At 60.0% G+C, this 56,616-nt stretch carries 51 protein-coding genes and 1 riboswitch (1 of these 52 only partly in view); of the genes, 12 read left to right on the forward strand and 39 right to left on the reverse strand.

Annotation, left to right across the window (positions count from 1 at the left end; genetic code table 11):
• Positions 1-346 precede the first annotated feature (346 nt).
• The 11 genes from purF to ACFFSY_RS34525 all read right to left on the reverse strand — a co-directional run bounded on the left by purF (position 347) and on the right by ACFFSY_RS34525 (position 14,205).
• Positions 347-1,831, reverse strand: coding sequence for an amidophosphoribosyltransferase (purF, locus tag ACFFSY_RS34475; protein ID WP_377503053.1), 1,485 nt, complete (start codon positions 1,829-1,831; stop codon positions 347-349).
• Positions 1,816-4,056, reverse strand: a complete 2,241-nt coding sequence (gene purL / locus ACFFSY_RS34480; RefSeq protein ID WP_377503055.1) for a phosphoribosylformylglycinamidine synthase subunit PurL — start codon at positions 4,054-4,056, stop codon at positions 1,816-1,818. The genes purF and purL overlap by 16 nt, the downstream gene beginning before the upstream one ends.
• A complete protein-coding gene (gene purQ / locus ACFFSY_RS34485; RefSeq protein ID WP_377503057.1) occupies positions 4,034-4,729 on the reverse strand; it encodes a phosphoribosylformylglycinamidine synthase subunit PurQ in 696 nt (231 codons plus the stop codon). The genes purL and purQ overlap by 23 nt, the downstream gene beginning before the upstream one ends.
• 4 nt (positions 4,730-4,733) lie before the next feature.
• Positions 4,734-4,976: a phosphoribosylformylglycinamidine synthase subunit PurS gene (purS, locus tag ACFFSY_RS34490; protein WP_377503059.1), complete on the reverse strand. Its 243-nt coding sequence runs from the start codon at positions 4,974-4,976 to the stop codon at positions 4,734-4,736.
• A 398-nt stretch (positions 4,977-5,374) separates the two neighbouring features.
• A complete protein-coding gene (locus tag ACFFSY_RS34495; protein ID WP_377503061.1) occupies positions 5,375-6,265 on the reverse strand; it encodes a phosphoribosylaminoimidazolesuccinocarboxamide synthase in 891 nt (296 codons plus the stop codon).
• A gap of 128 nt (positions 6,266-6,393) precedes the next feature.
• On the reverse strand, positions 6,394-7,689 hold the full coding sequence (purB, locus tag ACFFSY_RS34500) for an adenylosuccinate lyase (protein WP_377503063.1): 1,296 nt from the start codon (positions 7,687-7,689) through the stop codon (positions 6,394-6,396).
• A 3-nt stretch (positions 7,690-7,692) separates the two neighbouring features.
• On the reverse strand, positions 7,693-8,970 hold the full coding sequence (purK, locus tag ACFFSY_RS34505) for a 5-(carboxyamino)imidazole ribonucleotide synthase (RefSeq protein ID WP_377503065.1): 1,278 nt from the start codon (positions 8,968-8,970) through the stop codon (positions 7,693-7,695).
• Positions 8,967-9,452, reverse strand: a complete 486-nt coding sequence (gene purE, locus ACFFSY_RS34510; RefSeq protein ID WP_377503067.1) for a 5-(carboxyamino)imidazole ribonucleotide mutase — start codon at positions 9,450-9,452, stop codon at positions 8,967-8,969. Before purE ends, purK begins: the two co-directional genes overlap by 4 nt.
• A gap of 220 nt (positions 9,453-9,672) precedes the next feature.
• Positions 9,673-9,774, reverse strand: a riboswitch (purine riboswitch).
• Positions 9,775-10,543: 769 nt separating this feature from the next.
• Complete coding sequence (locus tag ACFFSY_RS34515) at positions 10,544-11,137, reverse strand: GNAT family N-acetyltransferase (RefSeq protein ID WP_377503069.1); 594 nt, start codon at positions 11,135-11,137, stop codon at positions 10,544-10,546.
• Between the two features lie 260 nt (positions 11,138-11,397).
• A complete protein-coding gene (gene uxaC, locus ACFFSY_RS34520) occupies positions 11,398-12,807 on the reverse strand; it encodes a glucuronate isomerase (RefSeq protein WP_377503071.1) in 1,410 nt (469 codons plus the stop codon).
• A gap of 102 nt (positions 12,808-12,909) precedes the next feature.
• Positions 12,910-14,205, reverse strand: coding sequence for a Gfo/Idh/MocA family protein (locus tag ACFFSY_RS34525; protein ID WP_377503073.1), 1,296 nt, complete (start codon positions 14,203-14,205; stop codon positions 12,910-12,912).
• A 323-nt stretch (positions 14,206-14,528) separates the two neighbouring features.
• Here ACFFSY_RS34525 and ACFFSY_RS34530 point away from each other — a divergent pair, with 323 nt between their 5' ends.
• Positions 14,529-15,413, forward strand: a complete 885-nt coding sequence (locus ACFFSY_RS34530) for a helix-turn-helix transcriptional regulator (protein ID WP_377503075.1) — start codon at positions 14,529-14,531, stop codon at positions 15,411-15,413.
• 347 nt (positions 15,414-15,760) lie between these two features.
• On the opposite strand, the gene ACFFSY_RS34535 is transcribed toward ACFFSY_RS34530, so the two are convergent.
• Positions 15,761-16,993, reverse strand: a complete 1,233-nt coding sequence (locus ACFFSY_RS34535) for a multidrug effflux MFS transporter (RefSeq protein WP_377503077.1) — start codon at positions 16,991-16,993, stop codon at positions 15,761-15,763.
• 22 nt (positions 16,994-17,015) lie between these two features.
• Complete coding sequence (locus ACFFSY_RS34540; RefSeq protein WP_377503079.1) at positions 17,016-17,459, reverse strand: MarR family winged helix-turn-helix transcriptional regulator; 444 nt, start codon at positions 17,457-17,459, stop codon at positions 17,016-17,018.
• A 193-nt stretch (positions 17,460-17,652) separates the two neighbouring features.
• Between ACFFSY_RS34540 and ACFFSY_RS34545 the strand changes: the two genes are divergently transcribed.
• Both ACFFSY_RS34545 and ACFFSY_RS34550 read left to right on the forward strand, forming a co-directional pair.
• Positions 17,653-18,300, forward strand: coding sequence for a fumarylacetoacetate hydrolase family protein (locus ACFFSY_RS34545; protein WP_377503081.1), 648 nt, complete (start codon positions 17,653-17,655; stop codon positions 18,298-18,300).
• A 73-nt stretch (positions 18,301-18,373) separates the two neighbouring features.
• Positions 18,374-18,544 (forward strand): hypothetical protein, encoded by a 171-nt coding sequence (locus tag ACFFSY_RS34550; RefSeq protein ID WP_377503083.1) that lies wholly within the window; start codon positions 18,374-18,376, stop codon positions 18,542-18,544.
• Positions 18,545-18,881: 337 nt separating this feature from the next.
• On the opposite strand, the gene ACFFSY_RS34555 is transcribed toward ACFFSY_RS34550, so the two are convergent.
• The 4 genes from ACFFSY_RS34555 to ACFFSY_RS34570 form a co-directional block, all read right to left on the reverse strand.
• Positions 18,882-20,813: a YhgE/Pip family protein gene (locus ACFFSY_RS34555; protein WP_377503085.1), complete on the reverse strand. Its 1,932-nt coding sequence runs from the start codon at positions 20,811-20,813 to the stop codon at positions 18,882-18,884.
• Positions 20,814-21,134: 321 nt separating this feature from the next.
• Complete coding sequence (locus ACFFSY_RS34560; protein WP_377503087.1) at positions 21,135-23,309, reverse strand: YhgE/Pip family protein; 2,175 nt, start codon at positions 23,307-23,309, stop codon at positions 21,135-21,137.
• Between the two features lie 196 nt (positions 23,310-23,505).
• Positions 23,506-24,084, reverse strand: a complete 579-nt coding sequence (locus ACFFSY_RS34565; protein ID WP_377503089.1) for a TetR/AcrR family transcriptional regulator — start codon at positions 24,082-24,084, stop codon at positions 23,506-23,508.
• Between the two features lie 275 nt (positions 24,085-24,359).
• A complete protein-coding gene (locus ACFFSY_RS34570) occupies positions 24,360-25,841 on the reverse strand; it encodes an MDR family MFS transporter (protein WP_377503090.1) in 1,482 nt (493 codons plus the stop codon).
• A gap of 209 nt (positions 25,842-26,050) precedes the next feature.
• On the opposite strand from ACFFSY_RS34570, the gene ACFFSY_RS34575 reads away from it, so the two are divergent.
• Positions 26,051-26,689, forward strand: a complete 639-nt coding sequence (locus tag ACFFSY_RS34575) for a GGDEF domain-containing protein (protein ID WP_377503092.1) — start codon at positions 26,051-26,053, stop codon at positions 26,687-26,689.
• Positions 26,690-26,764: 75 nt separating this feature from the next.
• Here the strand turns inward: ACFFSY_RS34575 and ACFFSY_RS34580 are convergent, their stop codons facing one another.
• From ACFFSY_RS34580 to ACFFSY_RS34590, 3 genes are all read right to left on the reverse strand, one after another.
• Positions 26,765-28,867 (reverse strand): ABC transporter ATP-binding protein, encoded by a 2,103-nt coding sequence (locus ACFFSY_RS34580; RefSeq protein ID WP_377503228.1) that lies wholly within the window; start codon positions 28,865-28,867, stop codon positions 26,765-26,767.
• 62 nt (positions 28,868-28,929) lie between these two features.
• A complete protein-coding gene (locus tag ACFFSY_RS34585; RefSeq protein ID WP_377503094.1) occupies positions 28,930-30,672 on the reverse strand; it encodes an ABC transporter ATP-binding protein in 1,743 nt (580 codons plus the stop codon).
• 153 nt (positions 30,673-30,825) lie between these two features.
• Positions 30,826-30,954: a hypothetical protein gene (locus ACFFSY_RS34590; protein WP_377503096.1), complete on the reverse strand. Its 129-nt coding sequence runs from the start codon at positions 30,952-30,954 to the stop codon at positions 30,826-30,828.
• Between the two features lie 477 nt (positions 30,955-31,431).
• Here ACFFSY_RS34590 and ACFFSY_RS34595 point away from each other — a divergent pair, with 477 nt between their 5' ends.
• Complete coding sequence (locus tag ACFFSY_RS34595; RefSeq protein ID WP_377503097.1) at positions 31,432-33,312, forward strand: M48 family metalloprotease; 1,881 nt, start codon at positions 31,432-31,434, stop codon at positions 33,310-33,312.
• Positions 33,313-33,428: 116 nt separating this feature from the next.
• On the opposite strand, the gene ACFFSY_RS34600 is transcribed toward ACFFSY_RS34595, so the two are convergent.
• From ACFFSY_RS34600 to ACFFSY_RS34630, 7 genes are all read right to left on the reverse strand, one after another.
• Positions 33,429-33,923 (reverse strand): CYTH domain-containing protein, encoded by a 495-nt coding sequence (locus ACFFSY_RS34600; RefSeq protein WP_377503099.1) that lies wholly within the window; start codon positions 33,921-33,923, stop codon positions 33,429-33,431.
• Between the two features lie 56 nt (positions 33,924-33,979).
• The gene (locus ACFFSY_RS34605) at positions 33,980-35,947 is read right to left on the reverse strand and encodes a Na+/H+ antiporter (protein WP_377503101.1); all 1,968 of its coding nucleotides are present in this window, start codon (positions 35,945-35,947) and stop codon (positions 33,980-33,982) included.
• Positions 35,948-36,154: 207 nt separating this feature from the next.
• Complete coding sequence (locus tag ACFFSY_RS34610; RefSeq protein WP_377503103.1) at positions 36,155-37,036, reverse strand: ABC transporter permease; 882 nt, start codon at positions 37,034-37,036, stop codon at positions 36,155-36,157.
• Entirely contained in the window at positions 37,033-38,010 is a 978-nt protein-coding gene (locus ACFFSY_RS34615) for an ABC transporter ATP-binding protein (protein ID WP_377503105.1), read from the reverse strand. Before ACFFSY_RS34615 ends, ACFFSY_RS34610 begins: the two co-directional genes overlap by 4 nt.
• Positions 38,007-39,146, reverse strand: coding sequence for a hypothetical protein (locus ACFFSY_RS34620; protein ID WP_377503107.1), 1,140 nt, complete (start codon positions 39,144-39,146; stop codon positions 38,007-38,009). The genes ACFFSY_RS34615 and ACFFSY_RS34620 overlap by 4 nt, the downstream gene beginning before the upstream one ends.
• Positions 39,147-39,223: 77 nt before the next feature.
• Complete coding sequence (locus tag ACFFSY_RS34625) at positions 39,224-39,754, reverse strand: sigma-70 family RNA polymerase sigma factor (protein ID WP_377503109.1); 531 nt, start codon at positions 39,752-39,754, stop codon at positions 39,224-39,226.
• Positions 39,755-39,997: 243 nt separating this feature from the next.
• Positions 39,998-40,339 carry a hypothetical protein gene (locus ACFFSY_RS34630; protein WP_377503111.1) on the reverse strand — a complete coding sequence of 114 codons (342 nt, stop codon included), beginning with the start codon at positions 40,337-40,339 and terminating at the stop codon, positions 39,998-40,000.
• Positions 40,340-40,542: 203 nt separating this feature from the next.
• Here ACFFSY_RS34630 and ACFFSY_RS34635 point away from each other — a divergent pair, with 203 nt between their 5' ends.
• Entirely contained in the window at positions 40,543-42,240 is a 1,698-nt protein-coding gene (locus ACFFSY_RS34635) for an alpha-glucosidase (protein ID WP_377503112.1), read from the forward strand.
• Positions 42,241-42,337: 97 nt separating this feature from the next.
• On the opposite strand, the gene ACFFSY_RS34640 is transcribed toward ACFFSY_RS34635, so the two are convergent.
• From ACFFSY_RS34640 to ACFFSY_RS34680, 9 genes are all read right to left on the reverse strand, one after another.
• Positions 42,338-43,300: an NAD-dependent epimerase/dehydratase family protein gene (locus ACFFSY_RS34640; RefSeq protein WP_377503230.1), complete on the reverse strand. Its 963-nt coding sequence runs from the start codon at positions 43,298-43,300 to the stop codon at positions 42,338-42,340.
• 144 nt (positions 43,301-43,444) lie between these two features.
• A complete protein-coding gene (locus ACFFSY_RS34645) occupies positions 43,445-43,975 on the reverse strand; it encodes a TetR/AcrR family transcriptional regulator (protein WP_377503114.1) in 531 nt (176 codons plus the stop codon).
• Positions 43,976-44,185: 210 nt separating this feature from the next.
• Positions 44,186-44,644 carry a hypothetical protein gene (locus ACFFSY_RS34650; protein WP_377503116.1) on the reverse strand — a complete coding sequence of 153 codons (459 nt, stop codon included), beginning with the start codon at positions 44,642-44,644 and terminating at the stop codon, positions 44,186-44,188.
• A gap of 234 nt (positions 44,645-44,878) precedes the next feature.
• On the reverse strand, positions 44,879-45,418 hold the full coding sequence (locus ACFFSY_RS34655; protein ID WP_377503117.1) for a hypothetical protein: 540 nt from the start codon (positions 45,416-45,418) through the stop codon (positions 44,879-44,881).
• A gap of 72 nt (positions 45,419-45,490) precedes the next feature.
• On the reverse strand, positions 45,491-45,937 hold the full coding sequence (locus ACFFSY_RS34660; RefSeq protein WP_377503119.1) for a helix-turn-helix domain-containing protein: 447 nt from the start codon (positions 45,935-45,937) through the stop codon (positions 45,491-45,493).
• A 56-nt stretch (positions 45,938-45,993) separates the two neighbouring features.
• Positions 45,994-46,350 (reverse strand): hypothetical protein, encoded by a 357-nt coding sequence (locus ACFFSY_RS34665; protein ID WP_377503121.1) that lies wholly within the window; start codon positions 46,348-46,350, stop codon positions 45,994-45,996.
• A 165-nt stretch (positions 46,351-46,515) separates the two neighbouring features.
• Complete coding sequence (locus ACFFSY_RS34670) at positions 46,516-47,136, reverse strand: TVP38/TMEM64 family protein (protein ID WP_377503123.1); 621 nt, start codon at positions 47,134-47,136, stop codon at positions 46,516-46,518.
• Between the two features lie 112 nt (positions 47,137-47,248).
• Positions 47,249-48,031: an HAD family hydrolase gene (locus ACFFSY_RS34675; protein ID WP_377503125.1), complete on the reverse strand. Its 783-nt coding sequence runs from the start codon at positions 48,029-48,031 to the stop codon at positions 47,249-47,251.
• 37 nt (positions 48,032-48,068) lie between these two features.
• Positions 48,069-48,500 carry a hypothetical protein gene (locus ACFFSY_RS34680; RefSeq protein ID WP_377503127.1) on the reverse strand — a complete coding sequence of 144 codons (432 nt, stop codon included), beginning with the start codon at positions 48,498-48,500 and terminating at the stop codon, positions 48,069-48,071.
• 408 nt (positions 48,501-48,908) lie between these two features.
• On the opposite strand from ACFFSY_RS34680, the gene ACFFSY_RS34685 reads away from it, so the two are divergent.
• Positions 48,909-49,433 carry a GNAT family N-acetyltransferase gene (locus ACFFSY_RS34685; protein WP_377503129.1) on the forward strand — a complete coding sequence of 175 codons (525 nt, stop codon included), beginning with the start codon at positions 48,909-48,911 and terminating at the stop codon, positions 49,431-49,433.
• 159 nt (positions 49,434-49,592) lie between these two features.
• Here the strand turns inward: ACFFSY_RS34685 and ACFFSY_RS34690 are convergent, their stop codons facing one another.
• The gene (locus ACFFSY_RS34690) at positions 49,593-49,835 is read right to left on the reverse strand and encodes a YrzR-like zinc ribbon domain (RefSeq protein WP_377503131.1); all 243 of its coding nucleotides are present in this window, start codon (positions 49,833-49,835) and stop codon (positions 49,593-49,595) included.
• Positions 49,836-49,996: 161 nt separating this feature from the next.
• On the reverse strand, positions 49,997-52,654 hold the full coding sequence (locus tag ACFFSY_RS34695; protein ID WP_377503133.1) for an endo-beta-N-acetylglucosaminidase: 2,658 nt from the start codon (positions 52,652-52,654) through the stop codon (positions 49,997-49,999).
• A 242-nt stretch (positions 52,655-52,896) separates the two neighbouring features.
• Here ACFFSY_RS34695 and ACFFSY_RS34700 point away from each other — a divergent pair, with 242 nt between their 5' ends.
• The 4 genes from ACFFSY_RS34700 to ACFFSY_RS34715 all read left to right on the forward strand — a co-directional run bounded on the left by ACFFSY_RS34700 (position 52,897) and on the right by ACFFSY_RS34715 (position 56,043).
• On the forward strand, positions 52,897-54,159 hold the full coding sequence (locus ACFFSY_RS34700; protein ID WP_377503135.1) for a hypothetical protein: 1,263 nt from the start codon (positions 52,897-52,899) through the stop codon (positions 54,157-54,159).
• 239 nt (positions 54,160-54,398) lie between these two features.
• Positions 54,399-54,731, forward strand: coding sequence for a DUF1904 family protein (locus ACFFSY_RS34705; protein WP_377503137.1), 333 nt, complete (start codon positions 54,399-54,401; stop codon positions 54,729-54,731).
• Between the two features lie 97 nt (positions 54,732-54,828).
• The gene (locus tag ACFFSY_RS34710) at positions 54,829-55,176 is read left to right on the forward strand and encodes a metalloregulator ArsR/SmtB family transcription factor (RefSeq protein WP_377503139.1); all 348 of its coding nucleotides are present in this window, start codon (positions 54,829-54,831) and stop codon (positions 55,174-55,176) included.
• A gap of 87 nt (positions 55,177-55,263) precedes the next feature.
• A complete protein-coding gene (locus tag ACFFSY_RS34715; RefSeq protein WP_377503141.1) occupies positions 55,264-56,043 on the forward strand; it encodes an SDR family NAD(P)-dependent oxidoreductase in 780 nt (259 codons plus the stop codon).
• Between the two features lie 76 nt (positions 56,044-56,119).
• Here the strand turns inward: ACFFSY_RS34715 and ACFFSY_RS34720 are convergent, their stop codons facing one another.
• Positions 56,120-56,455 carry a winged helix-turn-helix transcriptional regulator gene (locus ACFFSY_RS34720; RefSeq protein WP_377503143.1) on the reverse strand — a complete coding sequence of 112 codons (336 nt, stop codon included), beginning with the start codon at positions 56,453-56,455 and terminating at the stop codon, positions 56,120-56,122.
• Between the two features lie 143 nt (positions 56,456-56,598).
• Between ACFFSY_RS34720 and ACFFSY_RS34725 the strand changes: the two genes are divergently transcribed.
• A protein-coding gene (locus ACFFSY_RS34725; protein ID WP_377503145.1) for a DoxX family protein crosses the window boundary here: on the forward strand, positions 56,599-56,616 show its start. Its footprint extends 336 nt past the window's final position; 18 of the gene's 354 nt are visible here — the first part of the coding sequence; the start codon lies at positions 56,599-56,601; its stop codon lies beyond the right edge, outside the window.

Here is a 56,616-nt window from a genome sequence, read left to right on the forward strand (position 1 = left end):
GGTACTCCTCCATCAAACGGCGCAGCCTGTAAAGCTTAACCTAACAGCATTGCCCTCCGCCGAGGGGAACCAGAGGACTAAGCATATGCTTCCGGAGTCGTTTTTCTCCGAAAAACGTTCACCTCTGGACTCCCTTCTTCGTGCTGGCACGTTTGTTCGCGGGTGGCGAAGGCGTTCGTGTTGGCACGCTTTTGTCCTGATGGACAAAGCTTCATGCGTATGGGTACGGCGGTATGGGTTACGTTCCGGTGAAATAGCTCCCCCATTCCCCCTCCCCATTCCTGTCGGTTTTCGGGACGACAGAGCGCTCGGAGCGGTTGGGGTGGCACTAGAACATGCCCACGTTCTAGCAGCTGCAGCTCTTGTCCGAGCTAAAATCTACCGGCGTCGGGTAGTCGTTGTCGAAGCAGGCGAGGCACATGCCCCGGTTCTTCGCCCCGTCGTTGCCGCCGACCGCGTCGATCAACCCTTCGTGGCTGAGGAAATAGAGCGAGTCCGCGTTGATCGCCTGGCGGATCTCCTCGACCGTCTTGGACGAGGCAATCAGCTCCTTGCGGTCCGGCGTGTCGATGCCGTAATAGCACGGATTGGCGAAAGGCGGCGACGTAATCCGCACGTGCACTTCCGTCGCCCCCGCTTCGCGCAGCATGTTGACGATGCGAAGGCTTGTCGTGCCGCGCACGATCGAGTCGTCGATCATGACGACGCGTTTGCCTTCGACGACCTTGCGGACGGCGGACAGCTTCATCTTGACGCCCTTCTCCCGCAGCTCCTGCGAAGGCTGGATGAACGTACGGCCCGTATATTTGTTCTTGATGAGGCCCAGCTCGTACGGAATACCCGTCTGCTCGGCATAGCCGATCGCGGCCGAGATGCTCGAGTCCGGCACGCCCGTCACGATATCCGCGTCGACGAATGCTTCGACGGCCAGCTTCTGTCCCATCCGTTTGCGGGAGGAGTGCAGGTTAATGCCGTTAATATCGCTGTCCGGACGCGCGAAATAGATATATTCCATCGCGCACGTCGCCCGGCGCTCCAGAGGAGCGAAACGGTCGACCGTCATGCCGTTCTCGTCCAGCACGAGCAGCTCGCCCGGCTGCACGTCGCGTTCATACTCGGCGCCAACCGTCTCCAGCGCGCACGATTCGGAAGCGAACACGTAACCGTTACCCAGACGTCCCATCACAAGCGGACGAAGCCCGTGCGGATCGGAAGCCACGATGAGCTTATCGTTCGTCATGATGAGGAACGCGAAGCCGCCGACGATACGCTGCAGAGCGTCTTTGGCCGCGCCGACGAAATCCTTGCTCGAACGCGCGATCAGATGCGCGATAACTTCCGTATCGCTGCTCGTCTGGAAGATCGAACCGAGGTTCTCGAGCTCTTCGCGAATGGACGGCGCGTTGACGATGTTGCCGTTCGTCGCCACCGCCAGATCGCCCTTGCGGTATTTGAAGATAAGCGGCTGCGCATTCGCCAGCTTGCTCTCGCCTGCCGTCGAATAGCGTACGTGCCCGATCGCGGCGTTGCCCTCGAGCGTCTCCAGCACGTCCTGCGTGAACACTTCCTTCACGAGGCCCATGCCGCGGTGATAGTTGAATTTCCCGTCCTGCGTCGAATCGGCCGTGCATATACCCGCGCTCTCCTCGCCACGGTGCTGCAGCGCGTGCAGCCCGTAGTAGGAAAGGGAGGCGGCGTTAGGTACATTCCATACCCCGTATACGCCGCATTCCTCGCGCAATTTGTCAAAAATATCGTCCCGGCCTATTCCTTCGTTATAGTGAGCGCCCGTCCATAATTGGTGCGGCTGCTTCACTACTTCATCAGACATGGAATCGCATCCTTCCAGACCTGCTCCAGTTGCTCAACCGGCGCTGCAATGCCCGGTTTGCCGTTGATGTTGATGGTGAGATCGGAACCGCGGACGACGCCGACTTGCGCGTTCGGTACGCCTTGCTCCGTTAGGTACGCTCTGAGCTGCTCCGCTTGGTCCGGCTTCGCCGACAGCAGAATGCGCGATTGCGATTCGCTGAACAGCGCCGCGTCCGCGCGCAAGTTCGTCACAATGTTCACATCCGCGCCCAGACGACCGCCGATGCAGGATTCCGCCAGCGCAGCCGCGAGGCCGCCTTCGGACAAGTCGTGCGCCGAAGCGACGAGGCCTTGCTGGATCGCGCCAAGCACGCCGTCAAGAAGCTGCTTCTCTGCAGCCAAATCCAACTGCGGCGGACGGCCTTCGTTCTTGCCGTGCAGGACATGCTGGTATTCGCTGCCGCCGAACTCATGCTTCGTCTCGCCGAGCAGGATGATGATATCGCCCTCGGATTTGAAGCGCTGCGTCGTAATATGGTTCACGTCGTGCACGAGACCGACCATGCCGATAACCGGCGTCGGGTAGATCGCGCCTTTCGCATTCTCGTTGTACAGGGATACGTTGCCGCCGATAACCGGCGTCGCAAGCGCGCGGCACGCGTCGGACATGCCGTCCGCCGCTTTCTCCAGCTGCCAGAACACTTCCGGTTTCTCCGGGTTCCCGAAGTTCAGGTTGTCCGTAATCGCAAGCGGTTCGGCGCCGGAGCACACGATGTTGCGCGCCGCTTCCGCGACGGCGATCGCCCCGCCCACTTCCGGATCAAGGTACACGTAACGGCCGTTGCAGTCCGTCGTCATCGCGAGCGCCTTGCGCGTGCCCGGAATCGTGACGACCGCCGCGTCGGAACCCGGCTGTACCGCCGTGCTCGTGCGCACCATGTAATCGTATTGATTATAGACCCACTCTTTGCTCGCCACGGTCGGCGAAGCGAGGATTTGCTTCAGCGTGCCCGTCAGGTCGTTTACTTCTTCGTACGACGTGTCGATCGCGCCGTTCTCGGCATAGTAAGCCGGTTCCGCCGACGGTTTGTTGTACACCGGGCACTCGTCGACGAGCGCTTTGACCGGCATGTTGGCGACTTCTTCGCCTTGGTGGAACAGACGCAGCCGGCCGTCGTCGGTAACTTTGCCGACTTTCGCGCAGATGACGCCCCAGCGCTCGAAAATCTCTCTCGCCTGCGCTTCATGCTCTGGCGCCACGACGAACAGCATACGCTCCTGGGATTCGGAGAGCATCATTTCGTACGGCGTCATGCCTGCTTCGCGCTGCGGTACCTCGTCGAGGTACAGCTCCAGGCCGTTGCCGGCTTTGGACGCCATCTCCGCGCTGGAGCATGTCAGACCTGCCGCGCCCATGTCTTGGATGCCGAGGACGATGCCGGAGTTGATCAGCTCGAGCGTCGATTCCATGACGAGCTTCTCCATGAACGGATCGCCGACTTGCACCGCGGTACGCTTCTCTTCGGATTCTTCGGACAATTCGACCGACGCGAACGTCGCGCCGTGGATGCCGTCGCGGCCGGTTGCCGGGCCCACGTAGAAGACCGGGTTGCCGACGCCTTTGGCGACGCCGCGCTGGATCTTGTCGTGATCGATCAGACCGACGCACATGGCGTTGACGAGCGGGTTGCCTTCGTAGCTCTCGTCGAACATGACTTCGCCCGCGACCGTCGGGATGCCGATACAGTTGCCGTAGCCCGCGATGCCGCTGACGACGTTCTCGAACAAATATTTGACGCGCGCGTTCTCGAGATTGCCGAACCGGAGGCTGTTGAGCAGCGCTACCGGACGAGCGCCCATGGAGAAAATGTCGCGGATAATGCCGCCTACGCCGGTTGCCGCGCCTTGGTAAGGCTCGACCGCCGATGGGTGGTTATGCGATTCGATTTTGAACACGACCGCCTGGTTGTCGCCGATGTCCACGATGCCGGCGCCTTCGCCCGGTCCCATGAGGACCTTCGGACCCGTGATCGGGAACTTCTTCAGAATCGGCTTGGAGTTCTTGTACGAGCAGTGCTCCGACCACATGACGCTGAATACGCCGATCTCCGTGTAGTTGGGCAAGCGGCCGAGAAAACCGCAAATGAGTTCATATTCATGATCGGTTACGCCGAATTGCGTGTAGATCTTCTGGTCCGCAATTTGCTCCGCCGTCGGTTCTTTAGCCGTTAACTGCTGCGCCATGTTGTTCCCTCCATGCGTTCAAAATCGATGTAAACATCCGTAAGCCGTCTTCCGATCCGAGCAGCTGGTCGATCGCGCGCTCCGGATGCGGCATCATGCCTACCACGTTGCCGCGCTCGTTGCTGATGCCCGCGATATCGTCGACCGAACCGTTCGGGTTCGCGCCGGCTTTGTAGCGGAATACGATCTGGTTGTTCGCTTGCAGCTTCGCCAGCGTCTCGTCGTCGCAGTAGTAGTTGCCTTCGCCGTGCGCGATCGGAATGTCGATGATCTCGCCTTGGCTGTATTGGTTCGTGAATGCCGTGTTGTTGTTCACGACTTCCAGCAGCGTGCTGTGGCAGCGGAACTTCAGGTCCTTGTTGCGCAGCAGCGCGCCTGGCAGCAGACCCGCTTCCGTCAGGATTTGGAATCCGTTGCAAATGCCGAGGATGAATTTGCCTTGCTCGGCCGCTTTGACCACTTCGTTCATGACCGGGGCGAATTGGGCGATCGCGCCGCAGCGCAGATAGTCGCCATACGAGAAGCCGCCCGGGACGAGGATCGCGTCATAGCCGCTCAGGTCCGTCGCCGTATGCCAGACGTAGTCGACCTCTTGGCCGATCGCGTTCTCCACCGCCTTATAGCAGTCGATGTCGCAGTTGGAGCCGGGGAAAACGAGTACCGCGAATTTCATCGGATTAACCCTCCAGTTCGAAACGGTAGTCTTCGACAACGGTGTTCGCCAGCAGCTTCTCGCACATCGCCTTCAGCCGGGATTCGGCTTCCGCGCGGTCGTTCGTGTCCAGCTCGAGCTCGAGGTATTTGCCGATACGCACTTTGCCGACTTCCTCGAAACCCATCGTGTGCAGCGCGCCTTGCACGGCGCTTCCTTGCGGGTCAAGCACGTTCTCTTTGATTGTCACGTAAACCGTTGCTTTCATGGGGGGTCGCCTCCTGAAAATGTTGAGTTAGAGTGGAAAATGGTTAAGATCCGCAAACGTGGGATGTTCGCTTCCGTCGCTGTTGAACTCGGATAACTGGATGAGATTAGGTTAAGGTTGTTATCCGAGTTCAAAGGCGATCGCTTGCGCTCTCCAGCTGAACACCCACTTTTTGCTCCACCCATTTTCCGAATTGAACAAATTTTCATGCTGCTCGGGGTGCAGATCGTCGCGCTCGCCGGGGAGTTCCCGGCTTGCGGACGACTTTATGAGATGCGGGGCATCTTTGCTTGCCCCGCGGGTATGGTTTGGTTAGTTGGCATCGGGCCGGGCACTACTGTTGCGGCTCGATCCGCTGCGTTAGTCGCGTCAGGACGAAAGCCGAAGGTCTTGCGCGCCTAGAGCGTCTGACCCGTCAACAGCTCGTAGATGTTGAGGTAGCGGCGAGTCGTCTCATCGACGACCGCATCCGGGAGCGGCGCTGGCTTGCTGTTCTGGTCCCAATCGGAGCCGAGCAGGTACGTGCGCACCGGTTCTTTGTCCATGCTGTCGATCTCGACGTCGTACGCGTAGTTCTCCTTCGCCCAGAAACGCGACGCGTCCGGGGTGAAGATCTCGTCGATCAGGATGACCTTACCGTCGATGAGGCCGAACTCGAATTTGCAGTCCGCCAAGATGATGCCCCGCTCCTCGCAGTAGCCGCGCGCGAATTCGTATAGCTTAATGCTGCGATCGCGCAGCTCTTCGGCCAACTCGGCGCCGACTAGCTCCTGCATCCGTTCGAACGGGATATCTTCGTCATGGCCGACGTCGTTCTTCGCCGCCGGCGTGAAGAGCGGCTGCGGGAAACGCTCGTTCTTGCGCAGCCCCGCCGGAAGCTCGATGCCGTTGATCGCCTGCGTCTTGACGTATTGCCGCCAGCCGTTGCCGGTGATGTAGCCGCGCACGACGCACTCGATGTCGATCCGCTCCGCCTTCTTCGTCACCATGATCCGGTTGCGAAGCAGCTCCGGCTCCGTCACCAGATCGCCGAGCCGATCGACGTCCGTATGGACGACATGATTCGGCTGGATGTCCGCCGTCTGTTCGAACCAGAACGCGGACAGTCGGTTGAGCACGTTCCCCTTCTGCGGCACCGCCGGGTCCAGCACGTAGTCGAACGCGCTGATCCGGTCCGTGACCACGATCAAGTAATGCTCGCCAAGATCATACAACTCGCGTACTTTGCCTTTATAAAGAAGCGGCGCCTTGATATACGCCTCTGCCGTAGACAACGCTTGTTCAGCCATGAACCTCTCCCTCTTCCTCTTCGCGTAAGCTTACTCGCCTCTCAACACGAGTCCCGATCCGCGGCGCTGAGCTGCCGGTAAACGACGGTCCGCCGCCCGAACGGCCGACCGTCTTCTTGAATCCGGTCTTAGATCAGTTCCAGACGCTTGAAAATCGTATCGACATGCTTCAGATGCCACGACGGGTTGAAGCAATCGTCAATATCCTCGGCCGACAGCACCGACGTGATCTCCGGCGTCGACTCGATAATGTCGCGGAATTGGCGCTGCTCTTCCCACGCCTGCATCGCGCGCGGCTGCACCGTGTCGTACGCTTGCTCGCGGCTGAAACCTTTGTCGATCAGCTTCGTCATGACGCGGCCGGAGAACGGCACGCCGAACGTACGCTGCATATTGCGTTTCATGTTCTCCGGGAACACCTGCAGGTTCTTCAGGATGTTGCCCAGACGGTTCAGCATGTAGTTCAGCAGCATCGTCGCGTCCGGCAGGATGACGCGCTCGACCGACGAGTGGCTGATGTCGCGCTCATGCCAGAGCGGCACGTTCTCGTACGCGGAAATCATGTGGCCGCGGATAACGCGCGCCAGGCCGGAGATATTCTCGCAGCCGATCGGGTTGCGCTTGTGCGGCATCGCCGACGAGCCCTTCTGTCCCTTCGCGAACGGCTCTTCCACCTCGCGGAATTCGCTCTTCTGCAGGGCGCGAACTTCGGTCGCGAACTTGTCGAGCGACGTCGCGATCAGCGCCAGCGTCGCCATGTATTCGGCATGGCGGTCGCGCTGCAGCGTCTGGGTCGAGATCGGCGCCGGCTTAATGCCGAGCTTCTTACAAGTAAACTCTTCGACGAACGGATCGATGTTCGCGTACGTGCCGACCGCGCCGGAGATTTTGCCGAACTGGACGCCATCGGCCGCATGGCGGAAGCGCTCCAGGTTGCGTTTCATTTCTTCGAACCACAGCGCCAGCTTGAGGCCGAACGTCGTCGGCTCCGCATGCACGCCGTGCGTGCGGCCCATCATGACCGTATCTTTGTAGACAACCGCTTGACTGCGGAGGATCTCGATGAAGTTCACGATGTCTTTCTCGAGAATCTCGTTCGCTTGGCGAAGCAGGTAGCCCATCGCCGTGTCGACGACGTCGGTCGACGTTAAGCCGTAGTGCACCCATTTGCGCTCCGGACCGACGGTCTCGGATACCGCGCGCGTGAACGCGATCACGTCGTGGCGCGTCTCTTGCTCAATCTCGTAAATGCGGTCGATGTTGAACGTCGCGCCCTGACGCAGCGCCTCCACGTCCTCGCGCGGGATAACCCCGAGCTCTACCCAAGCTTCACAGGCGCAAAGCTCGACTTCGAGCCATGCCTTGAATTTATTCTCCTCGGTCCAAATGGCCCGCATCTCTGGTCTGCTGTAACGCTCCAACATTGGTTAAACCCTCCAAATATTCGTTTCGGATATCCATGCCAGCGCCGCGTCCACGTTCTCCGCGAGCACGTTGATGTGGCCCATCTTCCGCTTATGTTTCGCTTCGTGCTTGCCGTACAAATGCACCTTCGGGGCAACGCCGAGCCGCGCCGCGGCCGAATCCGCGATCGCCACGTGTTTGAGCAGCGGCTCGATATGCTCGCCGAGCACATTCACCATGACGACCGGCGTCAGCAGCGTCGTATCGCCGAGCGGCAGCCCGCAGATCGCGCGCACATGCTGCTCGAACTGCGACGTACGGCATGCTTCCATCGTGTAATGGCCGCTGTTGTGCGGACGCGGGGCTAGCTCGTTCACGAACAGCTCGCCATCCGACGTCAAGAACAGCTCGACGGCGATGAGGCCGACCACGCCGAGGCCATCCGCGATCGCCCCAGCCAGCCGTTCCGCTTCACGCTGCACCGCTTCGCTTGCCCTTGCCGGTACGATAGAGAGGTGGAGAATATTGTCCACATGGACGTTCTCCGCCGCCGGGAACGTCTTCACTTCCCCTTGCGGGCTGCGCGCCGCGATGACGGACAGCTCCTTCTCGAAGCGGATGAACTGCTCCAGCACAAGCTCCGTCTTGGCGCGGCTAAGCGTCTCGTAAGCTTCCGGAATCTCGTCCTCGCTGCGAATGACCCATTGTCCTTTGCCGTCGTATCCGCCTGTCGCAGTCTTCAGCACGCACGGCAGACCGAATCGTCCTACCGCCTCGCGCAGCTCGCGCTCGCTGCGAATCTCGCTGTATGGCGCGACCTTCGCGCCTGCCGCTTCGATCGCCCGCTTCTCGCGCAATCGATGCTGCGTCGTATAAAGCAGCTCGCTGCCCTGCGGCACGTACGACTCTTCCATCAGCATGGCGGCGACGCCCGCGTCGACGTTCTCGAACTCGTAGGTGATGACGTCAGAACGCTTCGCCAGCTCGCGGGCGGCTTCACGGTCATCGTAAGCGGCCACGATCTGTTCGGCGACTTGCCCGCACGGCGCATCCGGCGTCGGGTCGAGCGCGACGAACCGGTAACCCATCGCGCTGCCGGCGTTCGCCATCATCCGGCCCAGCTGACCGCCGCCGAGAATGCCGATGGTCGAGCCGGGCAAAATCACTTTCGCTTGCGGAGCTGTCCCGCCCGCTGCCTTCGGCGCGCAGCCATCGATGCCGCAAGTCGCGCCCGCATCGGCGCCAAGCGCGTCATTGAGCGAAATCAGTCCGCCGCCGAGTTGCTTGTCCGTACCGCTCATAGCGCGTCACTGCTTTCCAGCACTTCGCGCTGAATACGGTCGCGGCGCGCCTGGGCGCGCTCTTGCAGCTGCGAGTCGAACGCGCCGAGCATCTGCGCGGCCAGCAGCCCCGCGTTGGTCGCGCCTGCATTGCCGATCGCGACGGTCGCGACGGGAATGCCGCCGGGCATCTGTACGATCGAGAGCAGAGAATCCAGTCCGTTCAGCGCCCGCGATTGCACCGGAACGCCAATAACCGGCAGAATCGTCTTGGCAGCGACCATGCCGGGCAAATGAGCGGCGCCGCCCGCGCCCGCGATTATAACCTTCAGTCCGCGTGCAGCGGCCGTTTCGGCGTATTCGAACATCAAATCAGGCGTGCGGTGCGCGGAGACAACTTTCTTCTCGTACGGAATTTCAAGCTCGTCCAAGACATCGCAGGCCAATTTCATTGTTTCCCAGTCCGACTTGCTGCCCATGATGACGCCCACTTTCGCTGACATGCATCGATACCCACTTTCTCTATTATAAATGTAGTCCCTGAAAACAGAAAAATCCCGGCAAACAGCGATCCGACCGGATGACTGCCACGGGACACGAACGTAAGCGAAGAACCTCTGCGCCCTGCGCGGGCCGCCCGTCCGAATCGGACCTCTAGCGGGTGAATCATCGTGTCTGCGCAGGTTGCCGGTGCCCGCCTCCACGATTCCGGAAGCGTTAGGCTGTTCTTCAAATTAGGCTCGTAGTCCGAAAATTTAAGGTTCTCGGGTAGAAACTTTCGGGCCATATTCCCGAACTTATACGAGGGTTGCTATATTAAGAAAAGCAGTCTAGCACGCTGCTTTCTTCGACTCCCCTAGTGTACCGAATGTGCCTTGGCGCTGTCAACCGAAATACGAACATTAATTCAGATGCCATTTACTAAAGTTCGTTTTTGCGTCACATCGAATGGATAGAACGATTGTAATTGTCAGAAAACACGAACATTTCACTTCAAGTCGCTCGGCAACGTGTGTTTTTCCTCACATAAGCTTGCCCCGCCCCCGCCCGATACGATGATATGGCATAAAACCTCCAACCAAACGAGCCTAGGCCGTCAACAAACCTCACCTTACCCGTCAAGGCGAGACGGCTAGTGACTTCTTTGGCGGCGATAAGCGTCTCATGCCGGATAAGCCGATTGGTTTGCGTTCGCAATCCGAGGATCGGGCTTACAGCATGCAGCGAGAATGAAATACAAGATGATTTATATGCGAAACTAAATTCCATTTCTTCCACTAGCTTGCGTTCGGTCGTGCCAAACCATGCAGCATTCGCCGCGGGGAATCGGTTGTACGGCGGTATATCCATAGCCCCCCTGCCTCGATCCGAGGAACGGCAAAGAAGCCACCCTGATGAGGGTGGCTTCTGATGTCTCGTTCGCGTTATGCCCGACTACGACCATGCTCACTTCGCCGGTATCGCCCCGGCTACCGCCGTCTTGCGCCGTATCTTGAGTCGCACGAGGTTTGCCCGTCGAGGCGCGATTCAAGATGCGCGCCGGTGCTGCCGCCCAGTGCGGACCACCGCTGCAAGCGCCATCCGGTCAGCGACGTCAACCATGCTCCGCCGCTCCCAGCCTTTTTCGCATTTCGTACCAGCTGTCCGTCCGCTCCGGGTAGAATAAATGCGCATACGCCTCATAGCCCAACCGCTCGTAAAATCGAACGTTGCCCGGCAGCGAGAGGCGCACCGACACGCGCACCTCGTCAACGTTCGCTTCGCGCGCAATCCGCTCCATCGCGAGCATCATCGCCTTGCCGACGCCGAGGCCCCGCCCCGCGGGAATGACGGATACGCGGCCGACGTACAGGTGATCGTCCACGACGTAATGGAGCGCCGTCCCGAGCGCGACCGCTCCGTCCCTCGTCTCCGCGATGAGGGCGCCGCCGCGGCCGGCCACCGTCTCCCGGATGCTCGCCACCGTCTCGCGAAGCGCGCCGGACTGGGGAATCAGGACGCCCTCGTATTCGCGAAACGCTTCAATAATAAGCCGATGGACGAGCGGCCAGTCCGCCTCGGCGGCCGGCCGCAATCTAACGTTCGTCTCCATGCGCAAGCTCCTTCCCCTTCGCGCTGCCATCATGGAGCGTAATCCGGTACCGACGAGCGGCCACACGAGGTCGTTGCCGGTGGCCGCGAATGACATCCGTGCGGGCTCCGCTCCGCCAATCACGGCCGACGTTGAACCTCCCGCCCGCGAGGGATGCCACCGCTGCAAGGTTAACTGCCGACGCGTCATCCTCGCGTGCCGGGATGCCGACGACTGGCGAAGGGCCTGAATATATGAGGGTCGATCGTCGACATGCTATCCGGCAATATGCGCAGACACCGGCAGGGCCATTGTCTTCTGCCAGCGGCGACCCGCCCAATGCTTGCACGGAGGCTCTCCCTTCCCGTCACTTAGACCTACCCGAATGCAAAATACCGCTTCGCGTTCCCGTAGCAAATATCTTCGACCATGCCGCCCAGCAGCTCCATATCGTGCGGTGCTTCGCCGCGCACGACCCATTCGCCGAGCATGTTGCACAGGATGCGGCGGAAGTACTCGTGGCGCGTGTAGGACAAGAAGCTGCGGGAATCCGTCAGCATGCCGACGAAACGGCTTAACAGCCCGTAGTTCGCCAGCGCGTTCATTTGGGCCAGCATGCCATCCTTCGTATCGTTGAACCACCAGGCCGCGCCGAGCTGGATTTTCCCCGGGATGCCGTCGCCCTGGAAGCTGCCCATCAGCGTGCCGAGCACGTCGTAATCGTTCGGATTGAGCGAATACAGAATCGTGCGCGGCAATCCGCCCTCCGCATCCAAGCGGTCCAAGAGCCGGGACAACGGGTAGGCGACCTCGCCCTCGTTCACGGAGTCGAAGCCGGTATCCGGCCCCAACTTGCCGAACATGCGGCTGTTGCCGTTGCGCGCCGCGTGAATGTGCAGCTGCATCGCCCAGCCGAGCTCCCGGTAGAGATTGCCCAGGAACAGCAGCGTGAAGGTTTTGTACTTCTTCTCTTCTTCAAGCGTCACTGTCTCTCCTGCTAAGGCCCGCTCGAAAATGAAAGCAGCTTCCTCCTTGGTCGTCTCCGCGTACGGCACGTAGTCGAGCGCGTGATCGGAGACGCGGCAGCCTTCGCGGTCGAAGAAACGCGCGCGCGCTTCGAGCGCCTCAAGCAAGCCGTCGTAGTCCGTGATCGCCGACCCATGCACCGCCGCCAGTTTGTCGAGCCACGGCAGGAACGTCGCGCGGCGAAGCTCGAGCGCCTTGTCCGGCCGGAACGACGGCAGCACGCGGCAGGCGAAGCCTTCGATATCGCGAATGCCGGCATGATACTCAAGCGTATCCGCCGGATCGTCCGTCGTACAGATGACCTCGACCTTATTGGCGGTGATCAGCTCCCGCACGCGGAACGCATCGGTCTGCAGCTTCGCGTTCGCCTGCTCCCAGATCGCAGGGGCGTTCTTCTCGTTGATCAGCTCCGTAATGCCGAAGTAGCGCGCCAGCTCCAAATGGGACCAATGATAGAGCGGATTGCCCAGCGTCGCCGGCACCGTCTTCGCCCATGCGAGGAAGCGGTCGTAATCGGAGACGCCTTCTCCTCCCGTCACAAGCTGCTCCGGCACGCCGTTCGCGCGCAGCGCCCGCCACTTGTAGTGGTCGCCGTACAGCCAAATGCCCGTCAAATTGCCGAACTGCTTATTCTCGTAAATTTCCTTCGGATCGAGGTGGCAGTGGTAATCGATGATCGGCAAGCTTGCCGCATGTTCATGGTACAGCTGCTCGGCTACAGAATTCGTCAACAGAAATTGATCGTTCAGGAAAGGTTTCAATGAATACGCCTCCTTCAGGATTTGGGGAAATGGGGAAAACGCGCGCGGGGGACAAGGGGATGCCCTACCCTACCCGCTTGCTGACCTCGGTTAGCCAGCCGGTTACCCGCGGAACTTCACGAGCGACTCGACCTTCACCGGCAGTCCGGTGCGGATCGACTGGTTGGCGGCAATCCCGGTCAGAATCGACTTGGCCCCGTCGATATGATTGGCCGCACGCCGGAAGCGGTCCTTCGCCGGCACGCCGAAAATATCGTTCAGCAGCACCGGATCGCCCCCGCCATGACCGCCCTCGCTCTCCTCGACCTGCACGTCATACGGGGCGTCGAACATCGGGAAGACGGTGATCGTCTGCGCCTTGATTGCGCCTTCCTGCGCCTTGTCGCCGCCGGAGTTGACGTAGGACTGCTCGACGATATTCATCTCGATCCTCCCCTTCGTGCCGTTGAAGGCGATCCGGTATCCCTCCCAAGGCAGATAGGCGTTCAGCGAGTAAGTCAAGATCGCCTTGTTTTTGTAGCGCACCATGACGCCCATCGTGTCCTCGATGCTGATCCCGTCGCCGAATACGCTTTGATCGCGGCGATAGCCGTCCTCCGGCTCCGCGTCCAGGTACATTTGCTTCAGGTGCGGGTTCGTGTCGAGCCGCAGCGCGAACGGGTCGCCCTCGGCGTTCGGGTTGCCCGTCGCCCGGTCGTAGAACGTCGTCACGCCGCGCGCCTCGGCATTCTCCTTGCCGTAGAAGAGCAAGTCGCCGAACGCGAACACCGTGTCAGGCTCCGAGCCGATCCAGAAGTTGACGAGGTCGAAGTGATGCGTCGACTTGTGGACGAGCAGCCCGCCGCTGTTGCGTTTATCCCGATGCCATCTGCGGAAGTAGTCCGCGCCGTGCTGGGTGTTCAGCAGCCATTCGAAGTGGACGCTCGTCACCTGCCCGATCGCGCCGTCTTCGATGAGCTCCCGCGCCTTCGTATGATGCGGCGCATACCGGTAGTTGAAGGTGACGCGCACGTTCCGGCCGGTCCGCTCCACCGCGTCCAGAATCGCCTGGCATTTGTCCGCGTCGACGGTCATCGGCTTCTCCGTGATGACGTCGCAGCCAAGCTCCATCGCGCGGATAATGTATGTATGGTGCGTGCGGTCCACGCTCGTCACGATGACCGAATCCGGTCGCTCCGCGGCGATCATCTCGTCGAATTGCTCCGGCTTGTACGTGCGCACCGGCTCGTATTCATAACGCTCGGCCAGCAGCTTGTTCGCGTAATCCATCCGCGTCTGGTTCGAATCGCAGAACGCGAGCAGCTCGCTCGTCTCCCGGAAGCTCTTCGCGATCGCCCCGTAGAAAAATTCCGCCCGACCGCCGCTGCCAACGAGCACGTATTTCTTTTTGACCGTCATGTCCTTCATCCTTTGCGTTAAGATTGTGAGTTCAATAAGTCGATAATTTAGCACCGAAAAGGAGGCGTGAAGGCGAAGAAGTGGAGCAGTGTTTAGGCAAACCTACGCACCGGACTTCAAGCCTGAACGCCAGATTGGACGCCGAATTACTTCATAATGTGCTTCGCGATCAATTGGCGACCGCTACAAACGTGGAATCGCTTTCGCTATCCTTAAGAATAGGGCAAAATACAATCTTTTTCTCTTCATTTCCTGCTCAGTTACACTTAAATCCCGCTAATCTTGCTATAATGAGGGCAATATATCGGCAGGAGGCGGACATTATGGCATATGCCAAACCGGTACAGTTGGAGTACGGCGCGCCGGCGGGCAAGTCCATCTACATGGAGTATATTCGGCGGACGGAGCCGTTTAGCATGGACAGCCAACATTGGCATCCGTATTACGAGATCTATCTGCTGCTCGAAGGCAAGCGAACGTATTTCATCAAGGATGCTGCCCACGCCGTGGAGGACGGGGACCTGATTCTGATCGGCAAGCACGAGCTGCACAAATCGATTCAATCCGGCGCGGGGCCGCACGCCCGCCTCGTGATGCACTTCGACGAGCCGATGCTGCAGGCGCTGCCCGAATCGGACGCCGAGCTGCTGCGCACTCCGTTCGCCCTCGCCACGCCGCTCGTGCGCCTGCCCGCGGAAGAGCAGCGCATCGTCCGGAGCCATGCCGCGCGGATCATGCAGGAGCTGCGGCGCCGGGAGCCGGGATGCGAGCTGTACCTCCGCCACGCGCTGCTCGATATGCTGCTGCTGTGCGCCCGATACGCCGCGAACCACCCGCTGGCCACGGCCGCGCCGCCTCCGGCTACGCCGATGCACGGCAAAGTATCGGAGATCGTCCGCTATTTGAACGACCACTACGCCGCGTCCGTGCACATCCACGAGCTGGCCGCGCGCTTTTATATCAGTCCGTATTATCTCAGCCGCATGTTCAAGGAAGTGACCGGCTTTACGATCATCGATTACGTCAACCTGACGCGTCTGAAGGAAGCGCAGCGGCTGCTTCGGGAGACCCCGCTCAAGATTACGGATATCGCCGGCCAGGTCGGCTTCGGGAACTTCTCGCATTTCGGCAAAATGTTCAAAGCGGTGACGCGGATGTCCGCGCGAGACTACCGGCGGCTGTATCAACCAGGACGGGACGAGGCGTAGTCAAACCGTTTTTTGCTCCGCAAGTGTTGGCAAAACGGGTGAAATGACTCATGATAAGATACGAATTGTATCACAATGTAAATGCCATCGATACGAAAGGAAACGGCGTGATCGAGAAATATACGGTCAACCATGTTTCCCGCCGGACAAACGATTCTCTGGAAGGTTAGCAGTCATGGCAGAGACTACGCCGATGTCTATGCGACATGGGCAGTCGCCACGCCGGCAAAGCCGATTTAGGTTGAGGTTCGATACTTCATTAAATAGAAAAAAGGCCATCAGAGGCGCGCAGGTTACGCACTCTTCTGATGGCTTCTTGGTGTTCGCGCCGTGGCGTGAGCCGTGGACTACCGCCCCTTCTCCCCGCCTCGAACGAGCGCGAAATAGCAGAGTACCGCACATAGCTCCGCGATCGCGACGACGACGCCGAGCGGCAGCGCCGTGTTCTCGCCCGCGATGCCGACGAACGGCGCGGCGATGCCGCCAATAATGAAAGAGAGGAGGCCAAGCAGCGCGGATGCGCTGCCCGCGTTCTGGCCGTGCTGCTGCAGCGCCAGCGAGAAGCCCGCCGTCGAGACGATACCTACGCTCGCTACGACGAGGAACAGCGGCGGCAGCACGGCGGCTAGTCCCCCTTGCGCGGCGAAGACCGCAAGCAGCGCGAAGCCGCCGGCTGCCGCGATTGCGATGCCCGCCCGCAGCAGCTTCGTCTCGCCGACCCGGCTCGCCAGCCGGCCCGTAATCTGCGTCGCGGCGATAATGCCGAGCCCGTTCATCGCGAAGACGAGGCTGAACGTCTGCGGCGAGATGCCATACACGTTCTGCAGCACGAATGATGAGCCCGAGATATACGCGAACATCCCCGCCATGATGAAGCCCTGGGTTAGCGCGTACCCCATGAACAAACGGTCTCGCAGCAGCATGCCGAACGTGCGCAGCGTGCCGCCGAGCCCACCCGCCGAGCGCCGCTCCGCCGGGAGCGTCTCGCCAAGTCCGACGGTCACCGCGATCAGCATGACCGCCCCGTAGCCAGCCAGCACGGCGAACACGGTTGGCCACTGGCCGAAGCGCAGGATCTGCGCCCCGATAATCGGCGCCAGAATCGGCGCCGCGCCGTTCACGAGCATGAGCAGCGAGTAGAATTTGGTCAGCTCCGAGCCGGCGTAAATATCGCGCACCATCGCGCGGGAGATGACGATGCCCGCCGCGCCGGCTAGCCCCTGGATAAAGCGCAGCCCCAAGAAAAGCCAGATATTGTCGGCGAAGAGGCACAGCACGGAAGAAACCGCATAGACGACCAGGCCGATCAGCAGCGGCCCCTTTCGGCCGCGGACGTCGCTCAGCGGCCCGGCCAGCAGCTGGCCGAGCGAGAGGCCCAGCATACACGCGGTCAAGCTCAGCTGCGCCAGCGAAGCAGTCGTCCGCAGGTCGTCCGCAAGCGCCGGCAGCGCCGGCAAATACATATCGAGCGACAGCGGCCCGAAGGCGCTCAGGCTGCCCAGAATAATCGCCATCCAGAGCCGCTTCGACGCGCTGATCCGGCGCGGCTGCGGCTCGTTCGTTACGTTCGGTTGTGTCATAAGGGGAAATTCGTTCCTTTCTTCACTCGGATGATGGCTCTTGCCGGAGTTGATAACGGATGCGTTCGAGGAAAAGTCTCCCCGCTTCCAGCTCTTCCGGCGCGATCCCATCGGTCAGCAGACGCGTCGTCCGCTCGGTCATCGCGAGCACCTGCCCCTCCAGCGCCTCGCCCCGTTCCGTCAACCAGACGCGTTGGACTCTCCGGTCCTCTTGGTCCGCGCGGCGAATCACGACGCCTTTGCCCTCGAGGTTATCGATCATCCGGTTCACGTTCGTCTTATCTTTGCGAAGCCGCGTGGCAATCTCGTGCTGCGGCAGGCCGTCTTTCCGATACAATAGCAGTAGAATGAGGCTTTGCTCCGGCGCAAGGCCAAGCGGGGCCAGCTGGCGCTTCACATAGCCCGAGATCGCCAAATCGACGTCGCGAATCAAGATGCCGATATGTTCGTCCAAATGATGTTCCACGCTTCTCCCTCCGATTAGTTGCTATAACAACAGTTGATAACGTATACTATCATGCGCGTTCGTTAAGCGTCAATCACGCGGCCTGGTCCCGTGCTGAACTTGCGGGCATGCGTCCGCCGGCGTGTATAATAAGAGAAGATACGTCCGCCTCTGGCGGCACACCCCAATAGCTACGAAGGAGATGTTCTCGTCTATGTCCGATTATTCCGCAATCCGCAATATTTACTGCGTCGGCCGCAACTACGCGCTCCACGCGAAGGAGCTCGGCAACGACGTGCCCGGCGAACCGATGATCTTCGGCAAACCGACCCATGCGCTGAACCCGGCAGAGGGCACCCTCCTCCTGCCGGCTAGCATCGGCGAAATCCACCACGAGGTCGAGCTCGTCGTCCGCATCGGCTCGGACTATGCGCCAGGCAAGCCGCTCTCCGAGCTGATCGACGGCGTCGCGCTCGGCATCGACTGGACTGCCCGCGACGTGCAGTCGGCGCTCAAAGAGAAGCGCCACCCGTGGCTGCTCGCCAAGGGCTTCAAAGGATCGGCCACGCTGTCGGCGTTCCGGCCATTCGACGAAGCAGCGTTCGCGTCGTTAACATTCAGCCTCGCGAAGAACGGCGAGACGATTCAGCACGGTACACCCGCCGACATGATCTTCCCGCTCAGGCAGCTCGTCGACTTCATCGGCGCCCGCTTCGGGCTTGGCGCAGGCGATCTGATCTATACCGGCACGCCAGCAGGAGTAGGCCCCGTGGCGGATGGCGACGCGCTTGAGATGAAGCTGGAAGCGCCGGGACAAGCCGAAGAGACGTTCGGCCCGCTTCGCGTCGTATTGTCCGCTTAGGCGTTCCTCCGCGGTTATGTTCTGCCGAAATCTGGCAATAATGGGGAACAGCACCGGCAAAGGAGGTATGGCAATGGATGCATCTATGAGCGCTAACGATGTGATTCAGCAAATTCGGCAGCTCAAAACGAGCGGGCAGAATTTGAACAAGAAAAAAATGAAATCCTCGCATCCCGAGCTGATGCAGAACGCTCTGTTCTACTTCCCGAGCTGGGAGCACGCGTTAACCAACGCGGACCAATAGTCCGACCCGATTTGCGCCACTAATCGTTCCAGCATTCGCACCCGCGCCCTGCCGCCTTCATAGCGACAGGGCTTTCTTTCGTTTCCAAAGCATGCCAAAAAGGTTAACGGCTTGAACCTTCAAGCGCGTTAACCTCGCAGCGTGCCTTTGTCGCCGAATTACGATTCGCCAAGCCGGGTAAACCCGCATCCGCCCACGCGGGGCAGAAATCGTCCGGGCGACTCGATCGCGGAGAAGGGGCACGAGGCCCGACCGCTGACGAGTAACCAAGTACAGTGTGCCGCGATGCATCCCGCTGCGGGAGTCGCGCGTTGCGGCTAAAGTTCGATTGGCACGATCATGCTTGCGCCTCACGCGCCTTTCGACGCTTCTTCCGCCGCACGTATGCCGACAGCATGATAATCGTGACCGCTGCCGCGATCGCCCAATAGACAAGCAGCAGCCAGATGTCCTGTCGGAGAAGATCGTAGTCGCCCGTCGAGAGAATGGAGCGGAACCCTTCGACGGTATAGGTGATCGGCAGAAATTTGTGAATCGTCTGCAGGCCTTCCGGTCCGAGCTCCACCGGGAACGTGCCGCTCGTCGCCGCCAGCTGCAGCACGAGCAGAATGATGGCGAAGAATCGCCCCACGTTGTCTCCGAGCGTCACCAGCAGCTGGATAATCGCCATGAAGATTAGGCTGACGAACAACGTAAAGAATGCGAAATCCAGGTTGTTCAGCGGGTTCAGCCCGACGACCCCGGTCAGGACGAGCGAGACGAGCAGCGCCTGCCCGATCGAGACCGCCGCCATGACCGTATATTTGGACAGCCACCATAGGAAGCCCGACGGCGGCGGCGCGAAATTGTCGCGCAGAGCGAATACGGTCGTCAGCAGCAGCGCGCCGACGTACAGGCTGATCGAGACGAAGAACGGCGCCATGCCGGTGCCGTAGTTGGGCAGCGTGTTGAATTTGTCCTCCCGGACCCGGACCGGGTTGGCCATCATCTCGAACAGTCCTTGCGAGGAGTGGATGCTCGTAAGCTTGCTTGCCCCGTCCTTCAGCGCCGTGCTCAGCTCCCCGCTGCCGTCCACCAGCTTCTTCTCGCCCGCGGTCAATTCGCCGATCCCTTGGATAAGCGCCGTCCAAGCCGTACTTACCTTGTGCACCCCGGTATAGAGCGAAGCCGCACCCGTGCTAAGCTGCGCGGCGCCCGTCGACAGCTGCTTCATATTCGCCGCGAACGTATTAACGCCGCTTACCAGCTGACCGTGCTTGGTTACAAGCTCACCGACGCCCGCGTTAAACTTCTTCACGGAAGCTTGCACCTGCGCAAGCCCCGCGGATACCTGCGAGCCAGCCGCCTTCAGCTGCCGATAGGTCGCATCTCCAGCCGCTTCCGGGTGCTGGGCCGCGTAGGCTGCGATTAGCTGATCGACGCCGGCTGCCCCTTTGGCAAGTGGATCCAGACCTGCAGCCAGCTGCTTGCCGCCCGACTGCAGCTGCCCGAGCGCCGTATCGACCTGCTTCGTCCCCGTGCCGATCTGTCCGTAGGCCGTGTTCAGCTTCGAGGCGCCTTCCGCTAGCTTGGCAATCGCCGCTTTGAGGTCGGCTGCGCCTTTATCCAGCTGGGTTATCGACGCCTGGTTATTCTTGACCGACGCGGCAAGCTTGGCGGTGCCGTCCGACAGCGTCTGCAAGCCCGTGTGCAGATCGCCCGCGCCTGTGCTCGCCTTCTGCATCCCATCCTTCAGCTCCTCCAAGCTCTTGAAGATGGTCTCCGTATAATTTAGCGTCAGCTTCTCCGCCAGCTGCTGACGAATTTTCTGGATGCCGGACTGTCCGATTTTCGCGACGATGTAGTTCAGCCCTTCGTTCGATTTGATCGTGATCTCGAGCGGCGTCGGCTTCTGGTTCGCCAGCGTCGTCGCCCGTTCGGAGAAATCCGCCGGGATGACGATCGCGAAGTAGTAGTCATTCGCGGCCAAGCCCCGATCCGCTTCCTCGCGGTTGACGAAATGCCAATCGAAGGAACGGTCGGCCTGGAACTCCTTTACCAGGTCGCTGCCGATCGTATACGTCTCGCCCTCGAATTCGGCCGGCTTGTCCTCGTTCACGACGGCGACGGATAGCCGCTCCAGATGGCCGTAGGGATCCCAGAACGCCCATAGATAGATACCGCTGTACAAGACCGGAATGCAAATGATGCCAATAAGCGATACGAGCATTTTCGGCGATCGCGCAAGCGCCGCCCATTCTCCCGCGAACCAGCTCAGCCCTCTCTTCATTCAACCTCCACCCTTTCCTCTGGCGCCAGCGAACAAGCGATCCGGCCGCCAATCCGCGCACAAGTTTCCATCGCCCCTGAGTATTATGCGTGTCCGGGGGGTTCGCTATGCGAATGTTGGCGCGCTTGGCAGGAAGAGGGGCGCTCTATCGCCATTGAACGAGCGGTTCGCGTTGGCATGTCGAGTCAGCATGGCAATTCCGCCCTTGCGGCGATTCTGACGTTTTATCGCAACACAAAAATGACCGCTCCGGCGCAAACCGGAAACGGTCATTCTCTACTCCGTTGCGATCGGCGCTGACGCCAACCGCCCTAACTTTGCTTACATGCTGACCGCCTCGCTGCTCGATTCGGCTGGTTTGCGCCGCATGAAGTAGGCGAACGTGAGCAGGACGAACACGACGACGTACACAGCCAAGTTCGCGAACTGCTCCCACATGAGGCTGAAATCGCCGCTGGCGATGACCGCCTTCAGGCCGATAATGCTATGCGTCATCGGCAGCCATGGGTTCAGCGCCTGCATCCAGTCCGGCAGCAGCTCAAGCGGGAATGTGCCCGCGCTCGATGTCAGCTGGAAGATCATCAGGATGATGACCAGGAACCGGCCCGGATTGTCGAGCCATGTGACGAACGACTGGATGATCATCGCGAACGCCAGGCTCGCCATGAAGGCGAACAAGTAGAAGAGCGGCACGCTCTGCACGTGGATGTCGAGCACGAGCAGCACGACCGTGGCGACGATCGCCGACTGCGCGGCGCTCATGAGTACGAAGGTCAGCGTCTTGCTCAAGAACATCCCGAAGCGCGACGCGTTCGGCACGACGGACTCGCGCACCGAGAAGATCGTCGTGAACACGAGGCCGCCCATGAACAGCGCCAGAGACAGGAAGTAAGGCGCGATGCCGATGCCGTACTTCTCCACCTTGCGGTCGGCGTTCTCCACAATCTTCACCGGATCGGAGAACATCGACACCGTCTCGTCGCCTGTCTTCACTTCGGCGGTCTTGGAGGCGGCATCGGTCAGCTTGTCGGCCAGCTCGCCCGATCCGTCGACGAGCTTCGCCGAGCCGTCCTTCAATTCGCCCGTGCCGCTGCCCAGCTCCTTGGTGCCGTCCGCCAGCGTGCCTACGCCGCCGGCGACTTTGCCAAGCCCGGCCTTCAGGCTGGCAAGACCGCTCGTCAGATCGCCGGCGCCGTCCGCCAGCTTCCGGCCGCCCGCGGCCGCCTCGCTCAGCTTGCCCCCGAACGCATTCATGCCGGTCAGCAGCTGGTCCTGTCCGCCTGCAAGCTGCTTGGCGCCGCCGATCAGCTGCTGCTGGCCGGCTTCAAGCTGCTGCGCCCCGCCGAGGAGCTGCCGCTGGCCGGCTTCGAGCCGCGCCGCGCCGTCTGCCAGCTGCGTCTGCCCTTCGCTCAAGCTCGCGCTTCCTTGCGCGACCGCCTGGCTGGCGGCGAGCAGCTGCTTGACCTGCGCGTTGTCCGCCAGCTGCGGGCTCGCCTTGACCAGCTGCGCAAGGCCGTCGGCCACCTGCTGCGCGCCGCCCGCCACCTGCTTGCTCGCTTCCGATGCCGAAGCAAGACCCGACGACAGCGATGCCGCGCCGTCGACCGACGACTGCAGCCCGGCTGTCAGCTTACCGGCGCCTTCTGCCGATGATTGAAGCCCGTCTTCGAGCTTGCCGGCTCCGTCTCGCGCCGCGGCCGCGCCTGCGATCAGCTTGCTCTGCGCGTCCGACAGCTGCGATAGGCCGCTGGCCAAGCTGCCTGCGCCCTGCTTCAGCGTGCCTGCTCCGCTATGAAGCTTCGCCGCGCCGCTGGCGAGCGGACCGACGCCTGCCTTCAACGACTGCGTGCCGTCCGCCAGCTTCGCCGCGCCTTCCTGCAGCTTGACTAAGCCGTCTTCGAGCTTCTTGGCGCCGTCCGCCAGCTTGGTCGCGCCGTCTCCGGCTTCGCCGAGCCCTTCCGACACCTTGTCGATCTGCTCCAGCATGCTGCGCGTGTACGCCTCGGTAATTTGCGTCGACAACTTCGCCCGCAGCTCCTTCACGGCGCTGTTGCCGATTTGACCGGCGATATAGTTGTACTGGCTGTTCGGCTCGAATATAATTTCGGCCTGCTGCGGCTTATCGTCCATGACGGTCGCCGCCTTCTCGGAGAAATTCTCCGGCACGGTGATCGTAATGTAATATCGGTTATGCGTCATCCCGTCCCGCGCGCCCTCCGCCGAGACGAACTGCCAGTCGAAATCCGGGTTCTTCTTCAGCTCGTCGACGAACTCCTTGCCGACGTCCAGCTGCTCTTCCTCGTAAGAAGCGCCTTTATCTAAATTGACAACCGCCACCGGCAGCTTCTCCAGCGAACCGTACGGATCCCAGGAGCCCTTAATGAGGAAGCTGCTGTACAGCATCGGAATAACCGCGACGCCGATGAAGGAGATGAGCACGAGCGGCTTCTTGAACACCGCCATCATGTCCTTGCCGAACACGCTGAGTCCTTTCATTGCATTCACACGTCCTTTTCGTATAACTTCACTCTCGCGCACTTTGAATTTCTGACCAAAAATGAATTTTGGTCATTTTGTATCATAAAAAAATCCCTCCGGTCAACGCGCAGCGCGTTTCTTCCGGAGAAATACAAGCCCGGTTTATAGGCGTAACGCTTATAAACCATTGTATCTCAAGGGATCTTGAACTTTATTAGCCGCGCAGACCGTCCGCGAAGAACAGCATCAGATGATCTTGGATCTGCGCCTTGTTCAGAGGATTGGCATGCGCCTTGTTCCAATCGGTCGTCAGCGCCACGTACATCTTGAGCATCGCATAGGCGACGATCTCCGGATCGCAAGGCTTGATCTCTCCGTTCGCCACGCCGGTCTCGATATGCCGCTGCAAGTACTCGAGCACGAGCCCCTCCAGCCGATGCGTCCCGTCGAGCGCCTTCGCCGTGCCGATGTCCCGCACTTCTTGCTGGAGCTTGATGAACAGCTCGTGGTCGGAGCGGAACTCGAGCAGCGCCCCCAGCACGCGGAACAAGTTGTCGAAGAACGGCTCGCCTTCGTGCAGTCCCTCGTCCAGCACGCCCTTCAGCTCGTGCAGCGCCTTGCGCACAATCTCATCGAACAGGTCTTCCTTCGTCTTGAAAAACGTATAAATGGTACCCTTCCCCACGTTGGCGATCTTCGCGACCAGGTCCATCGTAGTCGCTTTGTACCCGAATTGGGCAAAAGATTGCGTCGCCGCCTTCAAAATAAGCGTCCTTCTGTCGACCCCGGCCATCAAAGTCCCTCCCTAGGATGCATTTCCGATTCAAAACTGACTAAATTTCATTTTTGGTCAATTAGTCACTTCAATAAGATACCACGCCGTTACGGCTTTGACAACTTCTTTTGTTGCCCGTTTGTCCGCCGCGGATGCCCTGCGCGAGCACGCGTCTCGTGTGGGCGGAAAACAAAAAGCTTGCGTTCCGCCCTTCGGGCGATTCGCAAGCTCTCTTCCCTACCGGCACCAAGCAGACGGTCACGCGCCCCCGAACGTCTGCTTGCCTGCCATCTTTAGTGCCCCATCATCGCGGCCGCATCCGCGCCCGCGTCCTTCCCTGCCGCCCCGACTTCCGTCTGCTCCTGCGCTCTCGGCTTACGAAGCACGAGCGCCAGCACCGCGCCGACGAGCGCGATGCCCGCCGCCAGGAGGAACGTATCGTCATACGCCGCGATCGCGGCATGGAGCGGATCGCCGCCTTTGGCCATATTGTCCGTCAGCTCCGACGTGAGGAAGCCGGTCATCCCGGCGACCGCGAAGGATACCATGACCTGCTGCGCGGCGGTCGTCAGCGGCGTCACCCGGGTAACAAGATGACGAGGCGCCGAAGCAAGCACATGGGTGTTGATCGGCATCATCGTCATGCCCATGCCCAGCCCCATCATGGCGAGAGCCGTCAGCACATACGGAATGCCCGTGTCTTCCGTTAGTCTGGAGAGCAGGAACAGCGACGCCGTCACTAGACTAAGCCCGGTGATGACGAGCGGCCGCGCGCCAATCCGGTCATACAGCTTGCCTGCCACCGGCATGGCGATCGCGGCGAACAGCGCCTGCGGCAGAAGGATGACGCCGGTCTTCAGCGCCGTGTATTGCTCGACATTCTGTAAGTATAGCGGCACGAGCAGCATGGAACCGAACATCGCGATCTGCGCGACCCACGCGATGATGATACCCCGCGTGAAATCGGAGGAGCCGAAGACGCGCAGCTCCAGCAGCGGCTGACGTTTGCGCAGCTCAACGACGATGAAGAGCACGAGCGCCGTGCCGCCCACGATCAAGCCGGTCAGCGTGCGCGCCGAGCCCCAATCCGTGCCGCCCTCGCTAACGCCGAACGCCAGCATCGCGAAGGCGATCGGGGCCAAAATCATCCCGAGAATGTCCAAGCTCGGCACCGCCTTGCTCTCGAAGCGCGGCAGGAATTTCATCCCGAACAAGAACGCGACGACGCCGATCGGCAGATTGATCATGAAGATCCAGTGCCAGCTCACGTAATCGACGAGATAGCCTGCCAGAATCGGGCCGAGCGCGGGGGCCAGCAGCATCGGGATGCCGAGCATCCCCATAATCGAGCCCATCTTCCCCGGTGGCGCCAGGCGAAAGACGATCGCGAATCCGATCGGCGACACCATCCCGCCGCCGAGTCCTTGAATGACGCGGAAGAGGATCAACTGCTCCGGCGACTGCGCGAGCCCGCATAAGACCGAGCCCAGCGCGAAGAAGACGATCGTCGTCAGGAAAATCCGCTTGGCTCCGAAACGGTCGGACATCCAGCCCGCCAGCGGAATGACCGCCGAGAGCGCCAACGTATAGCCGGTCACCGCCCACTGCAGGGTAGGCACGCTAGAATTGAAATCCTCGACCAGCCGCGGCAGGGCGACGTTGACGACCGTGCTGTCGAGGATAACCATGATCATGCCGATGATCACGGCTAGCAGCGGCCAGAGCAGCTGACGCAGCGTCGGTTCCGCGCCTTCGTTATGTTCGTGTGCAGTCATGCATTCTCCACTCCTTGTTCACATCTATATATCTATGGTTAAGGATACTCACCCGCAGTCGCCGGGCGGCGATTCTTCCCGCAGTCGATGGGCAAGCTGCCGAATGGTAACACTTGCTAACCACGATTTGCGCCGAATTCGCTTAGCCCTACGTAATGTTGTAGTATAATGATGATCGCTGCCCGGCAGTCCAACCACGAGGTGCATCCATGAAAATTAAGGGACGATTTATTACGTTAAGCACGGTTTTATCGGTTCATTCTCTATACATCTTGTACTACTACTTCCGCGACGCCGCGGTGGACATCTTCGACCTGCTCGGCTATCCCTTGTTCGGCACGCTCGCCTACTGGGCCGGCCTGCAGTATGACCGAGCGGTCTACTACTCGGATAAAGACGTGCTCACGAACTTATACAATCGCCGCTTCCTTATCAAAGCCTTCGAGAAAGCAAAGTCGCTTGCCTCCCGCATGAACAGCAGCCTGTTCCTGCTCGTCATCGACTGCGACAACTTCAAGCAAATCAACGATCGTGAGGGCCACCTTAAAGGAGACCGCGTGCTTGCGGCAATCGGCGAAGTGCTCGTCGCCTCCACGCGCGGCAGCGATCTTGTCGCCAGATGGGGCGGCGACGAGTTCGTCGTGGTAGGCCATCATAAGGACGGCAGCGGCCTCCAATCGATTCTGGCGCGGCTCGAGAACGAGCTGGCGGAGGTCTCGAAGCAGATGAGCGTGAGCATTAATGTGTCCATCGGGTCGGCGCTCTACCCGCGCGACGGCGGCGACCTATACGACCTGATGAAAGTCGCCGATGCGAATATGTATGCCAGCAAACGCTCGCGCAAGTAAACGAAAGAGCCGGACGGAATCGAAGCTTCTCTTGGATTCTGTCCGGCTCTTGGCGTTCGGTCATACTGCCCGGGATTAGACGGAATACACGCTCTGGCCCGCGCTCGCCGCTGGCTGCTGGTTGGCTTGAGTCGCTTGCTCCTTCTCGGCGGCACTCTCGCCTTGCTGCAGCTGATACATCTGATAATACTTGCCCCCTCGGGCCATCAGCGTCTCGTGATTGCCGCGCTCCACGATCTCGCCGCGGTCGAGCACCAGGATCAAGTCTGCGTTCTTGATCGTCGACAGGCGGTGGGCGATGACGAACGTGGTGCGGCCTTTCTTGACGACTTCCAAGGCGCTCTGGATGAGCGCTTCGGTCTCGGTATCGATATTGGATGTCGCTTCGTCGAGAATCAGAATCGCCGGATCGAAGGCGAGCGCCCGGGCGAAGGAAATCAGCTGGCGCTGCCCCGCCGAGAGCGTCGTGCCTTTCTCGATAACCGGCTCGTCGATGCCACTCGGCAAATTCTTCAGCACTTGCTCGCTGCCGACGTCCTTCAGCGCCTGCTCGATCCGCTCCCGCGTAATGCGCGGGTCGTTCATCGAGACGTTGGAAGCGATCGTGCCGGTGAATAGGAACGGATCCTGCAGGACGATGCCCATATGTTCGCGCATCGTCTGCTTCGGCATCTGCCGAATGTCCGCGCCGTCGATCGTGATGCGTCCCTGGTCCACGTCGTAGAACCGGAAGAGCAGGTTGATGATCGAGCTTTTGCCCGAACCCGTATGGCCGATGAGCGCGACCGTCTGGCCCTGCTTCGCCTCGAAGTTGATGTTCTTCAAGACGTTCTCGCCTTCCTTATATGCGAAAGTCACGTTGTCGAACTTGACGTTGCCTTGGTAGCGCGGCATGTGCTCGTCGGCGACGTCGACGCCTTCCTCGTCCAGCAAGACGAATACCCGCTCCGCGGAGACGAGCGCCGTCTCGAGATTCGGCAGCTGATTGACGATGTTGACGATCGGCTGGAACAAGCGGTTCAAGTAGTCCACGAACGCGTACAGTACGCCGAGCGTTACGAAGCCGCCAGGCGTCGTCAGGGTGCCCCCGGCGAAATAATAGATGAGCGCCACGTAGGCCGCGTTGCGGATGACGTTGACCAAGTTGTGGCCGGTAAGCGAGTTGAGGCTCAGCATCTTCTGCTTGTAGCGAAGGTTCTCCTCGTTGAACGCCTCGAACTCCTGCTCCATCTTCTTCTCTTTGCGGAACGCGCGGATAATGCCCATCCCTTGAATCGATTCATTGATCCGGCCGTTGATCTCGCTCAGCGTGGTGCGGATGACCCGGTTATACTTCTGCGCGATCTTGCCGTACACGATGACCCAGACCACGAGGATCGGCACGATAAACAGACAGATCGCCGCCAGCTTCACATTCAGCACGAACAACGCCCCGAAGATGCCGAGCATATAGATCGTGCCGGTGAAGAAGTTCGCCAGCACCGTGACGTACAGCTCGCGGATCGCTTCCGTGTCGTTCGTAATGCGCGAGACGATCTTGCCTGCCGGCAGATTGTCGAAATACTTGACCGGAAGCTTGTTGATATGGCCGAAGACGTCCCGGCGCATCGTCCGGATGATTCGGTTCGAGGACGCCTGCAGGAAGTACCGCTGCCCGTACGCGAACACGGCCGATAGCAGAATCAGCGCGAAGTAGTACCAGCACAGCTTGATCAGCCCGGCCAGCTCCGGCTTGAAGAACTGGTACAGCTGCGCCTTGCTGAGCCGCTGCGCCTCGTAAGCGGCGGTCTCTTGGCCTTTCGTAATTTGCACCCGGCCATCCGACAGCAGCTCGCGGCTGCCGTCGAACGCGACGGCGGACGGGATGAAGTAGTAGTCGCTGCCTACTTGGAAAATGCGCGCTTCCGGCCCCCGCGCTTCGCCTTCCTCGAAGTGATCCCCGCGTTTGCGCTTCTCCCCGCCATATGCGACCGTATATTGGTCATCGGCCTGCGTCGCGTACCACGGCCTCTCGATGCCCGAGATGTGGACGTCGATCAGCTGCTTGGCGACCAGCGGCCCCGCCAGCTCCGTGCCGACGGAGACCAGCAGCATCAGCAGCGCGACGATCAGCTGCGTCCGGCCCTTGAGCGCGTATTTGATCAGCCGCTTAATGGTCGCGCTCTTGCTGCCCGCCATCCGGTCGCTATCCAAGTCGTAATGTTCGCTTGCTTCCATGCTCATGTTCGTTCACCTGCCCTTTATTCGCTAGCTTTCTCCATTTGCTGTGTTTCGTATTGTTCTTTATACCAGCCGCCCTTGGTCATCAGCGCCTCGTGCGTGCCTTCTTCGATAACCCGTCCTTCGTCCAGAACGACGATCCAATCCGCGTGCTGCACCCCGGAGAGGCGGTGCGTCGCGATGAGCGTCGTCTTGCCGGCGCGCTCGCGGCGGATATTCGCGATGATCTCGGCTTCCGTCCGCGCGTCGACAGCCGACATGGCATCGTCGAGCATCAGAATCTCCGGATCGGCGATGAGCGCGCGGGCGATCGACACCCGCTGCTTCTGGCCGCCCGAGAGCGCGACGCCCTTCTCGCCGACGAGCGTGGTCAGCCCGCTTGGCAGGAAGGCCAAATCCTTCTTGAACGCCGAGGCTGCGATCGCCTGCTGAAGCTTCTCCTCGTCCGCGTTCTCCGCGCCGAACAGAATGTTCTCGCGAACTGTCCTGGAGAACAGGAACTGCTCCTGCGGCACGTAGCCGTACCACGACTTCAACTGATCCATGTCGATGCGCTCGATTGGCGTCTGCCCGATCGTAATCGCGCCAGCGCCCGTTGGATATTCCCGCAGCAGCTGCTTGATGAGCGTCGTCTTGCCGCTGCCGGTCCGCCCGACGATGCCGAGCGTCTCGCCTTTGCGCAGCTTGAACGATACGCCGCTCAAATTGTCCACGGTCGAGGACGGATAGCGGAACGTGACATCGCGGAATGCGATTTCGTCCGGTCCCGCGAGCCGCACCGCGTCGACTGGGTCCGGCACGTCGGGCGCATGGCCGAGCGTCTCGTTCACCCGATCGAGGGATGCGTTGCCGCGCTGCATGACGTTGATCATCTCGCCGATCGCGAACATTGGCCAGATGAGCATGCCGAGGTAGACGTTGAAGGCGACAAGTCCGCCGATCGTCAGTTCATTGTGATACACCAGATATGCGCCGTAGCCAAGGCCGATCAAGTAGCTGGCCCCGACGAAAATCTTCACGGTCGGCTCGAACAGCGCGTCGATGCGCACGACCGCGAGGTTCTTCCGCAGCACATCCTCGGTTACGTCGTCGAAGCGCCGCTCCGCCGCCCGCTCCTGCACGTAGGCGCGGATGACCCGGGTGCCGGAGATCGTCTCAAGCACGCCGTCGTTCATGTCGCCGAATGCGTCCTGCGCTTCGGTGAACCGTTTGTGAATCCATTTGCCGTACAGGCCGACCAGCACCGCCATGATCGGCAGCGGCAGAATCGACACGAGCGTCAGCTTCCACGAGACGAACACCGTCATCGTGACGAGCAGCGTGACCATCCAGATCGACGAGTCCATGACGGTCAAAATGCCGAAGCCCGCCGTAGCGCCGATCGCCCCCAAATCGTTCGTCGCCCGCGCCATCAGATCGCCCGTCCGGTTCTTCTCGAAGAACGACGGCGTCATCCGCAGGAAATGCCGCATCAGTTTCGATCGCATGATCCGCTCGACGACGTTCGCGCCGCCGAACAGTCGGGAAATCCAGATATAGCTAATCGTATACGTAATGACCGTCAAGACGATCAGCTGCACGATCGTCCGCGTGACGCTGTCCCACGAGACGGTGCCCAGCTGAATGCTGTCGATCGTATTGCCCACCATCATCGGCGGGAACACTTCTATAATGCCGCAGATCGTCAGCAGAATAAGCGCGATCGTATACCTTTTCCATTCTTGCTTAAAAAACCAGCCCAACTTACGCATAACCGCAAACATGAGGTTACTCCCCTCTCTTCCATCCCAACACGTGAATTTGTATATAAAAGAAAAAACACATCGCTCGTCAGCGATGTGTTTTCAGCCCGCAATAGAAAAGGCGCACGCCACGAGAAATTCGTGACAAGCGCCCTTGAATCCGTATAGGTCGGCTCAGGCCTGGATCTGCCGATCCATGCGCAAGCGCTCTTCAAGGAGGTCACGAAACGTATGCAGTTGTTGAACGCGATGGCGATCATCCAAGCGGACGGCAGTCATAAAACGGATAGTCATGTTCAACATTGCGAATCGCTCCTCTCTGGTGGTTTCCAATAGTTTCAAATCGTACTTCGTAAAGTTATCACGGTGGACAAAGCATTGTCAACGCTTAATTGCTGGTAATGTTTCGTTATAGCCGTTCTTTCCGCCGTCCGTCGGAAAAGCCACCGTGGCGGGCTCTTCCGGCCCTTTAAGCAGCGGCTTCGGAAGCCCTGGTGGCCATTCCTAAGTAGCTGCTCGCAGTCGTGCAGAGCAAAAAACGGCTTACCCAGGACGCGGCCTCGAAACGTAATGGGCGGCATTCCTAAGAGCTCCACGCCAGCGCGTCGTAGAAAGCCGGTTTATGGATAGAACGCGACTTCGGGGTCACCCGCGTGATCCCCTCTCTCGTAAGCCGCCCGCATTTACTAATATTCCCTCCGAAAAATCCGACTATTTACCTATCTGACCTTCAATATTTGTAGTATTCTATCCCTACTGACAGATATAGGGAGGTCCGAAATGGCATCATCATTCAATTACGAAGCCTACGAAACACTTATCCGCAAACTGGAGAGGCAGGCCGAAGCGAACCCCGGCGCTTACAGCCGGAAGGTACGATGGCTGACGTACGCGGGGTACGGGTACATCTATCTCATCCTGCTGCTCGGTCTGGCCTGTCTAGGTCTGGCCGCGTACTCCGTCTTCTTCACCCATCACCTGCATGCGGTCGTCGTCAAGCTGGTCTACGTGCTTCTTGTCGTACTCATTCTCGTCATACGTACGCTGTGGTTCAAGCTCGAGCCGCCATCGGGCCAAGCCATTACAACGTCGGAAGCGCCTGAGTTGTTCGCGCTCATCCGCGAGGTGAACGAACGACTGGGCGGCCCGCGCATTGATCACGTCTTGATCACGGACGATCTGAACGCCAGCATGGCGCAGGTGCCGCGCTTCGGGCTGTTCGGCTTCCACCGCAGCTACCTCAGCATCGGGCTTCCGCTCCTGCAGGCCCTGTCCAAGGACCAGCTCCGCATCGTCATCGCGCACGAAATCGGCCATTTGACCGGCAATCACAGCAAGGCCTTCGGGCTCATCTACCGGACCAGGGCGACGTGGTCCCGGCTGCTGGAGCGGCTTGAAGAGGAGCAGCGCGGCTGGGCGACGGCGATCTTCGCCGTCTTCTACAAACGCTATATCCCTTATTACATGGCCTATACGTTCGTCTATGCGCGCCAGAACGAATACGAAGCGGATCGCCAGTCCGCCGTCGTCGGCGGCCCCGCCCAAACGGCAGAAGCGTTAATGGCGATCCATATCCATTCCCGCGCGGAGAACCGATTCTGGAACGACTTGTTCCATGAACGCAGCATGACCGCCGATGTGCCGGCCGACATTTATGATCGTCTGAAGCGGCATTGGCAGGCGGCCGAAGGCCAAACCCATGTGCAAGCCTGGCGAAGCGACGCGCTGGAAGAGGCCACCGACTTGCTCGATACCCATCCTTCGCTGCACGACCGCATTCGCCAGTTGGGCGTCGATCCCGCCGATGTAACCTTCAAGCCGCAAGAGGGTGCAAGCGGACTGCTTGGGTCGCGCGAAGCGGAGCTGACGCAGCGGTTCAACCGCGAGTGGGCCTCGCAGGTGAACAAAGGATGGAGCCAGCGGTACAAAGAGAAGCAGGAATCGCTGCTCGAACTGGAGCAGCTTCGCGCACGGCAAGATGAGCTGGAAGGGGAGGAGCTGCTCACGCTCGCACATCTAACGGAGCGGTTCGAATCGTCCGAAGCGGCGAGATCGATCTACGAAACGGCCGCGGGCCGTGATCCCGAATTGCCGGCCGCGCACTTCCACCTCGGGCGCCTGCTGCTCGAACTGCAAGATGATGCCGGCATCGCACGGCTGGAACGCGCTTACGCCATGGACGACAGCGCCATCGTGCCGGCTTGCCGCCTGATCGTGGATTACCTGATCGAGCACGGCCGCGAGGACGAAGCGGACCCTTATAAAGCCGCGTTCTTCGAACGGGTGCATCATCTCGAACAGGCGGACGAAGAACGGGGAGCGCTTCACGCGAACGACACTTATATTCCGCATACGCTCACCAGGGACGAGCTGGAGGCGCTGCGCAAGCAGCTGGCTGGCTATTCGGCCATCCGCAAAGCCTATCTTGTGCAGAAAGAAGTGCAGCTGGAGCAGCATGACCGCCTCTTCGCGCTGGCCATCCAATTCAAGCGGCCGTGGAATACCCAGAACGACGACAAGTTCGACGCCGAGCTGCTGCAATCGCTGCAGACGAGCCTCGACTTTCCGTATTCGTGCTTCTACGTGCTGCTCACCATCGAGAACTACAAGTTCGGTAAAGCCGTGAAGAACGTGCCTGGGGCTCTGATTTACGAGAAATAACGGTGCGCCTCGCCTCCTGCTAGCCCGGATCGTTTGGGCAGCCAGCCTGAACGTTGCGCATGTCAAAGAAAGCCCGCATCCGTCCGGATGCGGGCTTTCTTCTTGCTTGCTGCTCCCTATTCCGCCGTCTGCAGCTGCAGCCACAGCGTCTTGTTGCGGTATTCGTCCTCCGTGCCAAGCTCGCGTCCGAACCAGGCCGGCGGGATGAAATACTGGGCGGCGGACAGATCGGCGAATTCCGCCTCTACGACGATCAAGTCCACCTGCTTGTATTCGTCGATCTCGAACTTGGCGCCGTCGCATGCTACCGTCGTGCGCACTTTCATGAGCGGGGTCAGCTTCGTGCGGCTGAGCAATTGCTCGTACAGCTCGCCTGATATCGCGTATTCGATCTCCTCGCGGACCATGCCGTGGCCGGATTTGAACGTGTGCGTATACGTCCGCTCGCCCTTCTCGTCCTCGATCTGCCGTACGCGGATTTCCTCTTTCGCCGAATAGGCGAGGTAGGTTTGGTAGATGGTCTGGCGCGACAGCACCTGAAGCGCGCCTCTTTCGACTTCCGCTTCCGGGAAGGCGTCCAATAAGTACTTGCGTTCGATTTCTTTGCCCATGGATGTTTCGTTCCTTTCTGCTCGGACCGCCCGAGGCCACCCTGCCCCGACTGCGGTCAATCCTCTAATATCGCGGTCTCCAGCTCGTTCACGAACCGCCTGAGCCGGACGGCCAGCCTGCGGTTGATCTCGCCGCTCTCGACCAGCCGCTCCACGTAGTTGCGCTGCTCCTGGACCGCTTTCATTTGCAGGTCGACGCTTACGCCTTCCTCGTCCGCCGCATCGCCCGGCTTCGCCTGCTTCAGTCTGGCGATCAGCAGCTGGTAGTGCGCGATGACGACCTGCGCCGCGCGGTCATTGCGCTTGCCGCGCGCCTGCTCGACGGCTTGCATGCCCGCTTCGGCCATTCGCAGCCTGGCATCCATGACGGAGATGCACGCCGCGACGCCGACGCAATCCCCGTTCTGACCCGTCTCCGCGAACAAGCGCGACATGAGGCGTCGCATCTCCGTCCACGACTGCTGCAGCGGGACGCTCAGCCGACCCGCGAGCAGCGACTCCATCCGGTCGAGCAGCTCGCCGAATCGGCCGGCCAAATCCGCCGATACTTCTCCATTCTCGGCAAGACGCCTTAATTCCTCCCGCTCGGCCCGCACGCCGATCATCCGGAGCTCGGTTTCCAGCCTGCGCAGCCCCGGATCCGACCACTGCCCTTGATGCTGCTGCACCCGCTCGACATGACGCATGAACGCGGCGACCGCGCCGCGATCGGCGTGTCCTTCGACGCCCTTGCCCCGCAGGAGGTTCAAGCTGGCGTTGATCATATGCTCCTTCAGCGACAGCTCCGCCTCCTCTTCGGGCTTCTCTTCCCGTTCGCCCTTCGTCAGCAGCGGCAGCAAGACGCTCGCCAGCACGAGCGAGAACAAGATGACGCCGGCCGCCAGGAAAATGATCAAATCGCGCTGCGGATACGGCGCGCCGTCGTTCATGACGAGCGGAATAGACAAGGCGCCGACGAGCGTGATCGCCCCGCGAACGCCGGAGATCGCCGTGACGAGCAGCTGCTTGATGGCCGAATCCTTGGAGAAGATGGCCAGCCAGATCAGCCGGATGCCAATCAATAGCAGCGTAATTACCGCGACGTAGCCGAGCACCAGACCGTTGTCGATGGACTCGTCCTTGAAAATCGTATGCATCGCCTCCGGAATCGTCGCCCCGAGGATGACGAAGACGAGTCCGTTCAGCACGAAAATGACGACCGACCACGTGCTGGCCGAGACGACCTGCAGCTTGAAATGCGGCGAAGCCGTCCGGTCGCGTTCGATCGCGTGGATGACCCCGCCCGCCACCACGGCCAGAATTCCCGAAAGTCCCATATGCTCGCTCGCGAGAAAAATAATAAACGGCGTTAACAGCTGCAGCAGCATGTGCGTCGTGACGTCCTCCATGCCGAGCTTGCGAATGAGGAAGCCCAGCTGGATAAGCAGGTACCCGATGATCGCGCCCACCAGCAGCCCGCCGGCCGCGATGAGCAGGAAGCTGCCCGCGGCCTTCGGCAGCGAGAATTCGCCGGTGACGGCCGCGGCGATCGCGAACTTGAACGCCACGAGACCCGAGGCGTCGTTCATGAGCGACTCTCCTTCGAGCAGCCTCAGAATACGCTTGGGCAGATGAATGCGCTTAGCCAGCGCCCCGACGGCGACCGCGTCGGTCGGGGACAGAATCGCCGCCAACGCGAACGATGACGGAAGCGACAGCGCGGGGATCATCCAATGGATTACATACCCCCCGATCAATACCGTGGCGAATACGAGGCCGAGCGCCAGCAGCAGAATCGGCGCGCGCAGGTTCCACAGATCCTCGCGCGGGGTCCGCTTGCCGTCGTTGAACAGCAGCGGCGCAATGAACAACACGAAGAATAGCTCCGGCTCGAGCTCTACGTGCACCCCCCATGGCAGCAGCACGGCGCATGCGCCAAGCCCGATTTGGATGAGCGGCACGGGTACGAAAGGCAGGAACCGGTGGAGCACGTCGGACACCCCGATGACAGTTAACAGGGCTAGTACGGTAAGGAACAGTTCCATGGAATCGTCGATTCTCCTTCGGGCAGGCCGTGCAAGCCCCTCCGCCTGCGCTTTTCGCGCGCAGGGCGGACAGTCAGCGCGAGCCTGACATTCTTCCTCCTTTTTACCCTACTCGTCCCCGTTTGATACCCATCCGCACCCGGCCGCGGACATGCCAAAGAGCCTCATCCGACTGCCTTGCGGCTTGGAATGAGGCTGAACCCTGGCTCAGAAGTCCTTGCGTTGGAACCGAAGCAAGCCGAGCGCGAAGGCGGCTGCTCCGTATGCCGCCGCATAAAGCATAAAACTTGCCGACGGCAGATTGCCGAACGCGAATAACGAGAAAACGTTATCGGTCAAGGGCAAGAAGCCGGTCAGCTGATCGTAGCTGAGCAGCTCAGCCAGCATTTGACGCTGAATCGCGTCCGCCGGCATGGACAGCGACATCAAGCCGGTGATCGTATTCAGCGGCTGCATGAGCTTCTCGTCCAAATCCAGCGAACCGGACAGCTTCTCGATCATGCCGCCCAGCCAGCCCGCCCCGTACAGCATCGTCATGAAGACGCCGTTGCCGAGCGCCGAGAAGAAGCCCGAACCGAGCATCGAGACGGAGATGATGAGCGGCACGACCGAGGCGAACAGCAGGAAGGAGCGGACGAGCAGCCCGAGGTCGCGCGGGATGCCGGCGTGCGCGCCCGTCACGGCCAAAATCGAGACGAACAGCACGAGCGCGTAGCCGATGCCGAGCGATACGTAGCCGAGCCAGCGGCCCGCGTACCACTTCCACCGCGGAATGGGCCGAGGCAGCAGCGCCTGCATGACGCCTTGCTCGGCTTCGCCCGCGATTGCGGAGAAGGAGCTGAAAATCGCGAGGAACGCGAGCACGAAGCCGCCGAAGAAGAAGCCCAGCATCAGAATAAAGGCGCCGCGGGTAAACTGCTCAATCAGATCGATGTCCCCGCCGCGATGGAAGACGCCCATGTTCCGGTAGCCGAGCGTGTCGGCCACGAACCAGAAGGCCACCAGAAACACGGCGGTCATGAGCAGCGTTAGCACGAGGACACGCTTGCGCAGCAGCTCCTTCCACGTCATCAACATAATGGTGATCATGCCTTCTCCCCCCTATGGCTCAGGCCGGAGACGGCTTCCATGAACCACTCCTCCAGACGCTCCTTCGCTTTGGCTACCTCGTACAATGTCAAGCCATGTTCAATAATCAGCGCGTTCATCCAGCCCGCCTGCTCTTCGTTCTCCAGCTCCGCTTCGATCCAGATCGGCGCAAGCCCGTTCAGGCTCTCCGGAACGGTCGATTGCCCCGCAGCCAGTCCGATCGCAAGACCGGTCATCTCGCGCAGCTTCTCCAGCAGCAAAGGCGACAACCCGCCGACTTTGAACAGCCAGCGGGTTCGCGTATGAATGACCTCCGCCACGCTCCCGTGACGAAGGATGGCGCCATTATTGAGCAGCGCGATTCGGTCGCAGAGAGCTTCGACGTCCTCGAGCAGATGGGAGTTCAAGAATATCGTCTTTCCCTGCGCCTTCAGCCGCGTCAGGATCGTCCGCACTTCCCGGCGGCCGATCGGGTCGAGCGCCGAGGAGGGCTCGTCCAGGAATACTATGGCCGGATCGTTCACGAGCGCGCACGCGAGGCCAAGCCGCTGCTGCATTCCCTTGGAGTAGTTCTTCACGCGGTCCCGCCCCCGCAGGCCGATGCCGACCTCCTCCAGCAGCCGCGGCACGCGTTCATCCGCGACCTTGCGTTCGATGCCGCACAGCTTCGCGTGCAGCCGCACGACCTCTTCGCCGCTCAGCCACTCCTGATAGCGGTACAGCTCCGGCAAATAACCGATATGCCGCTTCGCCGCCAGGGTGCCGATCGGCTCGCCGAGCAAGCTGGCTTGGCCGGAGGTCGGCGTCACGAGCCCAACCAGCATTTTGACGAACGTGCTCTTGCCCGCGCCGTTGGGACCGAGGAAGCCGAAGGCTTCCCCTTTCCCCACGCGGATCGAGACGTCGCGGCAACCGCGGCCGTTATCGTATTGTTTCGTCAAGTTCACGGCTTCGATGGCCGCCGCCTTGCTCATGCGATCAGCTCCCCGATCTTCTGCAGCATGGCCTCGCGCGTCTTGAACTGGTCGCCGCCATCGAACTCGAACAGGCGTCCGTCATGAATCCACGCTGCCCGGTAATGCGTCCCGGCTCCATCCCCATCCGTGGTAAGGACGATCTGCGTCCCCTCTACGTCGAGCTTCTCGGTCTGCTGGCCCTCGATCATCGGAATCGGGAGCTTGCCTTCGAGGATTTGGCTTTGCTGCAAATCCCGTTTCAGATAATCCGGCAGCAGCGGGAAATCGAGCACGGCGTTCAACGCCTCCTCGATCGGAACGGAAGGATCTACCGTCACGACCGGCGCCTTTTGCTCGTACAAATAGGCCCACTGATCATTCTTGCCGCCAAGCGCGTACTGGTCGTAATAGACGCGTTCGCCAAGCTCCAGCGTGACCGGCTTGCCGTCGATCGCCTCCGGCATGAGCGTCGTCGCCCCCAGCCGCTTCATGACGGCGTTCACTTCGTCCACGTTCAGCTTGAAGGTGACCGTCGTGGATGGCGAGATGGATATCTTCTTGCCTTCCGCCACGTCGCCGGTCAGCTTGTAGCCGAGCAACCGTTCCGCCTCCTCCGGGGTAAATTCGCCTTCCACCTGTCCGCTCTGCGTCGTGTAGGTGCCGAATTTATTGACCGTCTCGCGGATACCCGCTTCGCTGCCCGCCACGTTCTCGAATAAGCTGCGCAAATCCGCTTCGTTTACGACCGTGATCTGCTGCGCGCGGAACTGATTCAGTATCGCGGCCAGCGCCTGGTTGCCCGCAGGCGTCACGATGACCGTGCCAAGCAGCAGGCATGCAGCGGCTGCCGCCCCCCACTTCCGCCGGCGGCTCATCCGCATGCGGCTGCGAACTGGCTGTTCCGCACCGGCCGCGCTTGCGGGAACCGCTACGCCGGCCGGCTTCTCCTGAGCCGGCCATTCGGCAGACCCGAACACAAGTCCATCCTCTGCGCCCGATTGGCGCTGCTTATCTTGCTCCGCGCGCTTCGCCGCTTCGGCCCAAGCCGCCCATTGCCCGCCGGCCTTCTCGCCAGCCAGCTTCGCCTGCAGCTTGCGCCATGCTTCCTCGGTACGCTCGTTCTCGTTTGTTTTATCGAAAGGTTCCGTACGCATTCGCGCATCCTCCTTTATAACTCCGTATGTGCGTTCTCTCTTTAACTTGTTCCGTCTTCGCGGAAACGTCTGCCGCTTCAGCCTCTGCCCAGCGCGTCCGGCATGCCCGCCTTCGCCGCACGCTGCTTCAGCTTCTCGGTCGCTCTCTGGATTAGGGTGCCGACGACCGGCAGACGTACGTTCAACCGCTCGGCGATCTCCGCGTAGCTGTACCCGGAGTGGCGAAGCAGAAGAACCTGCCGGTCGCGTTCAGGGAGCGCATCGAGCCACCCCCGCACCTCTTCCTGGTCCATCTGCCGAAGCAGTTCCTCCTCGCCGGAGACCGCGGAGACTTCGCCCCCGTACAGCTGCTCCTGCTTGCTCTGAAGCTTGCGCTCCCTAGCCTTCTTGTCCATATAGTCATAGCCGGCATGCGTCAGCACCCGGTGAAGCCACGCGCCGATGGCGGCGGGATCATCCGGCGGATTGCGGTACAGCTTCACGAAGACATCCTGCGCCAAATCGTCGGCCGCCGCCTCGTCGCGCACGAGCGCCGCGAGCTTGCGCCGAACGATCGGGTAATGTTCGAAGAAAATCGTTTGAAATAGTTCGGATTCCGGGAATTCCATTGTTTAGCCTCCTTTCGGCTGCAGCTATTAGTAAGACGGACGAACGCACGAAATTATATCAGCCTGCTCGAATTTTTTTTGTTCGCGCATTCCGATACCCGTCGTCTTACGCAAGACAAACGAAAAACCACCGCCTCGCAGGCGATGGTTGAAGCATGGTTGGCCCTTGTTCAGTTGCCTTCCCCGGCAGTAGTTCTGACTATTCAGCGCGCGAAACTCCAGTTCCTCTTCATCGAGGGCCGTTTATAGATTCGGATTATAGTACGCTAATACCCGAATTGCCAGCATCATCGCCTCGTGGTTGGCCCATGATCTGTAGAGCGGCATGACCAGCGGCTCGGTTAACAGAATCATCCAGCAAGCCGCCGCCGTAGAGAGCGCCTGCCACCAGTAACGGCCGGCACGAACCGCCCGCCATAGATTAACGGCGATAGGCGCGAGCACCGCCACGCAGAACGCGCCCGCGAGTAGAATAAGCGGCATGCGGCCTTCCATCGCGTAATACGACAGCCGGCTCCAGAAGATATACACGTACACGAACCCGGCGTTGATCGCCGCAAGCCATAGGTAACTCCTCGCGCGCATTCGATTTCCCCCTCCGCATGAACCATATATTGTAGGTTTACCATCTCAACGCTTCCGCTTGTCAACTTCCCAACCGCGTCCGTTCGCTTGCTTTAGGTTGCCGTCCGTCGCGCCGGGGGCTGCGGCCATGTTTATTCGAATCTAGATTGTCATACACTACCACCATATGGATTTCACGGCAGAAAGGCGGTTATGAAGGCGCTATGACTATCCCATCCAATCACTGGCGAGAAGCGGTCGTCTATCAAATTTATCCGCGCAGCTTCATGGATGCGAGCGGAGACGGCATCGGCGATCTGCGCGGCATTATCGGCAAACTCGATTATTTGCAGCGGCTCGGCGTGGATGTCGTCTGGCTGAGCCCCATCTACCGTTCGCCCGGCGACGACAACGGCTACGACATTAGCGATTACCAGGCCATCGCCGAGGAATTCGGCACGATGGACGATTGGCGGGAGCTGCGGGACGGGCTGCACGCGCGCGGCATGAAGCTCGTCATGGACCTGGTTATCAACCATACGTCCGACGAGCATCCGTGGTTCGAGGCCTCGCGGGCTTCGCGCGATAATCCTTACCGCGATTATTATATATGGCGCGACCCGAAGCCGGACGGCTCGGAGCCGAACAACTGGGTGTCCGTATTCGGGGGCTCGGCCTGGCAGCTCGACGAGGCGACCGGCCAATATTACCTCCATCTGTTCTCGCGCAAACAGCCGGATTTGAACTGGAACAACTCCCGCGTGCGGGAGTCGCTGTACGACATGATCCGCTGGTGGATCGGGCAAGGCATCGACGGCTTCCGGATGGACGTCATCAATTATATCTCGAAGACGGAGGCGCTGCCGGACGCGGCGGAGCACGGCGGCTCGCGCTACGCGTGGGGCGGCGACTATTTCGTCAGCGGGCCCCGGTTCCTTGAATTTCTGGCAGAGATGAACGAGCAGGCGTTATCCGCTCGCCCTGGCTTGCTGACGGTCGGCGAGATGCCCGGCGTGAACCCGGAGCAAGCGCGTCTGTACACGGGCAATCCTTCCTATGGCATGAACATGGTGTTCCAATTCGAGCATGTCGATATCGACGGCGGCGGCGGGGACTGGTTCCGCACCGGATGGTCGCCTCGGGAGCTGAAAGGGATCTTTCACAAATGGCAGCTAGCCCTAGCCGAGGAGGGCTGGAACAGCCTGTACTTGAACAACCACGACCAGCCGCGCGCGGTATCCCGCTTCGGACAGGATCGGGAGCACCGGGGCGTTTCCGCCAAAATGCTCGCCACGCTGCTGCATACGCTGAAAGGCACGCCCTATATTTATCAAGGCGAAGAGCTTGGCATGACGAACACGTACTTCCCGTCCATTCGGGACTATCGCGACGTCGCGACGCGCAACGCGTACGTGGAGCAAGTCAACCAACGCGGCGTCCATCCAGCCCGGATGCTCGAAGCGATTCACCGCAAAAGCCGTGACAACGCGCGGACGCCCATGCAGTGGACCGGCGGGGCGAACGCCGGCTTCACGAGCGCAACCCCGTGGATCGGCATCAACCCGAACTACCGGGAAATCAATGCGGCGCAGGCGGTGGACGACCCGCATTCGGTCTTCAATTATTACCGCCAACTCATCGCGCTGCGCAAGGCGCATGCCGACGTGCTCGTCTACGGACGCTACGAGGCGTTCGCGGAGTGGCACGATCACATCTACGCGTATACCCGCACGGCTGCTAGCGGCGAACGTTGGGTCGTGCTGCTCAACATGACCGCCATCGACTCTTGGCTGCAGCTGCCGGACTACCTCCGCCATGAGGCGCGCGACGTCATCCTCGGCAACTACGAGCTGAAGGCCGAATGGGACATCATGGAGCTGTCGCTTCGGCCTTATGAGGCGCGGGTATATCGGCTGCGATAGCGGCCCCCGGGCGTTGGGCCACGAGCTCGCTTAACGGAGTGAATAATGAATGCCGCTAATTAAGGAGATTCGCCCCCCTCTCCGCGGCGCGCTCCCCTTACGCCTGCCGCTTGCGCTGCAGGCACCGAATCGTATCGGTGATCGCCTGCTCGTGCGGGGTCCAACGGATCGGGCCGATCTCGCGCTCGTATTTCTCCCCGCTTAACACCAGCGGCTCTTCGGTCAAATACAGCATCTCCACCACCGCCTTCATGACCGGGTTGAACAGTCCGATCAGCGACAGGCCGAATCGGCCCAGCGGCACGACCGCCTTGCGCCGTCCGCTCGCCCGCTGCGCGATGGCGACGATGTCGCGACCAGAGAGCAACCCCGGGCCGGGGATATGCCAATTCTGGCCATAGGCCGAGTCCCGCCCGGCCACCTCGGCGATCATGCGCGCCGCGTCCGGCAGATAGACATATTCGCGCGGTACCCGCATGTTGCCGACGAAAGCGGTCGGTTTCCCTGCGGCGATCGCTTCCATCGTCACGTTGAGGTAGGAGGCTTGGGCGGAAGGTCCATAATAATCCGGCAGCCGGACGATGAGCGGCTTGGCAGGCTGCCACTTCGGCTCGAAGATAAGCCGCTCGTACGCGAGCCGGGTTTTGCCTTTCCGGGTATGCGGCTGCTTGGGGTGGTCTTCGGTAATTCGATCCGCCGTTATCCGGCGGCCGTACGGGTAGATCCCGTCGACGACGACGATCTTCGCCGCCATACGCTTGGCGGCTTCCATGACCGACTCGCCGAGCGGCAGCAGCTTCGTCTCCATCTCATGGTAGGGCATGTTCGCGCTATGGATGATCGTGTCCGCACCAGCCGCCGCCCGAATGATCGTATCCGGCTCGAACGCATCGCCCGCGGTCAGGGTGAGATGAGCGGGATTGCCCAGCTCCTCCGCCAACTGCTTTAATTTCGCCATCGACCGGCCGAGGGCGACCGTCTCGATCCCTCTGCTTACCAGCTCCGCCGTAACCGGCGCGCCTACGCCGCCTGCCGCTCCCAATACGATGACTTTCTTCATCATTATCCTCTCCTCATCAAATAGTTATTGATTGACCAATTACATATCATCAAAAAAATTTTGGTGCCAGACGCCCCGCCGGAGCCACCCTTGTCTCTTCCGTCCAAGGACGAAAGAACTGCCAGAGCGCTCCGGCAAGCTGCGTTACCTCCGATGCCCCTTATCCAGCAGGCTCGGCATATCCAGCGCCATCGAGACGTTGCACAGTAAACCTCGAGCCATGAAATCGCTCGTCCGCCTGGAGGCTTCCGCCGCTCCAGCCTCTACGAATGCCCGCTCGACGAGCTCGCTCACGCTTCGCATGCCTTGGCGCATGACCTCGCGGACGGGCTGATCCTGAATCGTCTGCGCTTGCATCTGAAGCAAAATCTCGCTGCGGTGGGATTCCATGATCGCTTCATACGCCTGAATAAGCCCTTCCTCGAGCCCCTCCGGCTTCTCGGAGGCGATAACGCGCCCGAACGCCTGCATTATTCGCTGCCAAGAGACCTCGAGCGCTTCGACAAGCAGCGATTCCTTCGTAAAGAACCGGTATACGTAAGGCTGCGAGATGTTCGCCCGCTCCGCCACCTGCGCGGTCGTCGCCCGGTAATATCCGATCTCCGCGAACACTTCGATCGCGGCGGCCACAATATCCGTGCGCCGGTTGGCGGAGGTGCCCGTGCCTTTTGCCATGGAATGCTCCTCCTTTTATATTATTATTGATTGACCAATTACTGATGAGTTCAGTTTAACTCATCTATACGGTTCGCGCAAGCCCTTCTCCCAAATAACTTGCGCGCCATCTCCCGCCTTCCATGTTCATCCGGAGTCAACGCAGCCCCAGCCCTTTCGCAGGCCACCGCTCATCCGGTAGGCCATCCGTTAGGCGAAAGCGGCTGCGTTTTAAGGTTTTCGCCATCTTTTCAACACCTGCTGCAGCAATAAGCCCACCGCCAAACCGACGAAGCAGCCGATCATCGGGAGCCACACCGGACCCCAAAGGATGCCGAAAATCCGGTTCTTGGAATAAAAAACGCCAACCGTCGCGCAGTACGCGGCCATCACGGTCGCCGTGAAGGAATACCCCCTGCCCGATCCAGGAATCCGGTACGCATCCCAGATGCCGAACATATAGAAACACGGATAAAACAGCAGCCACTGATAGTTCGCCGTCTGAACAGCCTCCTCGATCTCACCCAGGAAGCTCAGCATGATGATATCGTTCAGATGGGCTTTGACATTGATCACCAATTCCGCGGCAATGAGAATGACCCCGGTAAAGTAATGCTTCTTCAACAACTGACCAAAACCTGGCAGTGCAATGCTCCATAGAACCTTTTCGATTTGTTCCGATTTGGTCATGACGTTTCACCCGTTACGATGGAATTAAGGCGTCGCGCTCGATGGCGCCCTGGCACTTTCTCGAGCCTCCTTCTCGATCATCAACTCTCAACGTGCGGCCCCCGTTACGTTAAGCATGCTCTTATACAATTCCCAATCGGACCCAAAATAACCAGATGATTGGGTTTCGGCGACAAAAAAATATCCCCCGGCACGGCGAGGAACTGCCTCGCATGCAAGGGGACGATGTCTGGATTATTTCTTCTCGTAGGACGTCACAAGATACTTGGATTTCGAAGCGTCCCAGGTCAGCGTGTATACGCCGCCGTCCGCCGTCGTAACGGTGTACGTGTCGTTCTCGCCCTCGATTTGGACTTCTTCCGCGCTCTTCGTGGCCAAAATCGAAGCGGCGAAGAACGGTTCCACGTTCACGAGCGTGCTCTCGCCGCTCTTCTTGTCCGTGATATAGTGCGTCACGATCTTGTCCGCCAGCGCGGGATCAAAATAATTGGCCAGGAGCGACTTTGCTTTCTCGGCCGTTCCGGTGATCGGATCGAGAATCGGCGTACCGTCTTGGAGCGTCGCTTTCCCGAACAGCGTGTGTACCTTATCCTCGGCGATCTTGGCGGACGTGTATACTTTCAGCTTCGCCTTCTCGGCATCCGGCGCCTGGCCTGCCGTCTCGTTCTGCGACTTTGCCCCGTTGCTGCTCGGCGTCTCGTTCGAGTTGGAGCCGCACGCTGCGAGCGTCAAGGCGAAGAGCGCGACGATAATGGCGGTTAATGCTTTCTTCATGTGTTAAGATCCTCTCTTGCATCTATTCTTAGAATATCGCTTGTCTTCACGCGGGAACCCTTCGTGATATTCCTAATGCCCTTCTTCCACGGGAACAATATCCACGTTGATTAGCATCTCCCGATGCTCCGGCTCGCGTTTGCGAAGCGTCGTCCGCTCCTCCCAATTGCCCAGCAGCTCCGCCATCTCAAGCTTCAGCTGCTTCGCTTCCTCGGCGCTTAGCAGCAGACGCGTCTCTACGCCCGGCCTCGGATGCGATTGGTTATGGAAGACGGTCGCCACCGACTTGTAGTACTTCTCGACGATGCCGCCGAGCTCGCGAGTCTCTACGATCTCGACCAGCTTGCCTTCGAGCAGCCGCTTCAAGTGGTAATGCACGTTGCCGGGCGTCTCCTCCAGCAGTACCGAGATCTGTTTCACCGTGCGAGGCGTGTCTTTGAGCGCGTGCAGCAGCTTGACCCGCAGCGCGCTTGCCAGCAGCTTCTGCTGCTCGAGGTTGATCGATAACGGATGGCTCATGGAGGCTAACTCCTTTAGAATCAATTATCATTCTAATTTTCCAGAACGTACTGTAATTATAGATCGAATAAGAAAAAGGTGTCAACCCGTCCGCTCATCCGGGAAGGTACCAACAAAAGTTGGTACTGCCCGGCAGCTCTCGCCACGGCTAAACTAAAGGTAACGAGATTACGAACGACGCCAAGAAATGCTGTCCTATCCGCCTGCACCCGATCGTTGCTGTTCGTCCTCCATACCCGCAGGGCCGCCGCATGCGCCGCCCGCGCCATTCCTCTCGAATCCGGTCCTCCTCCGCCCCCGGGCATCTCCCCGTTCACCGGATCGCGCTTCTTCGCAAGCCCCTCTCCGCATAGACCGCCCGGCATCCCCGTCTCTCCCTCGCATGAGTCTCCACGGTTATTACATACCCCCACGCCCCCCCTCCTCCGAAGCCCGGAAGAACGCCCGTTCTTCCGGGCTTCGTCCATGCAAGCGGAGACTTCGGCCGCGCAATCGACGGACGGCAAACAGCCCTTGCCGTATATCGGCAGGGGCTGCTTCATGAGCATTGCTTTATTTCGTCATAACCGCGTTATCCGTTACGACTCCGTCCCCGGTGCGGCGCTCTCGCGCGTAAACCAGGCTTCAATTCGCTTACTGACGACGAACGAAATGAGGACGAACAGCACCACATACAGCAGCCTGGCCGGCTCCTGCATGAACCGCTCCACGTCGTAGCCGATCATCGACACCGACATGACCATGACCGCCTTGCCGAACAAGATCGCGATCAGGAAGGAACGCAGCGGCATGCGCGCGAGCGCGGCCGCAATGTTAATGACGACGAACGGCCCGACAGGGAATAAGCTGAGCAGGAACACGTACCCGAACGCGTTGCGCTGGATCCAGACCATGCTCCGCTGCACGCGCGGCTTCGCCGCCCACTTGCGCGCGTAGCGATGCTCGCCGATCCGCCGAAAGATGAAGAATGTCGTCATGCAGCCGGCGATCATGCCAAGCCAAGAGTACAGAAAGCCAAGCCATAAGCCGTACACCGCCGCGTTGACGCCCACGATGATCAGCGTCGGCAGAGGCGGGACGAACGATTTCATGAAGGTGAGCAGCATGCCCGGCAGCGGGCCAAGCGACCGGTACCGGTCGAGGAAATGCCGCACGTCCTCCTCGGTCAAAGACGTCAGCGTATCGATTAGGGAAGACATAGGCGCACTCCGTTGTTCGCGGCGTACCTTCACGCCTGTTTTGTTGCTTAACATTATACACATTGCCTTATCGGCGCGATAGCCGAAAGTTGAATCGGTGCCTGCTCGTTCCTTACGCTAGCCGCTCCAGCACCGCCGCGACGCCGTCCTCGTCGTTGGTCCCCGTCACATGCCGCGCCAGCGCCTTCAGTTCCGGCACCGCATTGCCCATGGCCACGCCGTATCCGGCCGTCTGCAGCATATCCATATCGTTCATATCGTCGCCGAAGGCGATCATGTCCGAGGCAGGCACGCCGTAAAGCGCGCATAGCCGAAGCAGTCCTGCCGATTTGGAGACCGACTTGTTCATAATCTGCAGCAGCCGGCCGCCGTCGGTCAGCACGACATTCGCGCGCTCCGCGAAAGCGGCGCGGATGGATTCCGCCTCCTGGAACGAGGTCAGCAGCACTTTCGTCGCCGCCTCCAGCCGCAGTTCCGCCAGCGGACGGATCGCCGGCTTGAATTTGGAATGGTAGAACTCCGGATCGTCGAGCGCCCGGTTCGCGTACCAGACGTCGTTCACCTCCATGCTAATATGACAATTCCCCATGTGCAGGCCGCAGTAATCCAATAGCTCCGCCGTAACGTCAGCCTCGATGGGCAGATGCTCTTCGATGCCCGATCGCGCGTCGCGGATCAAGGCGCCGTTATAGAAGACGAACGAGCAGATGTCCAGCAGCTCCCCAGGCAGCAGCTCCAGGACCGATCTTGGCGGTCTCGCCGTCGCGATGACGATCCGTCTGCCTGCCCGATAGGCGGCCAGCACCGCCGCCGCGTTCCGCGCCGACACCCGTTTATCCGATCCAAGCAGCGTGCCGTCCAAGTCGAGCGCAATGACCGAACCGTTCCTATCCATTGTTCTCCTCCTCCTATTCCACCGCCAGGACGCGGCGTTAATCCGGCTTGCTAGTCTTCAGTTCTGCGCGAAGCTCCGCTTCCGGTACTTGCCGGTAACACGTCAAGTAATATTGCGCGGTAACGGTATCGTTCCAGAGCCGAAGGTCGAGCTGCTCGCCTTGCGGTCTGCAGACCCGCACCGTTATATCGTAGTAACGCGCTCCGTGTACCGCGTCGACCGGAAGCGACGGCTGCCGGTGCTGTTTGGTCGTGACCCGTTCGTTGATCGCCACGATCCGCTCGCAGCCGTATTGCGGATATGTCTCGCGGTAGATACGTCCGATAGCGGTTCGGACCACCGGGTCTAACTGCTGCAGCAACGCGCTCTCAAGCGACTGCTCACGGGGAGTCGCCCCCGCGCATGGGCTATGCACGAGCACGGCCGCCGTGAGCAGAGCCAAGCAGGCTGCGGACATTTTGCTGGACATTTGGCATCCCACCCTAGGTTGTTTTCCCTAGTATAGCCATTATGGTTCGGTCGTTCCCGGAACACTTCGGCACGGATGCGCATTCAGCTCTCCTCCCGCTTCCAATCCGCCAGCCTTACCCTTGTTCCGATGCCAAGTAAGTCCTCCGAAGAGGAATAGGAGAACGTGCGAGATCAGAAATAGGATCTGCATGCGCTCGCGTGCCCGCCATCTTCGATACCGAACTTCGTCTCGATAGTTTTCCATATTTTATCATGATGACTAGCCGCTGGGGAGCACTATTGCCCTTGATTCATGCGGAAGACGCGGCTATACTCACTCACAGCTGATAGTAGTTGGCTAAAATTGCAAACGGCATTAAAAATAGCTTCATTAAGGCTGAAAAGAGATAGGGGGGCAAGTTCTATAATGACGACACATGCGTTCCCATTCCCCGCGCTTAGCACGAAGCGGCTGCGGCTGTCCCTGCTGACGCTTGCGGACGCCGAGGCGGTCATGCGGCATTTCGGCGATGAGCGCGTCACCGCATTCATGGATATTCCGCCCTGTCGGTCGATCACCGAAGCGGAAGAGATCATCCGGTTCCATCTAGAGGACACGGGATGCCGCTGGGGATTGTTCAATCGGTTAGACGGCGAGCTGGTCGGAACGTGCGGCTACCATTGTTGGGAGGAGCGCGCGCCGTCGCATGCGGAGATCGGCTTCGATCTGTCGCCTGCCTATTGGGAGCAAGGGCTTATGCTCGAAGCGCTGCGCCCCGTCTTGGCCGTCGGCTTCGAGGGGATGGGGCTCGCGTACATCGAAGCGACCGCGGAGCCGGCGAACGAGCGGTCCGCCCGCTTACTCGCGAAGCTGGGGTTCGAGGAAGCGGAGGCGCTGCGAGACGGCTTAAGATATTTTCGGTTGGATCGGGCGCGATGGGAGATGCTTTAATAGGACAGAGGGCGAAGGTGGATCTGGGCAGCATGCGAGGGCGTAGGCGGACCGATGCGACACGCGCACGGCAAGACATGCGACGCTGTAAACAAAACATGCCAAAAAGGCATCGGCGCGCTTTTCGCACGCCCGATGCCTCTTCGTCGCTATACCGTCCTAGCCGGACAGCCGCTGCCCCTCGTCCTGCGCCAAGTCGGCCGTCTCCGCTGACTCGGACGCTTCCATCTCTACTTCCAGAAAGAGATCGTTCAGCGAACTAAGCGAGCCGTCTTTCTCAACTTGAAAAACGTCCATTCGGCCGTCGTCTTCGATCGTCATCTCGATGCAGCAGTTCCAGCAGTAGTACTGTCGCGTACCGATCCGGCCAATATCGATGGAGTTGCAATTAATACATTTCATGGCGATGCTCCTAACGGGATTCAATAGTTACGATAGCGGGAATCTAGTTCTAGTATTCCCCGAATGCTATCGTTTAAACGCCCGAGGCTATCATCGCCCGTCCAGTTGAAGAGAGGCTGCGCGCCGTCATGGCGCGCAGCCTCTCTTCGCATTCGCGAAACTTACGAGCGGAGTCCGTGCACTTCGAACTCGTAGATCCGCGCAGCCGTATCGCCGCCTTGCGTCGGCTTGACGACGACCAGCTTCACGTAACGCGCCTTCGTGAGCGCGATCGCGTCGAACGTCTCGGCCGCGGAATTGCCCTTCGCCGTAACGACGTCCGTCCAGCTCGCGCCGTCCGCGCTCACCTGGATCGTATAGTCGCTCGTGTTGAAGCCCGACCATTCGCCTCCAGCCTCTGCATGCTTGATCGTAAAACCGCTGATCGCGTACATGCCGCCCAAATCCAGCTGCAGCCAATGCGGCGCATTGCCGAGCGCGCACCACTTGCTGTTATTCGTCACCTTGCCGTCGACCGCGTTCGGCGCGCCCTCCGCCGCGCCGCAGGCATGGTCGGCCGTCGCCGGCGTATTCAGCGCCAGGTTCGCCGTAGATGCCGCCGATGCGCTGACCGTAATGAGCGCCTGCTTCGTTACCGTATCGTCGCCGGAGCTGTTCGAGGCTGTCAGCGTAACGGCGTAGACGCCCTCCTGCGCGAAGGAGACGCTCGGGTTCTTCTCGGTCGACGCCGCCGGCGAGCCGCCTTCGAACGTCCACGTCCAGCCTTCCGTCACTTCCGTCGACAAGTCGGTGAACGTGACGCTCTCGCCCGGCGCGACGAGCGTCTTGCTCGCCTTGAACTGGGCGATGGGCTTTGGATACGCCGGCCATTCCAGCTTCACCTGCGCGGCCGGTCCCGGCTGGAACTGACCGTTCACCGGCACCACCTTCAGTATGGTGGCCGCCTCCTTATTCATCCGCCGCATCTCCGGCACATAGAACACGTTGTTGCCTGTCGCGCCCACTAGCGTCTGGCTGCCATCCGGCAGCACGCGGTAAATCTCGTACTGCTGCGCCTTCTGTCGCGGCTCGTTCCAGACGAGCCGCGCGTCGCCGTAGATGCCGTCGCGGAAGTCCGCGCTCGCCACGTTCAATCCTTGCACGGCGGGCAGCGGCTTTTCGCGATCGTTAACATTCGCAATCGATAATTCCCCGACACGGAGCTCGAAATTCCGGATCGTCCGCTTCGCGTCCACATCGAGCGACAACGACGTGATTCGTTTGCCTTTATACGGCGTCAGGTTGACGGTCGCGGTCTTCCAATCCTCCGCCTGGCGGCCTTTCAGATCGACATAGACCATCTTGCCCGGCGCGTCCGCGAACGTGAGGCCAACTTTAAGAATCGGCTCGCCGCTCGCCTTGTACGTCAGCGACAGCTTCGTACTTGCTTCGACCCGCAGATCGGTGCGGTACAGCTTCACGTTCGTCGCGTTGGCAGGGCTTAGCTCGCCCGCGATCTTGAGCGAGCTGCCGCCATAATAGGCGTCCGCCCAATCTAGCGATGGCGTCAGCGCGGTGCCTTGGCTCTCCGCGATCCAGCGCCACGTCGGCAGCACGTCCTGCAGACTGCGGTTGTTCCAGCCTTTGTCGCGCACTTGTTCGCCGCTGACGAAGAACTTCTGACCGCTGCCGGTATTGAAATGCGTCGTGAACGGCAGATCGTTCACCGGCGAGGATTCGACCACGTCATTGGCGATTCCTTTCCACGTCTGATCGGTCGCCGTATTGGCCGGATTCCCGTTGGCGCCGACCCAGAACCGATTCTCCCGCGCGAAGAAATCCGCCATGCTCTCCGCGCTGTTGAACGCCCAGTCCGGCCGGTAGATGCCAAGCGAGGTCACAGCCGGCTTGCCTTCCGGGAACAGCAACCCCCAGTTCACCTTCGTGTCGTAGCCCTTCGCCTCCACGTCGATGCCGGCATAGAGCTCGAACGGACTGCGAGAGAGGCTCTTCGCCTTCTCGGCCGATGTGTTCAGCTCCCGCCACCAGAAGTTGAGAAACATGCTGTCCGCCACCTTCTGGCCGCCATCTTGGAGAAACATCGCGTTCTTGTCGTTCAGCGCGTTCTGCCATACGATTTTGCCGTCCGCGGTCATCGAGTCGTACCACATGATGTGCATGCCTGCCGGCTTCTTCTGTTGGATGTATCGCAGGAAGGCTTGCATCTGCTTCGCGTCCTCCGGCGTGCCGCCTTCGGTCTCCTGGTTAATGAACCAGCCGTCGAAGCCGTAATAGCGCGCCACTTCGAGCAGCTTGTCCGCTGCCGGGAAATGACCGCCGGCATCCTGCCGGATCATCTGCTTCACCCAGTCGTACTTGCCCCCGTACACGGACGGCGGGAAGAAAATCGTGCCGAGAATCGGCACGCCGTTCTTGTGCGCCGCGTCGATCGTGTCCGCGCTTGGCGGCACGATGATGCCTTCGCCGGCCGAGCCGCCCCAGTAGACGAGCTTATCGACGTACTGCCAGTAGCCGAACGTGTTCGCGCCGAACTTGTCCGCCCCCTGGGACGGTACCCCGCTCGTCCCTTGGTTGAGCGCGGAGAGCGCCACGACCTTCGGCTCCGCCGTGGCATGCGGATTCACGCCCGGCCCGCTCACGCGGTCCTGGAGCGGCACGACGCTCCGGTTGAACGCGGCGTCCGGGTCTTTGGCCGCCTCCCATTGCAGCAGCTGGTCCGGATACCAATACGACGAGTAAGGCTGTTTGGCCATGGCGGTCGCCGACAGCGCCGCGCATGCCGCAAGCGCCACGATCAGGCTTGCCCCGAGCTTTCTCATGCGGATAATCCTCCTTGATACGAAGAAATGATTGCGCTTACATCGTATCAATGGCGCTCCCCCTCCGAAAGTGGAATAATGACAGGTCCGGATGGAAATATGACAGGTGGGGCGCAATTGGCTGGTCATGGCCGTCTGCCCCGGAGGACGCATTGCAACTTTTTTATCGTGAGGTTTTCATAACGCAGGTAGTCGCTGGAAATAGTATGGGAAGACATTTGGCCCATAGGAGTCGATAATCGATGCCGCATCAGAAGTTCCAATCAGCCGCCATCAAGCCCCGCTATTCCAAAGGGCAGATATCCGTCTTGGGCATTAACTCGGTTTATCCCCGCACGCCATGGGTCACGGCTTGGTGGTCGGTGGTTTTCCCCGGCTTCGGACACATGTTTCTCGGCAAGTACCTGCATGGCTTCGTGCTGGTCATCTGGGAGCTGGTAGTCAATAACCAAGCCAATCTCAACCGGGGGATCACGTTATCCTTCCTCGGCCGGTTCGAAGAGGCGACCGCACAGTTGAATCAGGACTGGGTGCTGCTTTATGTGGCCGTGTATGTCTTTAGTGTCTGGGACAGCTACCGCAGCGCGGTCGAGATCAACAAAAGCCATGCGCTAGCCGAAGTGGAGGATGCGCCGGTCACGCCTTCGGACATCAGTTTCTTCGAGATCAGCATCCTGGATAAAAAGAATCCCTGGGTCGGCACGGTCTGGTCCATGCTCTCTCCCGGCTTGGGGCAATTGTATAGCGGCAGTACGGTCGTCGGCACCTTCGTGCTCGCTTGGTGGATCTTCGTATGCCATAAAGCGGTGGCCATACGAACGTGGCTCTACTCGTTCCTCGGGGATTTCGAGGGCGCCTCCGCCGTCGTCGACTGGCAATGGTTCCTGTTCTTGCCTTCCATGTACGTGTTCGCGGTCTATCAGGCGTATACGTCGGTCAATGAGAACAACATTTTATTCGATATCGAGCAAATCCGGTATTTGAGAGCGAGGGCCGAGAGCTTGGGACATCTGCGCAGTATCACTGAAAACACGACCGTGCACATTATCGCCACCTTCGAGCATTCGCCCTTCGTGGAGATCGTCATCCACGACATCGAAAAATTAGGCGTACCGCCGCAAGATATCGTGGCACTGCCGCTCTCCAACCTGGATTCGCGGCCGCATGTCGTCGACTCGATTCACCGGGTGGACGGGCGAAGCATGCTGGACGGGGCTATGGTGGGCGCCGCGATCTTCATGGTGCTGGGTACGATCTATGGGTTCGTCTGGCACTGGGGCCCCGTCATATGGGCGCTGATTGGTTTGGTAGGGGGCTTCTTCTTGGGATTGGCCGTCGAATTCGCGCTTAATAAGAAGAAAATCAATTTCTCGTCGGCCCGCAAAAGCGAGGTTATTCTCGAGGTTACGTGCAGCGCCTCGCTGCAGGCTCAGCTGATTAATGTGCTAAAGAAACGGCAGGCTGCGGGTCTGGCGGTTATGCCGCGGCGAGAGGGCGTATCTTGATCAGACGGGCCCTACAGCCTGCTATAAAATCGAGCCACATGCTCAAAAGCCCCCTTCTCCCTGCTTCGCTCGTGCGCGATTGCGTCAACAGCACCTCCTGAGGAAGTCATGGCTATATTCGTGAGCTTATTCGAGCTTCGGCACCGTCTTGTCTAAGCTCCGTTTGCCACAGACCGACCTGTCCCTTTACAATGAAGAAAATGACACAGGCTACAGTCTTGTCCACAGGAGGATCTAAGATGCCGCAATTAATTTTCAGAGGAATTCCAGCCGAAGGCATACGTGCCATTAGCATTCCTCTCGTCGAAGAGATGGCCCAAATATGCCAATGCGGAACGGATAATTTCACCTTAGAATGCTTGCACGTCACTGCTATATTCGACGGGAAATACACCGATTCGTACCCTGTCATCGACGTATGGTGGTTTGAACGGGGAGACGAAGTTCGCGATAAGATGGCCGAGGCGATCGATCGGCATGTCCGTTCGCTTGGTATCCCCGATCTGGAGATTTCCTTCCGAGTTGGTCGCGAGGATAATTTTTATATGAATGGACGGCGGTATGGATCCTAGTGAGGGAATCCCTTGACAATACCGTCATTTCGCCATATGTTTTAAATAACTAAATACTTAGTCGCTTAGTCGATAGCAAAATGGAGACGATACACCAATGGACGCCCCCGACACGACGCAGCTGGAGACGCTCGTTCATGGCCAGTTGAGGGAATGCAGCCCCATCTTCCTCGCTTTGGCCGACCCGATCCGGCAAGATATTATTATGCTTCTGACGAAGCACGACTCGCTCAACGTGGCCCAGATCGTAGAGCGTTCGCCGATGTCCCGATCCGCGATTTCGCATCATCTGAAGATTCTCAAGCAAGCCAACCTCGTTCAAGCCGCCAAAGTAGCCACCGAGATTTATTACAGCTTGGATATCGAGGAAGCGGTGCAGCATTTGAAGCATTTCGTCGCCACAACCGAACGCATCATCGAGATGAAGACCGCCGGGGCCGAGTAAGGCCCTTTCTTCAAACGCTAAATAACCAAGTAATTAAATATTTAGTTATTTGGTCTTTAGATAAAACAGACTTAGGAGGTTCATCGCATGACAACGGTTCTGATTACAGGCGCATCCAGCGGCATCGGCAAGGCGTTCGCGGAATTGTTCGCCGCGAAGAAGTATCGCCTCATTCTCGCCTCCCGCAACGAAGAGAAGCTGAACGGCATTGCCCGGCAACTGCGGGATACCTATGGCGTCGAGACGATCCTTGTCCCCGTCGACCTGGCCCAACGCGTCGGCCCCGTGCTGCTGTACGAGCGGGTAAGCGAACAGGGCATCGCAGTCGACATTCTCGTCAACAACGCGGGCATCGGCTCCTTCGGGCTGCTCCACGAGCAAGACGCGCATGCCGAGCTCGAGATGCTGCAGACCAACGTCCTTGCCCTCTCCCACCTCATGATGCTGTTCCTGCCCGATATGGTAAAGCGCGGCAGCGGACGGATCTTGAACGTCGGCTCGACCACATCCTTCTACCCCTGCCCGCTCAGCGCCAACTATTCCGCCTCCAAAGCGTTCGTGCTCTCGCTCACGGAAGCCGTCGCGGGCGAGCTGCAAGGAACGGGCGTCACCGTCACCGCGTTATGCCCCGGCGCCACGGGGACCGACTTCTTCCGAAGCGCTAGGATGGAGGGCCAGAAGGTGTCCGATCCGCGAGCGCTCATGAGCCCGCAGACCGTTGCCGAGATTGGGTACCGCGCCCTGATGAGCGGCAAAACCTTCGTCGTACCCGGCTTCCAAAATTGGCTGCTCACCCAGGCGCCCCGCTTGTTCCCGCGAAGCCTCGTCACCCGCATTACGCGCAGCGTGCTGGAGCAGAAACGATAAAGGGCGACTGCGGCTCCATATTGCGTATTTGCAGAGAGCTCCCTCCGAATGATCGGAAGGAGCCCTCCTCGCTTGCTTAACGATCGACGCCATAGCGCGCGTTCATATGGTCGATATGAGCCGCGCCCCAATCATTCATCGCCTGTAGCACCGTGCCCAAGCTTTTGCCGTAGTCCGAGATCGAATATTCGACCTTCGGCGGAACTTCGCTGTACACCTCGCGGCGGACGATATCGTTATACTCCAGCTCTCTTAGCTGCTGGGCCAGCATCTTTTTGCTAATCTCCGGTATCGCTTTCTGCAGCTCGCTGAACCGCATCGTGCCATTGGCGATCAGTTGGAGCAGAATGACGGGCTTCCATTTGCCGACAAGAATTTCGAGCGCCGATTCAAATTTACAGTACTGTTTCATGGAACGCCTCCGCTTGCGCTTGCTTCGCTCGGTCACTTTTTCGTAACTAGGTTAAGATAAAGTGCCTACTTCCTCGGGTTCATGCCTAACGTCTATTATAGCGGTATGCAATGGCGAATATGTAGTAGGAGGTTGGCACTGTCATGAATATCGCATTATGG

The organism is Paenibacillus aurantiacus, from assembly GCF_042431225.1.
Classification (GTDB): Bacteria; Bacillota; Bacilli; order Paenibacillales; family Paenibacillaceae; genus Paenibacillus_Z; species Paenibacillus_Z aurantiacus.

Coding starts and splice junctions, on each gene's coding strand:
- purF (WP_377503053.1), bottom strand. CDS start 1,831: ATGTCTGATGAAGTAGTGAAGCAGCCGCACCAATTATGGACGGGCGCT.
- purL (WP_377503055.1), bottom strand. CDS start 4,056: ATGGCGCAGCAGTTAACGGCTAAAGAACCGACGGCGGAGCAAATTGCG.
- purQ (WP_377503057.1), bottom strand. CDS start 4,729: ATGAAATTCGCGGTACTCGTTTTCCCCGGCTCCAACTGCGACATCGAC.
- purS (WP_377503059.1), bottom strand. CDS start 4,976: ATGAAAGCAACGGTTTACGTGACAATCAAAGAGAACGTGCTTGACCCG.
- ACFFSY_RS34495 (WP_377503061.1), bottom strand. CDS start 6,265: ATGGCTGAACAAGCGTTGTCTACGGCAGAGGCGTATATCAAGGCGCCG.
- purB (WP_377503063.1), bottom strand. CDS start 7,689: ATGTTGGAGCGTTACAGCAGACCAGAGATGCGGGCCATTTGGACCGAG.
- purK (WP_377503065.1), bottom strand. CDS start 8,970: ATGAGCGGTACGGACAAGCAACTCGGCGGCGGACTGATTTCGCTCAAT.
- purE (WP_377503067.1), bottom strand. CDS start 9,452: ATGTCAGCGAAAGTGGGCGTCATCATGGGCAGCAAGTCGGACTGGGAA.
- ACFFSY_RS34515 (WP_377503069.1), bottom strand. CDS start 11,137: ATGTCATTCGCGGCCACCGGCAACGACCTCGTGTGGCCGCTCGTCGGT.
- ACFFSY_RS34525 (WP_377503073.1), bottom strand. CDS start 14,205: ATGACGGTCAAAAAGAAATACGTGCTCGTTGGCAGCGGCGGTCGGGCG.
- ACFFSY_RS34530 (WP_377503075.1), top strand. CDS start 14,529: ATGGCATATGCCAAACCGGTACAGTTGGAGTACGGCGCGCCGGCGGGC.
- ACFFSY_RS34535 (WP_377503077.1), bottom strand. CDS start 16,993: ATGACACAACCGAACGTAACGAACGAGCCGCAGCCGCGCCGGATCAGC.
- ACFFSY_RS34545 (WP_377503081.1), top strand. CDS start 17,653: ATGTCCGATTATTCCGCAATCCGCAATATTTACTGCGTCGGCCGCAAC.
- ACFFSY_RS34550 (WP_377503083.1), top strand. CDS start 18,374: ATGGATGCATCTATGAGCGCTAACGATGTGATTCAGCAAATTCGGCAG.
- ACFFSY_RS34555 (WP_377503085.1), bottom strand. CDS start 20,813: ATGAAGAGAGGGCTGAGCTGGTTCGCGGGAGAATGGGCGGCGCTTGCG.
- ACFFSY_RS34560 (WP_377503087.1), bottom strand. CDS start 23,309: ATGAAAGGACTCAGCGTGTTCGGCAAGGACATGATGGCGGTGTTCAAG.
- ACFFSY_RS34565 (WP_377503089.1), bottom strand. CDS start 24,084: ATGGCCGGGGTCGACAGAAGGACGCTTATTTTGAAGGCGGCGACGCAA.
- ACFFSY_RS34570 (WP_377503090.1), bottom strand. CDS start 25,841: ATGACTGCACACGAACATAACGAAGGCGCGGAACCGACGCTGCGTCAG.
- ACFFSY_RS34575 (WP_377503092.1), top strand. CDS start 26,051: ATGAAAATTAAGGGACGATTTATTACGTTAAGCACGGTTTTATCGGTT.
- ACFFSY_RS34580 (WP_377503228.1), bottom strand. CDS start 28,867: ATGGCGGGCAGCAAGAGCGCGACCATTAAGCGGCTGATCAAATACGCG.
- ACFFSY_RS34585 (WP_377503094.1), bottom strand. CDS start 30,672: ATGTTTGCGGTTATGCGTAAGTTGGGCTGGTTTTTTAAGCAAGAATGG.
- ACFFSY_RS34590 (WP_377503096.1), bottom strand. CDS start 30,954: ATGTTGAACATGACTATCCGTTTTATGACTGCCGTCCGCTTGGATGAT.
- ACFFSY_RS34595 (WP_377503097.1), top strand. CDS start 31,432: ATGGCATCATCATTCAATTACGAAGCCTACGAAACACTTATCCGCAAA.
- ACFFSY_RS34600 (WP_377503099.1), bottom strand. CDS start 33,923: ATGGGCAAAGAAATCGAACGCAAGTACTTATTGGACGCCTTCCCGGAA.
- ACFFSY_RS34605 (WP_377503101.1), bottom strand. CDS start 35,947: ATGGAACTGTTCCTTACCGTACTAGCCCTGTTAACTGTCATCGGGGTG.
- ACFFSY_RS34610 (WP_377503103.1), bottom strand. CDS start 37,036: ATGATCACCATTATGTTGATGACGTGGAAGGAGCTGCTGCGCAAGCGT.
- ACFFSY_RS34615 (WP_377503105.1), bottom strand. CDS start 38,010: ATGAGCAAGGCGGCGGCCATCGAAGCCGTGAACTTGACGAAACAATAC.
- ACFFSY_RS34620 (WP_377503107.1), bottom strand. CDS start 39,146: ATGCGTACGGAACCTTTCGATAAAACAAACGAGAACGAGCGTACCGAG.
- ACFFSY_RS34625 (WP_377503109.1), bottom strand. CDS start 39,754: ATGGAATTCCCGGAATCCGAACTATTTCAAACGATTTTCTTCGAACAT.
- ACFFSY_RS34630 (WP_377503111.1), bottom strand. CDS start 40,339: ATGCGCGCGAGGAGTTACCTATGGCTTGCGGCGATCAACGCCGGGTTC.
- ACFFSY_RS34635 (WP_377503112.1), top strand. CDS start 40,543: ATGACTATCCCATCCAATCACTGGCGAGAAGCGGTCGTCTATCAAATT.
- ACFFSY_RS34640 (WP_377503230.1), bottom strand. CDS start 43,300: ATGAAGAAAGTCATCGTATTGGGAGCGGCAGGCGGCGTAGGCGCGCCG.
- ACFFSY_RS34645 (WP_377503114.1), bottom strand. CDS start 43,975: ATGGCAAAAGGCACGGGCACCTCCGCCAACCGGCGCACGGATATTGTG.
- ACFFSY_RS34650 (WP_377503116.1), bottom strand. CDS start 44,644: ATGACCAAATCGGAACAAATCGAAAAGGTTCTATGGAGCATTGCACTG.
- ACFFSY_RS34655 (WP_377503117.1), bottom strand. CDS start 45,418: ATGAAGAAAGCATTAACCGCCATTATCGTCGCGCTCTTCGCCTTGACG.
- ACFFSY_RS34660 (WP_377503119.1), bottom strand. CDS start 45,937: ATGAGCCATCCGTTATCGATCAACCTCGAGCAGCAGAAGCTGCTGGCA.
- ACFFSY_RS34670 (WP_377503123.1), bottom strand. CDS start 47,136: ATGTCTTCCCTAATCGATACGCTGACGTCTTTGACCGAGGAGGACGTG.
- ACFFSY_RS34675 (WP_377503125.1), bottom strand. CDS start 48,031: ATGGATAGGAACGGTTCGGTCATTGCGCTCGACTTGGACGGCACGCTG.
- ACFFSY_RS34680 (WP_377503127.1), bottom strand. CDS start 48,500: ATGTCCAGCAAAATGTCCGCAGCCTGCTTGGCTCTGCTCACGGCGGCC.
- ACFFSY_RS34685 (WP_377503129.1), top strand. CDS start 48,909: ATGACGACACATGCGTTCCCATTCCCCGCGCTTAGCACGAAGCGGCTG.
- ACFFSY_RS34690 (WP_377503131.1), bottom strand. CDS start 49,835: ATGAAATGTATTAATTGCAACTCCATCGATATTGGCCGGATCGGTACG.
- ACFFSY_RS34695 (WP_377503133.1), bottom strand. CDS start 52,654: ATGAGAAAGCTCGGGGCAAGCCTGATCGTGGCGCTTGCGGCATGCGCG.
- ACFFSY_RS34700 (WP_377503135.1), top strand. CDS start 52,897: ATGCCGCATCAGAAGTTCCAATCAGCCGCCATCAAGCCCCGCTATTCC.
- ACFFSY_RS34705 (WP_377503137.1), top strand. CDS start 54,399: ATGCCGCAATTAATTTTCAGAGGAATTCCAGCCGAAGGCATACGTGCC.
- ACFFSY_RS34710 (WP_377503139.1), top strand. CDS start 54,829: ATGGACGCCCCCGACACGACGCAGCTGGAGACGCTCGTTCATGGCCAG.
- ACFFSY_RS34715 (WP_377503141.1), top strand. CDS start 55,264: ATGACAACGGTTCTGATTACAGGCGCATCCAGCGGCATCGGCAAGGCG.
- ACFFSY_RS34720 (WP_377503143.1), bottom strand. CDS start 56,455: ATGAAACAGTACTGTAAATTTGAATCGGCGCTCGAAATTCTTGTCGGC.